This window comes from Acinetobacter sp. 1542444 (assembly GCF_000581835.1).
Classification (GTDB): Bacteria; Pseudomonadota; Gammaproteobacteria; order Pseudomonadales; family Moraxellaceae; genus Acinetobacter; species Acinetobacter pittii.
Genome location: NZ_JEYA01000005.1, coordinates 173,015 through 230,685, shown reverse-complemented (window position 1 = coordinate 230,685; position 57,671 = coordinate 173,015). Strand labels below are relative to the sequence as shown.

Sequence of the window (57,671 nt, the reverse complement as noted above, 5' to 3'; positions counted from 1 at the left end):
TGTGGTTGGTTGAACCACCTGTAGCGAGTAACGCCACAATACCGTTTATAATTGCTTTTTCATCGACAACATGACCAATCGGCGTGTAGTTTCCACGCTCAACTGTTAAATCAAGTACACGAATCGCCGCTTCTGCGGTGAGTGCATCACGTAATGGTGTATGAGGATGAACAAATGCGGCACTTGGCAAATGCAAGCCCATGACTTCCATCAGCATCTGATTACTGTTGGCTGTACCATAAAAAGTACAGGTCCCTTGTCCGTGATAAGCAGCTGACTCAGCTTCTAGCAAAGCATCTCGGCCAACCTGACCCGTTGCAAATTGCTGACGAATTTTAGCTTTCTCATCGTTAGATAGACCACTGGTCATTGGGCCAGCTGGCACAAAAATAGTAGGTAAATAGCCAAACTGCAAAGCACCAATGAGCAAGCCCGGCACGATCTTGTCACAAACACCAAGACATAAAGCTGCGTCAAACATGTTATGAGACAATGCAATCGCTGTACTCATCGCAATGGTTTCACGAGAAAACAATGACAGTTCCATGCCAGCATTACCTTGGGTAATACCGTCACACATCGCAGGAACACCACCTGCAAACTGCGCTACTCCCCCATTTTCGCGAGCGGCATTTTTAATTAAATCTGGAAATGTTTTATATGGTGCGTGAGCCGACAGCATTTCGTTATATGAAGATACGATGCCAATATTTGGTTCACGGCCTACTTTAATAATTAATTTTTCATTATCGTCCATACTTGCAAAACCATGAGCCAGATTGGCACATGAAAGTGCTCCACGAGCAGGAAATTTGCCTTGTGCATGTTCAATACGTTGTAAATATGCAGAACGAGTTTTTTGACTACGTGCGATTACACGCTCGGTCACTTTTGCCAATACTGGATTCGGCAAGTCCATGCTGGACGCTCCTGTACAACCGGATAAGCCGGAACATAAAAATAGACCAAATGATATATTTCATCATCATTTGATAAGGGGAAGGAACAATATTATTAAGGCAAAAAGCGACATGCAAGCCCTAGTAAATTTTACGGTAATACCGGAGCATGGGTATTAAATACAAATTATGTTTAAGTTTTAAACAAGAAGCTGGTTTTATTTTTGACTATATTTACTGGTATATTAGCTTCTAATAACTACGAGAAAATTCTCATAATATCAAAGCAATAAAATATTCTTATAAATGTATTTATACCGGCTTTTTTATACTAAGTTTTATATTAAAAATGTTTATGATTTATATATTTTAACCTATATATAAACGATTAAAATTTAATTTCATTTACGTATATTATTTGTAATACTCCCCTATAGTTTGATTAAAATAACACCACTTCTTTTTTCTTAAAAAATTTATACCAAATATTTGAAAAATACATTAAATAGAAATTTACCTTTCATAAATATATACAAAAAACTCTTTTCTACACGTATAAAAAACAAGGAATACAGTGGTTAAGCTTTATACTGGACAAATGTTAGTTACAAATAATTTGATGGTCGATAGTGCTTAAGTCTAATGGGCTAAAGTCTATCTTGGACAGAAAAACAACACATGTTAAAACATGACAACCCGTTCAATCTGTATCGAAAAATAATACATCTTGAACAGGAAGTTAGGAAAACTATTTTAAATCAGGACTTGGGTATTTCAACGTGGCTACATCAGTATTAGTTATCAATTGCGGCTCTTCATCTATTAAATACGCACTGGTTTCAGAGCGTCGTGAAGATCGTATTTACGGTTTAGCAGAAAACTTGGGGGCAGCTGATGCTCGTATTAAGGGAATTACAGTAGGTGGTGAACCACTTGAACTTTCAATCCCCTATGCTGACCATGCCAAAGCTTTAGAAACTTTACTTGCACGTCTTGCCAACTACAAACCGCAAGCAATCGGACATCGTGTTGTACACGGGGGTAGTTTAACCAAAGCAGAATTACTCACTCCTGAAATTATTGAACGTATTCGTGCTGCGACACCTTTAGCCCCACTTCATAACCCAGCACATTTAATTGGTATTGACGCAACCGTCCGTCTATTTCCTGAATTACCTCAAGTTGCCGTATTCGACACTGCATTCCATCAAACCATGCCACCGCATGCATACCGTTATGCAATTCCTAAGTTTTTATATACTGACCACAACGTTCGTCGTTATGGCTTCCATGGTACAAGCCATGCGTATGTGTCTGATAAAGCGAGTGAGCTGGCAGGTAACCTGAAAAAAGGTGGATGGTTAACAGCCCACTTAGGAAACGGCAGTTCAACTTGCGCAGTGTGGAATGGACAAAGTGTTGATACCTCTATGGGGCTTACGCCACTTGAAGGTGTGGTAATGGGAACGCGTAGTGGTGACGTTGATCCAAGCTTACACAGCTTCCTTGCGAAAAACCTCGGTTGGGATTTAGCAAAAATTGATAAAGTTTTAAATAACGAAAGTGGCTTACTAGGCTTATCTCAACTGTCTAATGACATGCGTACAGTGATTGAAGCTGCTGAAAATGGTAATGAAGATGCTTGCCTTGCAATTGAAGTGTTTAGTTATCGCCTTGCAAAATCGCTTGCTGCATTAAGCTGCGGTTTGCCAACTTTAGACGGCTTAATCTTCACGGGTGGTATTGGTGAAAACTCAGCTTATATTCGTGAAAAAACCTTAGCTTATTTACCTCATTTTAGTTTGCAGCTTGATAAAGATCAAAACAACAACCTAAAACGTGGCACTGAAGGACGAATCGACAACGGAAATGGTCCACAAATTTGGGTCATTCCTACAGATGAAGAAGGCCGCATTGCCAAAGAAACTCGTCAAGTTGTTGAAGCAGCAGAAAATACAGCATCTGTAGCAAGCCTTGCTTAATTAGAGCTTAGCGAAAACTCGATATTCGTTTATTTATAGGTTTATATGAATACAATTTTATTGATTCCTACAGGTGAAGGGGTTGGCTTAACCTCTGCCTGCTTAGGCATGATTTACGCACTTGATTGCAACGGAATTAAAGCAGGCTTTTTAAAACCATTTTCTCAAGAAGACCAAGAGCATCTTGACCGAACCACTTCATTATTTGGTCATTTATTTCAAAGTAAAACTGTTCAATCTATTTCGCATGAAAAATTAACTCAGCTTATTGCCGCTGGGGAAGTAGATGAATTACTTGAAGAAGCGGTTAGCCTTCATCGTAGTGTTGCAGCAGACCATGATGTCATTATTGTGGAAGGCTTATTACCAAACGGACAAGACCATTTTGCCAGTGAGCTCAATGCAAGTCTTGCACAAGCACTTGATGCAGAAGTCGTGTTGGTCAGTACAGCAGATATTCAAAACCCGAAAAAAGCAGCAGAAAAAGTAGATGCTCATTTACGCCAGTTTGGTGGAGCAGCGTCAAATCGTACTGCTGGCGTACTGTTTATGCGTACCCGTGGATTAACTGAAGAAACAGCACAAATTCCTGTTGCGTTTGATCCATCATTACGACCAACTGAAGAAATCGCGAAATTTACGACCGAACTGCAAAAATATAATCGTTATTTTGGTTCTAGCGATTTACCGATTATTGGTTTAGTCCCATTTAGTAACACGTTAAGCGTACCTAGAACACTCGATATTGCAAATGTCATTGATGGACAATGGGTACATCAAGGTGAAGCTAAAGCACGTCGTATTTTGCATTCGAGTTTAATTGCTTCAAGCATTGAATATGAACTGAATAAGTTTATTGCAGGCGAGTTGATTATTAGCGCATCTGAGCGTACCGACGTTTTACTTGCAAGTAGTTTGGCAACCAGCAATGGTATTCCTCTTGCAGGTTTGGTACTTACCGAAAGAGAAGCACCAGCACCAGAGCTTTTAGAGTTTTGCCAAAGTGCAATTAAACAAGGTTTGCCAATTTTACATACCCGTTTAAATACACTTGAAACCGCACAGCGCCTATCTAATTTTGGTAATGAAATTCCAACTGACGATACTGAACGTGCTGAGCAAGTGACTCGATTTGTTTCAAGTCATATTGATGTTGAATGGCTTAAGCAGCACAGCAACAATGCCGCTATCCCTCGCCTTTCGCCATCAGCTTTCCGTCATGAACTGGTGCAAAAATCAATTGCAGCGAAAAAGCGGATTGTGCTACCTGAAGGTGATGAACCGCGCACCATTCAAGCTGCGGCAATTTGTCAGGCACGTGGTATTGCTGACTGTATTTTGTTAGCCAAACCAGATGCTGTGCACGATGTTGCAAAAGCACGTGGTATTGAATTACCGGCCGAATTGGCAATTGTCGACCCTGATAGTATTCGTGATCAATACGTTGTACCAATGGTTGAGCTACGTAAAGGTAAACTCAACGAGCTGCAAGCGAAAGAACAGCTTCAAGATACTGTTGTGCTTGGCACCATGATGTTAGCCTTAGATCAAGTCGATGGCTTAGTTTCAGGTGCGGTACACACCACAGCAAATACGGTCCGCCCAGCATTCCAGCTCATCAAGACAGCCCCTGAATATTCACTAGTTTCATCTATATTCTTTATGCTTTTACCAGATGAAGTTTATGTATATGGTGACTGTGCAATTAACCCAGACCCGACAGCAGAACAACTTGCTGAAATTGCAATTCAGTCGGCTGACTCAGCGAAAGCATTTGGAATTGACCCACGTATTGCCATGATCAGCTACTCAACTGGTACTTCCGGAACAGGTGCTGATGTTGAAAAAGTACAGCAAGCAACTCAAATTGCTCAGCAACGTCGCCCTGATTTACTCATTGATGGTCCACTTCAATACGATGCAGCTTCAGTTGAAAGTGTGGGACGTCAAAAGGCACCAGACTCACGCGTTGCTGGTCGTGCAAATGTATTTATTTTCCCAGATTTAAATACGGGCAATACCACTTACAAAGCAGTACAGCGTGCTGCAAATGTTGTGAGTGTTGGACCAATGCTGCAAGGCCTCAACAAACCAGTCAATGACTTGTCTCGTGGAGCATTGGTAGATGACATCGTCTTTACCATTGCGTTAACGGCAATTCAGGCAGAGCAGCAAGCCGCTGCCAAATAATTAATAAATTCACCTTTACTACCTCTCGCCATTTGATATCCGCTCAAATGGCTTTTTTTATTTTAGTCATTAAAAATAAATAATTTTCCGATTTGTCTCTTTTAAATCACATCAATATGTTCTTATGCGACTTTCGGTCAAAAGATCAACCAATCTCCCACAACACTGTCTTTTTGTCATATAATTTAGCCCGCTAGCTAACAGCCCGCTCAAGAGATTTTCTGGTATGACAACGATTATCAAACAAGATGACTTGATTACATCGATCAAGGACGCCCTACAGTTTATTTCGTACTATCACCCGCAAGACTTTATCCAAGCGATGAGCCGTGCTTATGATCGCGAAGAAAACAAAGCCGCAAAGGATGCAATTGCACAGATTCTAATTAACTCTCGCATGTGTGCGGAAGGTCATCGTCCAATTTGCCAAGATACTGGTATTGTTAACGTTTTCCTTGAAGTGGGCTTAGATGTTAAATTTGATTTAACGATGAGCTTAGACGATGCAGTAAATGAAGGTGTACGCCAAGGTTACCTTGAAAACAGCAACGTTCTTCGTGCTTCTGTACTTGCTGACCCTGCATTTGGCCGTAAAAATACAAAAGATAATACCCCTGCTGTAATTCACTACAAACTCGTTCCGGGTAACAAAGTAGATATTACTGTTGCTGCTAAAGGTGGCGGTTCAGAAAACAAATCTAAACTTGCGATGCTTAACCCATCTGACTCAATTGTTGACTGGGTACTTAAAACTGTTCCAACTATGGGTGCAGGCTGGTGTCCTCCTGGTATGCTCGGTATTGGTATTGGTGGTACTGCTGAAAAAGCCATGATGCTTGCTAAAGAAGCACTCATGGAAGAAATCAACATGGACGAATTACTTCGTCGTGGACCAGAAAACAAAATCGAAGAGCTTCGTATCGAAATCTTTGAAAAAGTAAACGCACTTGGTATTGGTGCTCAAGGTCTTGGTGGTTTAACGACTGTTCTTGATATTAAGATTAAAGATTACCCATGTCATGCTGCTGGTAAACCAGTAGGTATGATTCCTAACTGTGCTGCTACTCGTCATGCTCACTTCCAGCTTGATGGTACAGGTGTCGCTCATATTCAAGCACCAAAACTTGAAGACTACCCTTCTGTAACTTGGGACTCTTCACAGTCTAAACGCGTAAACCTTGATACTATTACTCAAGAAGAAATGGACTCTTGGAAACCAGGTGACACATTACTTCTTAGCGGAACAATGTACACAGGTCGTGATGCTGCGCACAAACGTATGGTTGAAATGATCGACGATGGTGAAGAATTACCAGTTGATCTTAAAGGTAAGTTTATTTACTACGTTGGCCCTGTTGATCCAGTGGGTGATGAAGTCGTTGGTCCTGCTGGCCCTACAACTGCAACACGTATGGATAAATTCACACGTAAAGTATTAGAACATACTGGCCTATTCGGTATGATCGGTAAAGCTGACCGTGGTCCTACAGCAATTGAAGCAATCAAAGACAACAAAGCAACTTACTTAATGGCAGTTGGTGGTGCGGCTTACCTCGTATCTAAAGCTGTTCGTGAAGCTGAAGTTGTTGCGTTTGCAGACTTAGGTATGGAAGCAATCTACAAATTCGTAGTTGAAGATATGCCAGTTTCTGTTGCAGTTGATGTAAACGGTACTTCAATTCACGCAGTAGCTCCAAAAATCTGGCAAGCGAAAATTGGAAAAATTCCAGTAGTCGATGCAGCAGCTGGCTAATCAAGAAAAGCACCGAATTCGGTGCTTTTTTTATACATTTTTTTTATTTTAAAAACTGAAAAGAATTGTAACAATTACTTAGTCAATCTGTGCTATTAATGAAAGCACCCTCTCGCCAAATATTGAATATAGGTCATTTCATGACTATTCGCCCTATTCTTAAAAATCTCTCAATCAGCCTCTGCCTAAGCTGTATTACCACAAGCTTATTTGCCTCTCCTGCCAAATTAAGTTCAGTTAAAGAACTCATGCAAATGAGCCAAATTGATTACCTGCTTAAAGAGTCAATTAATGAATTAACGCCTTACTATGATCAACAGGCAGAACAGATCGTTAGTAATATCACGGGTATCAAAACTTTAGGTCCAAAAGAAAAAGAGGCCGCGAAGAAGTTAGGTTCTCTCTTAAAAGATTCGAGCAATCAGCTCATTAGCAACCCCAAAACAGCTCAAGCCTTACAGGATATTTACCTAAAGACTTATACTGAAGAGGAAATTCAGGCTAATCTGAAATTTTTAAAAACCCCAGAAGGCCAATCAATTACGCGCAAGAACGTACAGATTATGGGGCAAATTTCAGAATATATGATGGAGTTGGGACAGCAAACATTTAATGACCCTAAAGCACGAGATCATATGCAAGAAGAGATGCTTAAAATTCTTGCACCGTTGATGAAAGATAAAGAAAAGTCTTAAACTTTTCTTTATCTTTTGCAGCTCATTACCAAGTTAAAGGATTCCATAATTTAAATGGCTTAATCAGACGTACATCTGATTTTTCATCATATTTGGCTGGCTTTAATTCTTGTGGTTTATGACGGATCTTTCCTGAAGCATCTTCAGCCACAAAATTATAGCTAGAGGATTTCAACTCGGTAAATGCTATCTCTCTACGTCCAATATTGTCTTGCATTAACATAAATGGACCAGTATGTTCACTTCGGTCCATTTTATTTTCTTCATCATATTTCAAATAATAAGACGTTCCCGCCTCAACAGTGATATCAATATATTTTGGTTCTTGAAAATGGATACCAAGTAAAGGGCGGCTCGCAGAAAGACGATACGTTCCTGCTGGTAGCTCAATCCAGTAATAATGATTATGTAATAGACTCGGAATGCGCTTACCATTCACAAAGAGATTAATCGCTGCAATTTCCTGACGATTCCATTTTGTGTCTGGTCGATATAGATAAACTACAGCTGCCTGTTCATTTTGTGCTTTGATTGGCGCAAAAGTCTGACCCAATTTTTGGTTGACCCACCCTCCCACAGTAAAACCGCCTAAATGATATTGATCTAATAAACCAGGTTCTTTTTCAACATCAACTTTAGGTAGAGTCGCGGTCAATTCACTCGGATTTTTTTCTAAATGAGAGGAACTTTGACAGCCCACAAATAGTCCGGCACAGCACAAAGATACGATTAAATAACGCATGGCATCCCTCAAAGCGTTTTGTTTTTGATTTATTTTTTACACCGCAAAACTATGCGTATTTTGTATTTTTAAGATTAACACTACCCATATAAATTGAAAACAAAAAAAGCATGAATCACTAACGCGATTCATGCTTTTTAGATGAATGAAATCTATGCAGACTTCGAATCAATAACCTTTAAATCTGCCTTAGCAACACTTTCATGCGTTGCAGCTTCTTTAGGTTGGCGTTCAGCCTGATAAACAGGTTCTGCTTCACCATTAATGACTGCTTCATTAATAATGACTGTTCCAACATCTGTACGACTTGGTAAATCATACATAGTTTCAAGCAGTACGTTTTCCATAATAGAACGTAGACCACGCGCTCCTGTATTACGTTCAAGCGCTTTTTTAGCAACAGCACGCAATGCAGAGTCTTCAAAGATCAGATCAACATTTTCCATATTGAAAAGATATTGATACTGGCGTGTTAATGCATTTTTTGGCTCAGTCAAAATTTGCATTAAAGCTTCTTCGTCTAGCTCTTCAAGTGTAGCAATCACTGGTAAACGACCAATGAATTCTGGAATTAAACCAAATTTCACTAAGTCAGTTGGCTCAACCTGACGGAACAATTCAGCAAGCTTTTTGGTTTCATCTTTGTTTTTAACGTCAGCTGTAAAACCAATACCGCCTTTCTCTTGACGCTGTTGTACAATTTTTTCCAAACCAGAAAATGCACCACCACAAATAAATAAGATATTTGAGGTGTCAATTTGGATAAACTCTTGCTGTGGATGCTTACGACCACCTTGAGGCGGAATCGAAGCAACTGTACCTTCAATCATTTTTAATAATGCTTGTTGTACACCTTCACCAGACACATCACGCGTAATTGATGGATTTTCAGATTTACGAGTAATCTTATCAATCTCATCGATATAGATAATGCCCTTCTGAGCCTTTTCTACATCGTAGTCTGCTTTTTGCAAAAGCTTTTGCACAATATTTTCAACATCTTCGCCGACATAACCAGCTTCGGTTAATGTTGTTGCATCTGCCATCGCAAATGGAACATCTAAAAGGCGAGCTAATGTTTGCGCAAGTAAAGTTTTACCTGAGCCAGTAGGTCCAATCAGTAAGATATTACTTTTAGCAATTTCTACTTCTTTAGACACATGGCCATTATGACCAACTTTTAAGCGCTTATAATGGTTATAAACCGCAACAGATAATGTCTTTTTGGCAAGATCTTGACCAATAACATATTGATCAAGCGCAGCACGTATTTCATGTGGTTTTGGCAATGCCTTACTCGCCCAGTCACCTGCTTCAACCTGTTGGCTGGTTTGTACAAGGTCTAAGCAGACATCCACACATTCATTACAAATATATGCGTCCTCACCTGCAATCAGTTTCCCGACTTCAGACTGCGTTTTACCGCAAAATGAACAATGTTTTTGTCCTTGAGGATGTTCGGACATATTCACTCCACAAATAGAATCTTAAATATTAGGGCAAGATGCACTGCATAAATAACTAAATGGAGATCTTTTTCAACATCTCAAGTTATTTATATAATAAGGTCCTTATGGACGCTTACTTAACACCTGATCAACCAGACCATATTCTTTAGCAGCTTGGGCTGTCATAAAGTTATCACGGTCAGTATCACGAGCAACGGTTTCATAGTCTTGACCACTGTGCTCTGCCATTAAGCGGTTCAAGCGCTCTTTAATAAAGAGAATTTCACGCGCATGGATTTCAATATCCGATGCTTGACCACGGAAACCACCTAATGGTTGATGAATCATGACACGGGCATTTTCTAAACAATAGCGTTTGCCTTTAGCGCCCGCATTTAATAAAAATGCACCCATTGAAGCAGCTTGACCCATACAATATGTCACGACATCAGGCTTAATAAACTGCATCGTGTCATAAATGGCCATGCCCGCTGTCACAGATCCACCTGGAGAGTTGATATAAAGGTGGATATCTTTATCAGGATTTTCAGCTTCTAAAAACAACATTTGGGCAACAATCAGATTTGCCATGTTATCTTCAACTTCACCTGTCAAAAAAATGACGCGCTCACGTAAAAGTCGTGAATAAATATCAAAAGAACGTTCGCCGCGAGAAGATTGTTCAACCACAACAGGAACTAAAGCATTTTCAATTGTTGGAACATACATACGTTATTTATTCCTAAATTTTTTGTGACTTAACCTATGGCAACAATATGCGGGATAATTTCTCAAATTGCAAAAGGTTCGCACTGAAATATTATATTATTTATACCTAAGTACTTAAGGCCGCACTCTAATTGACCACATAAAGAAAAACAAAAAAGGCGCCTCAGGCGCCTTTTTCTGACTTCTTAAAAGATTAGCCCATACGGCGAGCTTGTTGTTCTTTCAATAAGTCATCATAAGATACAGCTTTGTCAGTCACTTTAGCACCAGCTAAGATGTGATCAACAACTTGATCTTCTAATACAACTGCTTCGATTTGAGCACGTTGTTGAGCATCATTTTTGAAGTATTCAATTACTTCAGTTGGATCTTCGTAAGAAGAAGCCATGTCGTCAATGTAAGCATCAACGCGAGCTTGGTCAACTTCAAGTTTAGCATCAGCTAAAACTTTGCTTACCAATACGCCAAGCTTAACAGAACGCTCTGCTTGTTCTTTGAACAATTCGTCAGGAAGCATGCTCTTGTCAAAAGATTGCGCGCCTGCACCACCAAATTGTTGAGTGAACTGTTGAACCATTTGTTGACGTTGACGGTCAATTTCTTGAGCAACCATTGCAGTTGGAACTTCAACTTCGTTCGCAGCAACAAGAGCATCAAAAGCAGCTTGTTTAACTTGGTTACGTAAACCATTGCGAACTTCACGTTCCATATTCTTACGAACGTCAGCTTTTAACTTTTCAACGCCTTCTTCTTCAGTTACACCGAAGATTTTTAAGAATTCAGCATCAATTTCTGGAAGTTTAGATTTTTCAACTTGCTTCACAGTGATTTTGAACTGAGCTGCTTTACCAGCCAAGTTTTCAGCTTGGTAATCTTCAGGGAAAGTAACATCAATTACTTTCTCTTCACCAGCTTTCATGCCAATGATGCCATCTTCGAAGCCAGGGATCATACGACCTGAACCTAACACAAGTTTAAAGTCTTCAGCAGAACCGCCTTCAAACTTCTCACCATCGATAGTGCCTTCAAAGTCAAAAGTCACTTGCATGTCTTTTTTCGCCATACCCTTGGTTACAGCCCAAGTTTGACGTTGTTTTTGCAAGTTTTCGATCATAGCGTCAACGTCAGCGTCTTTGATTTCAGCTGATTTACGTTCAACTTCTAAGCCGTCAAATGCTTTTACTTCAACTTCTGGATAAACTTCTACAGTTGCTTCAAAAACTAAAGCATCTTCTTTATGTTCAACTTTCTCAATATTCGGCATACCTACCGCATTGATTTTTTCTTGTTGAATTGCTTCAAAAACGCTATCACGAATGATGTCATTTACAACTTCTTGATAAATGCTTGCACCGTATTCGCGACGAACAACGTTTTCAGGTACTTTACCTGGACGGAAGCCGTTGATCTTCACAGTTTTGGCAGTGCGCTTCAAACGAGCTTCAAATTGCTCGTTAATACGGCTCGTCGGTACAGACACATTTAAACGACGGGCAACGCCCGAAACCGCTTCAGTCGTTACTTGCATGGCTTCCTCGATAAAAATTAGTTAGTAGGAACAGTTTTTAAAAAAGTGCTGTATTATATGACAACTTTCAAGATATACAAAATTAACCGATCACTTCATGTAAGTGAAGGACATTATTCTAGTAAATTTCACAGTAATTTTATGATTCTTTAAATATTTTTCATAAGTACTTAAGTAAAACTAATTTTTTAGTTATTCTTTATAAATCTAAAATTACAATTAAACTTTGAATTTAATCGATTTAACAAACAATTACCAATAATCAGTAGATTAGCTACATAAAAGTATAATTTACCATTCAGTTATTCATTTTTTCTTCATAATTCAATTGGCAAATCCAATTAACACAAACTGTACATATAAATAAGAATTATTATTATTCGCATAACCTTTTAGTTTTAGAGTCCTGAAGTTATGTCTTTGATTAGAACACGTAAAAAAATTGTTTCTTCTGCAATAGCTTCATCGCTATCAATGATTGCAACAACTGCCATGGCGCAAGAAGCAGTTTCACAATTACCAACAATTCATACTAAAGCGACTCAAGAAGAATCTTTAAAAGTAGATCAGTCTGCAAACTCTAAATTCGTAGCTCCCCTTCTAGATACACCAAAATCTGTTTCCGTTATTTCCAAACAACTTATTGAAGATACAAAAGTAACAACTTTAGCAGATGCATTACGTACAGTTCCTGGCATTACTTTAGGTGCAGGTGAAGGTGGCAATCCAAATGGTGACCGTCCTTTCATCCGTGGTTATAGCTCAGAAAGCTCTATGTATATTGATGGTATTCGCAACTCAACCTCACAAAACCGTGAAATGTTTGCGGTCGAACAAGTAGAGGTAACCAAAGGTTCTGCATCAGCAATGGGTGGTGCAGGTTCAGTTGGTGGCAGTATCAACATGATTTCTAAAGTAGCTAAAAAGGGTGATTTCTTAGAAGGCTCAGTAGCCGCTGGTACCGATAACTACCAACGTATCACTTTAGATGGCAATAAAGATTTTGGAAATGGCATTGCAGCACGTGTAGCTGTTTTGGGACATCAAAATGAAAAGGCTGGCCAAAGTAATGGAGCTGAATATAAGCGTGTTGGTATCGCACCAAGTATTACTTTTGGCTTAGATACACCGACACGTGCAACTTTGAGCTACTATTATTTACAAACTGATGATAAACCTGATTCAGGTATTCCTTATTGGGATTCATCTCTTGGAAAAGCTCAAGGTAAACCGGCTGAAGTCAAGCAAGGTTCATATTACGGCTGGAAAGATCGAGATTTTCAAAAGCAAGAAAATCACATCGGTACAATTAAATTAGAACACGACCTTACCGACAATATAACTATTACTAATACGGCTATGTATGCCAAATCAAAAAATGATTATGTCTGGACAAACCCAGATGACTCAAAAGGAAATGTCGGCAAAGGTCTTGTTTGGCATCGTTTGAACTCAGCTATTACAGATAGTGAGACATTTACAGATCAATTAGCACTTAAAGGTAAATTTGATACTGGCTTCTTAAAGCATAGATTTAATGTAGGAGCAGAGTATAGCAAACAAAAAACTGATAAAGGCGGCTATAACATTATTGATGCCAAAGGCAATGTTTCTAGTACTGGCTTCTATAGCGACTGTTCAGACTTATCAACAAATTGGTGTACCTCGCTTAATGGTCCAACTCAAAAGCCATTTGTTGACCGTTTACAAGCACGCCCAGACTTTGACGCAACTGTAGAAAGTACCTCTGTCTACTTACTCGACAATATTGAGATCACGCCAAAATGGTTATTAGATCTTGGCCTGCGTTGGGATAAGTATGAAGCTGAACAAAACTTCTTAGCGACTTCTAGTGCAGCGGCATATACAGCAAAAAATGATTCAGATTTCGTGACCTATCAAGCAGGTATTACTTTTAAACCAACAGAAAATGGCTCAATTTATACAAGCTATGCAACCTCTGCTAGTCCAGTCGGCTTAAATGCAGGTTGGGGTGATAATAGCGAAACAATTAATGCCAATAACCAAATGATTGATCCGGAAGAGGCTCAAACATTTGAAATCGGTACAAAATGGGATTTCCTTGATAACCACCTGAATTTAACAGCTGCTATTTTCCGTACTGAAAAGCAAAATACTCGGGTACAAATCGACCCAACTACTTATGCAAATGTAGGTGAAAGTAAAGTTGATGGTTTTGAGCTAGGCTTAAATGGTGAAATTACTGATAAGTGGAATATTTCAGCTGGCTACACTTATTTAGACAGTGAACTAACCAAAAATGGTAAATCTTGCCGTAGCGGAAAATGTACTGATCAATCCATTTATAATGGCAACCAAATGCCAAACGTCCCTAAGAAAGCCGCTACATTATGGACTACCTATAAAGTACTTCCACAATTGACGGTAGGTGCTGGCGCTGTTTACTCTGACAAAGTATATGGTGATGTAGCAAATATTAAATGGGTTCCATCTTACGTACGTTATGATGCGATGGCTCGTTACAACGTAAATAAAAATGTTGATCTTCAATTGAATATCAACAACCTATCTGATAAGCGTTATTTCACTAAAGCTTATGCTTCTCACTATGCAACAGAAGCAGAAGGCCGTAGTGCAGTTCTCGCAGTTAACTTTAAATACTAAGTTAGCTTAGAATCCCATAATATTTTTATGGATTCTGATATAAAATAGCCTCTATTGTTAGAGGCTATTTATTTTCTACTATTATTATTCGTAGGTATCACCGTGATCCATCATATTCCCAATGTTTTGAGTAAAGAACAGGTCCAATATTTTCGTAATGAAATGGATAAAATTGAATGGGTCAATGGTAAAGTAACCGCGGGTACACTCTCTGCAACGGTAAAACGCAATCAGCAATTACCTGAAGACCACCCTCTTACTCACCATCTCAGCAATATTATTCTTGAGGCGTTAGGCAAACACCCATTGTTTTTATCTGCTGCAATTCCACTTGATATCATCCCTCCTCTTTTTAATCGTTATGAAAATGAGGAGTCTTTTGGTTTTCATGTAGATAACTCTATCCGGCGCATACGTGGTACGAACGAGCGGCTTAGAACAGATTTGTCATGTACTTTATTTTTAAGCGAACCCGAAGAATATGAAGGTGGTGATCTGGTCGTAGAAGACACTTACGGTTTTCACGAAGTCAAACTCCCTGCAGGAGATATGATTTTATATCCATCTACCAGTTTACATGAAGTGACTGCGATTACTTCTGGCTGTCGTATTGCTTCTTTTTTCTGGGTGCAAAGCATGGTACGCGATGATGCCGAAAGACATATGCTTTTTAATTTAGATCAAACTGTACAAAACCTGAGAATGCAGCTAGGTGATAATCATAGTGAAGTAATGAGACTGACCAACCTTTACCACAATTTAATGCGTAAGTGGGCAGAACTGTAACTATATTTATTTTTGCCTTTTTAAGCCAAGATAATCTTTTTTACCTTAATAAGGCAAAAATATGAAAATTATTTCCCACAAAAAACAAAACAGCGCAAAATTAGAAAATTATTTTCTAAACAACTTAACTAAAATTATGATAAGAATTTTGCACAAGGTGTAATCATTGTTTAGATGTGATATATCTAAATAACAAGATTACCTGCAAACCACCAAACTTATTATTTCACGGTCTAGAGATGAAAACGAATTACTTGTTTGCCCAGCCTACTCAAGCAAGACATCATCTGCAACTCCTGATGCTGCGCCAAGCGCGCGTATAAAAATTTTGTCTGCTTTTTAAAGCAGCACTTTGAAATTCCCTTTAATTTTTCTGAATTAGATACCATATATTAAGTAGAGACGTTGCCTTTTAAATATATCCAGAGCAACCGCGCTACGAGACAAGGAGTTTTCTCATGATGTTGGCTGACCCTAGCAAAAAATACCGCCGTATGTACCAGCGTGTGGATTTACCAGATCGCCAATGGCCAAATAACGAAATTACAAAAGCGCCAATCTGGATGAGTACGGATTTACGTGACGGTAACCAAGCAATTTTTGAACCAATGAACATGGAACAAAAATTCAAAATGTTCAAAATGCTTGTAAAAATCGGTTTTAAACATATTGAAATCGGTTTCCCTTCTGCGTCTCAGATTGACTTCGATTTTACTCGCATGTTGATTGAAGAAAATCATATTCCTGATGACGTATACATTGAGGTTTTGGTTCAAGCACGTGACCATTTAATTGAACGTACTTTTGAATCTTTGGCAGGTGCTAAACGCGCAATTGTGCATATTTATAACTCTAACTCTCCCACCTTCCGTCAAAAGGTGTTGAATGTAGATGTTAATGGTGCAAAACAATTAGCAATTAATGCTGCTCAAAAAGTTAAAGAGTATGCTGCACAGTATCCTCAAACTGACTGGATTTTTCAGTACAGCCCAGAATGCTTCTCTGCAACTGAATTAGAAGTGGCTAAAGATGTCTGTGATGCCGTCACAGAAATCTGGGATGCACGTCCTGACCATAAAGTGATTTTAAACTTACCTGCGACTGTAGAAGTTTCTACACCAAATGTTTATGCAGACCAAATTGAATGGATGCATCGTAATTTGGCACGTCGTGATGGTGTGATCATTTCTGTTCACTGTCACAATGACCGTGGCTGTGGTATTGCTGCATCAGAACTTGCCATTATGGCAGGGGCTGACCGTGTTGAAGGCTGTGTGTTCGGTAATGGTGAACGTACAGGTAACGTTGACGTTGCAGCTATTGCATTGAACATGTATACCCAAGGTGTAGCACCAGAGTTAGATTTTTCTAATATTAATGAAGTGATTGCAACGGTTGAAGAATGTACTGGTTTACCTGTACACCCTCGTCATCCATATGCAGGTGATTTGGTATTTACTGCATTCTCTGGTTCACATCAAGATGCGATTAAAAAAGGCTTCGAGTACCAGAAAAACGAAGAAATCTGGGATATGCCTTACTTACCAATCGACCCGAAAGATTTGGGCCGTGACTACGATGCTGTAATTCGTGTAAATAGTCAGTCTGGTAAAGGTGGTATCGCTTATTTATTAGAATCGAACTACAACGTTGTATTACCACGTCGTTTGCAAATCGAATTCAGTCAGGTTGTTCAACAATATGCTGATGAGAACGGTACAGAAATTAACGCTAAAGAAATCTGGACCTTATTTAAAGACGCGTATGTTGATGTGAAGAACCACCATTACACAGTCAAACACTACAAGTTATCTGACATTAATGGTACTCAAATTATCGAACTTGATATTGATGTCGAAGGTGAAACACAACAACTTCGTGGTGAAGGTAATGGACCGATTTCTGCATTCTTAAATGCTCTTCAATTACCAATTGACGTATTGAACTATGAAGAACGTAGTATTAGTTCAGGTGCAAATGCGAAAGCCTTAACTTTAATTGAACTTCAAGTAAAAGGTACAGGTAAAGGTTCGTTTGGTGCTGGTGTTCATGACAATACAGTCACCTCATCCATTGAAGCAATTATTGCGTGTACCAACCGTTTGATTGATCAAGGTGTTTTAAGTACAGATCAGGTTGTTGCCGCCGCTGTTTAATTAAAAAAAGACTTTGGAAAGGATACCTAGCTTGGTATCCTTTCTTTTTATTCCTGAAAGATTTAAAAGGCGAAATGTTCCCGTGTCTTTTCCAGCTGATTCAGTGGGGTTAGTCACTCCGCAAAAGTTCCAATTTGAAGAACCATTACACCTTGAATGTGATCGTGTTTTGCCACGTTTTGAACTAATGGTCGAAACTTACGGCACTTTAAATGCTGATAAATCAAATGCAATTTTAATCTGTCATGCTCTTTCCGGACATCATCATGCAGCGGGTTATCACCACGAAGATGATAAAAAAGCTGGATGGTGGGATAGTTGTATTGGCCCGGGTAAGGCAATCGATACAAATAAGTTTTTTGTAGTTTCGCTAAATAATATTGGTGGTTGTAATGGCTCAACTGGCCCGACCTCACCAAATCCTGAAAATGATAACCGTCCTTATGGACCTGATTTTCCATTAGTAACGGTACGTGACTGGGTTAAAACTCAGGCCATGCTTTCTGACCGTTTGGGTGTAGATGTCTGGTATGCAGTGGTTGGTGGATCATTAGGAGGCATGCAAGCACTACAATGGTCCGTAGACTACCCTGACCGCCTACAAAAATGTGTGATTATTGCCAGTGCACCAAAGCTTTCAGCACAGAATATTGCATTTAATGAGGTTGCTCGTCAGTCAATCTTGTCTGATCCAGACTTCCATCATGGCCGTTATTTAGAAAATGATAGTTACCCGAAACGCGGACTAATTCTGGCTCGCATGGTCGGTCATATCACCTATCTTTCAGAAGAAGCCATGAAACAAAAATTTGGCCGTGATTTAAAATCTGGCAAATTTATGTACGGTTTTGATGTCGAGTTTCAGGTCGAAAGCTATCTACGTTATCAAGGTGAACAGTTCAGCCGTAACTTTGATGCCAATACCTATCTCATCATGACTAAAGCTTTAGATTATTTTGACCCATCTCGTGAGTACGGTCATTCTTTAACTGAAGCGATGGGTAAAACTAAATGCCAGTTCTTGATTGTCTCGTTCACAACTGACTGGCGTTTTGCACCAAGCCGCTCACAAGAAATTGTAGATGCACTTATTACCAATCATAAGCCAGTAAGTTATCTCGACATTGATGCTGAACAAGGCCATGACTCGTTCTTATTCCCGATTCCACTGTATGTCAAAACCATGCGCGCTTTCTTAGGCGGTGAAGGACACTTAAAATCGACATCACTGGAGGCAAGCTAATGCGTATTGATCAACAACTGGCAGAAAAGTGGATTAAACCCGGCTCAAGCGTACTCGACTTAGGGTGTGGTGACGGTGAATTACTCGCTCATATGAGCCAAAAGCATCAAATTCGTGCTTATGGCTTAGAAATTGATCAAGAAAAGATTGCAATTGCCGTCAGTCGCGGGTTAAATATTATTCAACAAGATTTGAATCTCGGCTTAAGCCGCTTTGCAGACCAGTCCTTCGACTATGTGGTTATGGCACAAGCTTTGCAAGCCGTAGATGCACCCGATGTTTTATTAAGAGACATGGTGCGTGTGGGTAAGCAGGCAATTATTACTTTTCCAAACTTTGCACATTGGAAGACTCGCTCTTTTCTTGCATTAAAAGGAATGATGCCTGTATCGGATGCTCTACCATATATGTGGTATAACACCCCCAACATTCATTTATGTACATTTAAAGATTTCGAAGCACTATGTGCTGAAAATCAGATACAAATTATTAATCGACTCGCCGTCAATGGAAATCAGCAGGGAAGCCTGTTAAGCAAACATGTTCCTAATTTGTTTGGTGAAGTCGCTATTTATCGAGTGAGTGCACTATGAAAAAGACATTATTTAGCACACTATTTGCAGGACTGCTAAGTATGCAGGCTCATGCAGATTATATCGCCCAGCCACAATCGGTTGCGAGTCAGGCTGCACGTTTCTCAACAATGGGGATTAACGATCTTCAGAAAGCAGCAAAAGCTGGTCAAGCAGGCGCACAGTTTTATCTTGGTACACACTATCAATATGGTAAAGATGTAGCAAAAGATGACAAACAGGCTTTCGCATGGTTTAAAGCAGCAGCGGATCAAGGTTTATCGCCAGCACAATTAAACGTAGGCCGCATGTATGCCGATGGTATTGGTGTTAAAAAAGATGAGTCTATGGCTCGTAAATACTTTGAAAAAGCAGCAAGCAATGGTGATAACCGTGCAAGCTATAACCTTGCTATGATGGAAGAGCAAAAGAAAAACTACGTTGGTGCTTACCAGTGGTATGAGCTTTCAACTCGTGATGGCATGCTCGACAATAAAGTGATTAGCCTATCTGAAGGTAAGAAAACTGCTCTAGCAGCGAACTTAACTCAAGAACAAATCCGTACAGCACGTGACCGTGCGGACAAATGGATTCAAGCACAATAATAACGGTTCATCCGTAAAAAACCTTACTCGACTAAAGCCACCTTGTATGCTCTACAAGGTGGCTTTAGTTTAGGTTGTCCCATTTTATATTCTATTTATTTCCCCCTATATCCCCTCTTAAAAAACACGTAACATAACTCACGTTCGATATTAGCTATAAAGTTTGGTTTTATTATGTCTACCCCACATTGGTTTGATCAGGGCAGTTTAGTTCTTGCCAGCAATAACAAAGGTAAAGTCGCAGAGTTTGAAAAACTTTTTGAACAGCTTAAGTTACCAGTAGAAATTATTCCTCAAGGTCGCCTTAATATTCCTGATGCAATTGAAGATGGCTTAAGCTTTATTGAAAATGCCATTATTAAAGCTCGTCATGCCTCTAAAATTTCAGGTAAACCTGCTATGGCTGACGACTCTGGTATTTGTGTTCCTGTCTTAGGCGGTGCGCCTGGCATTTATTCAGCACGCTATGCTGGAGAACATGGTGACGATGCAGCGAACAATGCCAAATTATTAAATGACCTTTTACCATTTCGTAAAAATGGTGAAGTGATTGAAGGTATGTTTGTGTGCGTACTTGCTTTAGTCACTCACGCTGAAGATCCGTTACCACAAATTTTCCAAGGCATCTGGCACGGCGAAATTTTAGAAGCTGCACGTGGTGAAAATGGCTTTGGTTATGACCCGCTGTTCTGGTTGCCTGAGCTACAAGTTTCTAGCGCTGAACTTTCTAAAGAAGACAAGAATAAGATTAGTCATCGTGGGCAAGCGATGCAGTTATTTAAAGAGAGCTTACAGAAGTAAGCTGATCACATGTCCACAATATGCAGCGTTAGAATATATTAAACTTTGTATAGGCAGACCTTACTTTTCAAAGATGAAAAGTAAGCAAAAATCTTCTGTTAGACTGATGGTACGTTCATGTACCACAGTCTAACTGGCGGCATCCATGCCGCCTTCGCACAAGCAGATGTAGGGGAAAAATTTTTAAATTAATTATAGTGGGAAATGCAAAAATACCGCATAAATCGCAATAAAAATACAACTCACAATCGTCCCTGAGGCAATGTAAGCCGCCGATCTTCCGGTCCCTTGATAATGTGTTTCTAGCGCTACAATATTGGCTGCTGGCGGCAGACAGAACATTAAAAACATCACTCCAATTTGCTGACTGATATTTGGAATGGGTAAAAATCTATAAGTTAAGCCACAAAGAATAAACCCGCACACTACTTTAAATGCTTGAGCTTTTGTACTGTAAATTAAGTCTTTTAAATGCACTCGGGTACGGCGTAGCCACATTCCCAGCACACACATACCAGCAAAAGTCATGACAAACTTGGCAACTTCATATACCCAATGTATAGCAGGATGCTCGATATGTTGAACACCTAACGACCTAAGTAAAAGTGCACAGAATATTGAAATACACGGTGGAGAAGTTAAAACCTTTTTTAATATGTTGAGCTTACTTTGTGGTGCAGTGGTGACTGCAGTAACAGCCCATGCATTTCCAAAAAGAGACATACCAATATATAAAGCCACAATAGGAGCCGTAGCATCAGGGCCAAATAAAGCCATGGCAAAGGGAAAGCCAAGCCACCCCATGTTGGTATAACTCACGCAAAGCGCTAATAATCTGTCTTTAAATAGAGCTAAATAGGCAAAGAAAATAAGAAATGCTGAACCGAAGCTAAACAGCATCAAACTCAAACTACCTGGCTGATAAAATACCATGTTGTAAATAATCACAATCGGAATTAGTAAGCGGGCAAGCCAAGCTGAAAGAACAGGTTTTAACGTTTCTGAAAGAGAAGTCTGAGCAAGTAAAAGTCCAGTGATAAATGCCAATATTGGCAATAATAACGCCACATTCTCTCCATTTGCTCATCAAAACCAGCTTGCTATGCTACACCTTTTCAAAATGAAATGTACTCTCCATTTCAAGTAATTTAAGTGACTCTTTTCAAACTATGTATAAATAAAAAAACAAGATATTCAGTTTATAAAATGAACTTTTTAGGTTTTGACAGTCATTCATTGTCTTAAAAATGACATATAAATGTCACATTCCTGTCATGGCAACCTGTTGATATAAAGCAAACTGAAAAGAGGTATAAGATCATGGCCGGTTTATCTATTTGGCATGTCGTTATTTTTGCAATTGTCGTTATTTTATTATTCGGTACGTCTAAATTAAAAAATATCGGTAAAGACGTAGGCGGTGCAGTAAAAGACTTTAAAAAATCAGTTCGTGAAGAAGATGAGACCACTGCTCTTAATACTCCACGAACAATTGATGCCCAAGTCAAAACACCTGACAGCACATCAGTAAAAAGCTAAAGGTTTTCGACCATGCTTGATGTAGGAATGACAGAGCTACTCTGTTTTGCAATTATTGCAATTTTAGTTTTAGGTCCAGATAAACTACCAGAAGCTGCACGCTTTGCTGGTCGTTGGTATGTTCGCCTAAAACGTTATATTACCAATTTGCAAAATGAGATTGATCAAGAGTTGCGTCTTTCTGAGTTTCGAAAAGAAATGCAAGAAGAACTCAACCGCATTGAAGCACTAGAACGTAAAGTACAACAACAGCTTGAAGAAATTCAAAAGCAGAATATTTCTGAAAATATAGATAAGGCTGAGGCAACCAAATCAGTGCCCCAACCTATTCGGATATGTCTTCCTATATCAGGCCATTATAAAGTGCCATACATTAGAAAATTTATGCCTTTAGCATCATCAACTGATATTTCAGAGACATCACCTGTTAAATTGAAGATTGCCGTATGAACCAACTGCCTTCAACCACTGTAAATAATCAGGAAAATTTAGACCAAATGCCAATCATGAGCCATTTGGTCGTTTTACGACGTCATTTATTTAGGATTGTCGGAGTAACCTTATTTTTATTTTTTTGCTTATTACCATTTAGAAATAATACTTACCAATTACTATCCGAACCTTTGAGGCTGCAACTTCCAACCTCCTCGTCAATGATTGCAACCGATGTCACTGCAACATTCATGGCGCCTTTTAAACTCAATTTATTTGTCGCACTTGTGCTGGCAATGCCATTTATTCTGTATGAAATCTGGTCATTTGTTCGTCCAGCGCTGTATCAAAAAGAACGTCATTTAGCACTACCATTACTCATCGGTAGTATTGTCTTGTTTTATGCGGGTGTTGCTTTTGCATATTACATTACTCTTCCGGCAATTTTACATTTCTTTATTAGTGTATCGCCTGAAACTGTTGCACCGATGACGGATATTAATAGCTACCTAAGCTTCTGCTTAAAGTTATTTTTAGTATTTGGACTGACTTTTGAAATTCCAATCGCTACGCTTCTCCTTATTTTAATCGGTGTGGTAAATACAAAAAGCCTTGCTGAAAAAAGACGTTTTATTATTGTTGGATGTTTTTTTGTAGCGATGTTTATTACACCGCCAGATGCAATTTCAATGGTGATGTTAGCAATTCCAATGTGGTTGCTTTTTGAGCTCGGCCTGCTCTTTGGTAAAATTCTTGAGAAAAGAAAAAACCATTCTGCTGAATAAAATGATTTCTAAGAAAAAGCCTGAGCCTACAAGTTCAGGCTTTTTTATGTAGAGCACTTTTTAATCTACAAAGCAATAAACTGTCTTCAAAGTGACTTAAAAATGTAAGAAAAGTGTCATTTTCAGTCCATAGAATCAACTCAACAAATATACCCACAAAATTTACGGATTTCTTATGACAACTGCTTCTACTCAACCAACGCGTCGCGAAATTTTAAAATGGTTTTCGGGGATTCCTTTTCTACCATTAGGAGCGATGGCTACGGCAGCAACATTAGCAGGTTGTAATGATAGTGATGACAGCTCAGTAGTCACTCCAACGCCACAACCAAGCAAATTTAAAAATGCAAAATTCACAGCAATGCCAGCGCCAACAACTGCAGCTGATCGTGCAACAACTGTAGTGAATTCTAAATTAAAAATTGATTGGGAAAATTCAACCAGTACTGAATACCAACTCGCTTATAAACCTTTCTTTAAAACTGGTGATAGCGTACCAAAACTTGGTGGTGGGACAATTATCGCGGGTGGTTATTTTGATGTTAACGGCAATCCAATTATGGATAAGTCAGTTGCTGGTAAAGAACGTCAATTCTTTTCAGACTGTCCAGATGGTTCATCTCTAATTCAATTAGAAGGTGCGAAAGTTGATGGTGTAGCAAATCCTGTGTTCCATGTTGTTCAATTTGAATACAACTCTAAAGACCAAGCAGGTGGTGATACTTACGGTCAATTACCTTCACCAATCGCAATTTTGACTTTAGATCAAGACCAGAAAACAGGTCACCTAGAACTTAAAAAATACTTCAACGTTGATACTGCACCAGTACACGGTTTATGGATTACTTGCGGTGCTAGCCTATCACCTTGGAACACTCACTTATCAAGTGAAGAATACGAGCCAGATGCATTCAATCAAGGTATTGGCGGTACAGATCCAAAATATCTTGGTAAATACTTCTTTGGTGATGAAACTAAAGCAAACCCATATAACTACGGTCATTTGCCAGAAGTAACAGTTAACCTTGATGGTACAGGTAGCATTAAAAAACACTATTGTTTAGGTCGTATTTCTCACGAACTTATCCATGTTATGCCAGACAACCGTACAGCACTTATGGGAGATGACTACACCAACGGTGGCTTCTTCATGTTCGTTGCAGATAAAGAAAAAGATTTATCGGCAGGGACACTATATGTTGCTAAATACATCAATACTCTAACTGAAACCTCAACTGCTAGCATTCAATGGATCAAACTTGGCCATGCGACTAGTAAAGAAATTGAGGATTTAGTTGCTGGTGGGATTAAGTCAACTGACATCATGGAAAGTTTAACAACCAATCCAAATGATGCGAGCTATACTGAAATCACTTTGGCAAAGAAACAGCTTTGGGTCAAACTTAAACCAGGCATGGAAAAAGCAGCAGCTTTCTTGGAAACACATCGTTATGCAGCACTAAAAGGTGCAAGTATGGCGTTCACCAAGATGGAAGGCACTAACGTAAATATTAAAGATAAAGTTGCTTACTCTGCTTTAGCTAATATTCAAGATTCAATGGTCATTGGCGGTAAAGGTTATGTCGCTGGACATAATGTCGCGTTCTCTAAAAAGATTACTGCTGGTGGCGTGCTTGCACACAAGTTAGGTAATAGCTTTACAGACAATGAAGGCAGCGCAATTAATAGTGAGTGGGTTCCTCTTTACTCATATATGCTGCTCATGGGTGAAGATCTTGCTGCGAAAGATAGTCTAGGTAATACAGCGAACCCAGACAAAATTGCTAGCCCAGACAATCTGAAGTTCTCTGAAACTTTACGCACATTATTCATTGGTGAAGACTCAGGTAACCACGTGAACAACTTCTTGTGGGCATACAATGTAGATACCAAAGAATTAACACGTTTACTTTCTACACCGGCAGGTGCAGAGTCAACAGGTTTACATGCGGTAGATTCAATCAACGGTTGGACTTACATCATGAGCAACTTCCAACATCCAGGCGACAGTAGTAGTGTACCTGAGGATGTTAAGGCCTTAATTAACCAAAATTACAACAATGGTTATAGTGCTAACGTCGGCTATATTACAGCAGACCCAATTGCCCCTTCAGTCACAACTAAATAATTTTTCATAACTTCTCTAAATATTAAAGCTGGCTAAGGTCAGCTTTAATATTTTTACATTCAACTTTTACTTTTTATGAAAATTAAATGAAAAATTACAGAACTTTTCATTAACTTATCATCAAAACGTCAACGCCTCGTCACATTCACAAACTAAGCTCATGAAGAATTTTAGAACAATCTCTTTATTTACTTAGGAATTTCCCATGACAGAGCTGACGCCATATCATGAAGACCAAGAATTGGACAACAATACTTCTGACAATATCCACTTTCGTGACATTTTAGAACAACACATCAGTCGCCGTAGTTTAATTACTAAAGCAGCAAGTGGTGCTGTAGCGTTAACTTTAGCCTCTACATTAACAGGCTGTAATGATAGCGATGATGATTCAGGTTCTAACAACGGTGGAACCACACCTGTAGACCCAAATAAAAAACCAGAAAAATTAACTTTTACCGCAGTTGCGAAAAACCATAATGATATTGTGACTGTACCTGAAGGTTATGAAGCGAATGTCATTTATGCATTGGGTGATTCAATCAACCCTAATTTTGGCGAATGGGACGATAATAATATTCCATCAGGCCCAAGCTTTCAGTTCCGTTCAGGCGACTGTCATGATGGTATGCATTATTTTGGTTTAAATACTTCAACAAACCGCTTTGACGAGAGTGCTTCAGCGCAAGGTTTGTTGGTCATGAATCATGAATATATTAATCAGACTTTCCTTCACCCAAAAGGCCCAACAAAAGTTGATGGACGCCGCCCTGAAGATGAGGTCATTCGTGAAACCAATGCGCATGGCGTTTCTATTGTTTACATCAAAAAAGATGCTGCAACTCAAAAAGTAACAATTGATAAAAATTCTATTTTTAACCGCCGTATTACAGCATCAACAGAAATGGATTTTGCAGGTGCTGCAGCTGGTTCTGGCTTGCTTGCAACTCGCTTCTCCCCGACTGCTCGGAAAACACGTGGTACCCATAATAACTGCGGTAACGGTTATACGCCTTGGGGCACATACTTAACCACTGAAGAAAACTTTATTGGTTACTTTGCTCGTAGTACGACTGATGACGCATTACGTACTCCAGAAGAAATTATTGCACTGAAACGCTATGGCTTAAAAGCAGGATCTGGCTCACGTTATGGCTGGGAAACAGCAATTGGTCAAGTAGAGTCACAAGACTTATATGACCGCTGGAATGCCGATGTAAAAGCTGCACAAGCTACCCAAGATTATCGTAACGGTCCAAATACATTCGGCTGGATGGTCGAGATTGATCCGTTTGATGTTCGCCTAAATCCGGTTAAACGTACCTCATTGGGACGTTTTGCACATGAAGATAGTGCTTGTCGTGCCGTAGCAGGTCAACCATTAGCATTTTATATGGGCGATGATTCTCGCGGTGAGTACATCTATAAATTCGTCTCTACCGCAGTGTGGGATGTCAAAGATGTAAATCGTGGTTATGCGGCTGGCGACAAATACATGAACGCAGGCAAATTGTATGTTGCTAAGTTTAATAACGATGGTTCAGGTCAATGGATTGAACTTGCTTATGGCAAAAATGGCTTAAATGAGAGCAACACGACCTACCCATTTAAATCTCAAGCTGACGTTGTCACATTTGCACGTTTAGCTGCCGATGCAGTCGGTGCTACAAAAATGGACCGCCCAGAATGGTGTACGGTCAACCCAGTAAACGGTGAAGTCTATGTGACCCTAACCAACAACTCAAATCGTGGTAAAGATTACTCGACCGATGCTGCAAACCCACGTAACTACACAGACCTCTACAACGGCACTAAAGAGCAAAAGGGTAACGTGAACGGTCATATCATCCGTTTTAAAGAAACTGATGACAAAACCACTGCTGAAACCTTCAAATGGGATATTTACCTATTTGGTGCAGAAGCATCTATGGCTTCAAACATCAACTTATCAGGTTTAACAGACAACAATGATTTGTCATCTCCAGATGGTATGTGGTTTGACCCACGTGGCGTACTTTGGATTCAAACAGATGATGGCGCATACACTGATGTCACTAACTGTATGATGCTTGCTGCGCTGCCAGGCCAGATTGGAGATGGTGCTCCTGCAACTACGTCAAATGGTCAGCAAACTTTAGTCGGTGCTAAAGTTACAGACTCAACTTTGCGCCGTTTCTTGGTGGGACCTAAGCAATGTGAGATTACAGGTATTGCGATGACACCTGACTACAAAGCAATTTTCATTAATGTTCAACATCCTGGTGAAGATTCTGCAAGTTACTCAACACCAGAAAGTAACTGGCCAGCAACCCAAAAAGATCCAAGCAACAAAACTGCGCGTCCACGCTCAGCAACTGTTGTGATTACCCGTAAAGATGGCGGTGTGATCGTGGGTTAATTCTTAGATGATTAAAAATGCCGGTCAATTGATCGGCATTTTTATTATCATCGATTTAAGAGAACCTGCTGCTGAACAATTTGGCCACTATGCTCACCTTGCTGAGTCTTTTCCAGCCAAAGCCATTCATTATTAGTCATCCTTAAAAAATTTGAACAACGTGTGCCATACACAGGACTTTGAATAAAAGTCGATGATAATAACTCTTCCATTTCTGGCTGAATGCCCGTATTGGGTAATAATGCCGTTGTGACCTTACGCTCATCTTCAAGAATATCCCATGCAGCATGTTGCAAAGTTAACTCTTCCGTCTGGTGCTGAAGCATAGGCAAAAACTCTTGCGTAAAACGTGTTCTTAAATGTCTGGTTTTTTCCCAATGTTCAGACATTAAACCATTTGAAACCACATAAACACCATTTGCTAATACTTGCGGGGCTTCACCACGGTTACTCATATAAACCGCTTGATCAGCATTTCCCATAAATAGGTTAAAGCCAGCAAAGTTCTGTTGCTGCTGTTCTAATTGTTGAGCAAATCGAATCGGCAATAAATCTGACTCTAAAAAAGCCTGAACTAAATGCCCCCGAGAAGTTTCATATGATTTTTGATCTCGTCCATCACGAAAATTGGTCAAGACAGCCCATCGGCCTTCAGGTGTAACGCCCATCCAAGTCCCACCCGACTGTAAATCTTGCCCAGCAATAATCGGTGTATGTTGCCACTGATGTAACAATGCTGTTGGTCGATGATAGAACTCATCCCGATTTGACATAAGACATAAGGGCATATCATCCAGAACATGCCATGCTAAAGCCACAATACACATCTTTTCTTATTCCCTATCTTTACACATTGAATGTACAACATTTTTCACATCATTCCGCTACAATCTGTCAAAACGTAAGATCAAGGAGCAGCAATGCTGACCTATCCTAATATCGATCCGGTCGCAATACATCTAGGACCTCTTCAAGTCCATTGGTATGGACTCATGTATTTATTGGCATTTTTATGTGCTTGGGGGCTTGCTTCCTACCGTGCCAAACAGCGTGATGGCTGGACATCAGAAATGGTTTCCGATCTGGTGTTTTACGGTGCTTTAGGTGTCGTTCTGGGCGGTCGTGTCGGCTATGTCCTTTTCTATGAGTTTGATAAATTCCTTGAAAATCCGATTTGGTTATTCCAAGTCTGGACAGGTGGTATGAGTTTCCACGGCGGCTTTTTAGGCGTCATGATTGCGATGTTATTTTGGTGTAAAAAATATCAAAAAACATGGTTCCAAACCCTCGACTTTATCGCCCCATGTGTACCGACTGGCTTAATGTTTGGTCGCTTTGGTAACTTCATTGGTGGAGAGTTATATGGTCGTGCAGTAACTGACCCAAATTATCCATTCGGTATGATCTTCCCAACTGATCCATTACAACTGGTACGCCATCCATCACAAATTTATCAAGCAATTTGTGAAGGCTTAATCCTATTTATTGTCTTGTGGTGGTTTAGTTCAAAACCACGTCCACGCATGGCGGTTTCTGCCCTATTTTTAATGGGCTATGGTGTTGCACGCTTCGTAATGGAATTCTTCCGTCAACCAGATGCCGACCAAGGTTTTATTTTGTTTGGCTGGATGACTAAAGGTCAGATCCTCACCGTTCCGATGCTACTGATAGGCCTTTGGATGATGTGGTATGCCTACCAAAAGAAAATTTATGACTGGGGCCCACAAAAGAACAGTTAATATGATAAATCAGAGGAGTTTCGGCTCCTCTTTTCTTTTTTATGCTACAGTTTTTACTCTCCTAAAAATGAAGATACGACATGCTGGAATTCTGGTTTAACACTCAAGTCCCGACATTTAAAAAATTAGTAATTTTAATTATTACACTGTTGATTTGTATTGGATTATATCAATACCAACCACTGCCTTTAGATACCATTCTAATGTTTACAGGAACTGGGGTTATTTTTTTAATCTGTCGCTATTTTAAATTGCATTTTGCTCAAAAAAATCCAACTGGCCTACTTTATCGCCTGCTGACTTGGATCCCTATCGCACTGTTATTTGCACTTATTTTTGTTAAAACAATGCCGAACTTGCTGATCTGGGGTGTGCAAGGAATCGCTTTTATGGCGCTTGCTGCTTTTATTTTTTCACCTCAATCACTTTTTAATAAATAGGCTCAATATATGTTGGCTTATTGGTACAGCGCACCACGTCACATCAAACTTATCTTCATTATTGTTGTTTGTGTTGCAGTTTATGCTGCTAATCAAGTTCAGGCCCTATCTCCTATTTATACAATACTCAGCCTTATTTTCGGGTTTGGTTTACATATTGGGCATTACTTGAATACCAAACTTTCAAACAACACATCAGGCAAATCGAGCTTGGGACTTTTAATCAAAATCTACCCTATTTTGATCATTATTATTTTGATGTATTTGCTCCCTGTTCAGCATAAATGGAGTCATCTCATACAAGCTTTAGGCTTTGTACTGATTGGCTTTTTTCTTGTCTCGATTTATCAAAATCGCGCTAAACGATTTTAATTACAAACTATTGCTCGCTTTCCTACCTGTCATTAAACCATGTTATTATCTTCCACGGTTTATTGATCCAGAAACCATCTCCCCTTCTATTTTATGGAATTAATCCGAACTCGAGAGTGTTATGCGTGCATATTTAGACCTACTACAACATATCCTTGATAATGGCGGTGACAAAGGCGACCGTACAGGCACAGGAACCCGTTCTGTATTTGGTCATCAAATGCGTTTTGATCTCTCTAAAGGTTTTCCTTTACTCACCACAAAAAAAGTTCATTTCCGCTCGATTGTGATTGAGTTACTTTGGTTTTTAAAAGGCGACACCAACGTCCAATACCTAAAAGACAATAAAGTTTCAATTTGGGATGAATGGGCAACCGCAGAACAAACAGCTCGTTTTGGCCGTCCAGAACATGAACTTGGACCAGTCTATGGTCATCAATGGCGTAATTTCGGCGCAACAAAAAATGCAGACGGTACTTATAATCAAGATGGTTTTGACCAGATTAAATGGTTAATTAACGAAATTAAGACCAATCCAAACTCGCGCCGTTTAATTATTTCTGGCTGGAACCCAAATGAAGCTGGACAAGTTGCCTTACCGCCTTGCCATACGCTCTTCCAATTTTTCGTACAAGACAACAAGTTGTCATGCCAGCTTTATCAACGTAGTGCTGACGTGTTCTTAGGCGTGCCTTTTAACATCGCGAGTTATGCTCTACTCACCCATATGATTGCTCAAGTGTGCGGTTTAGGTGTAGGTGATTTTGTCTGGACTGGTGGTGATACACATCTTTATGCCAACCATTTTGAACAAGCTAAACTTCAATTGACACGTGAGCCTTTACCGCTATGCCAATTGAAACTAAATCCAGAAATAACTGACTTATTTGATTTCAAATTTGAAGATATCGAGATTGTAGGTTACGAGTCACATCCGGCAATTAAAGCACCAGTTGCAGTATAACGACGGCTTAAATTTCATTAGATTACGGTTTAGAGAATAAGATTATGGCATGGCAAAATGTAGAAGTTGTCCACGTTGTGGCAATGGACAAAAACCACTGTATTGGTAAAGGCAATGCGTTGCCATGGCATATTTCTGCCGACTTAAAACACTTTAAGGAAATTACCCAAGGCGGTGTGGTCCTGATGGGCCGTAAAACACTTGAGTCTATGGGCCGTGCTCTACCAAACCGTGTGAACTGGGTAATTACCCGTGACATTAACTGGCAATTTGATGGCGTTAAAGTTGCGTATTCAATTGAAGATGCTTTAAACGCAGCTTTAGAAGATGTAAAAAATACCGAAAAACAAGCATTGTTCATCATTGGTGGCGGTGAGATATTTAAGCAAACCTTATCGATTGCAGACCGCCTTGAACTCACTCATGTTGACTTAGATGTGCAAGGTGATGCACATTATCCAACAATACCGAGTGAATTTCATAAAACTGCGAGTGAACAACAAGTTGATGAAAAATCAGGAACTTCATTCGAGTTTGCCACTTATAAAAAATAATTTTATGGATGCCTATGCACAATATCGGAACACGTGAATTTATTATTGCTCTACTTTTTGGGCTATTACATAGTTTATTCACGCTGTTTATTGTGTTCTCTAGTATTTGGGTATGCGTAGCACTCTGGGTTCAACAGCCTTTTGGCTGGTTAGGCAGCCGCATACTCATTGGCATCTGGATTGCTTTTGCACTCAGCATGGCTGGCTTATATGTTGAAGGCCATATTGTTAGCAGACGCACCGACATTCTGATCTATCTTCTTGCATTTGCTTGTTCACTAGTCTGGTATTTTTCGATTACTGCACGTCAAGATCGAGACTGGAACCCTGAAGTTGCCAATATACTGAGTTACGAAAAGCACGGCGATGTGATCACTTTGCACAATGTTCGTAACTTCAACTGGCATCCTGACGGAACCTATGATGTACGATGGGAAACCCGAACATTTGATCTTAAGCAGTTGAATGGCATAAACATCATTGCCTCTTACTGGATGGGACCACAAATTGCTCATACACTGGTAAGCTTCGAATTTAAGAATCAGCAACCTTTGGTCTTCTCAATCGAGATTCGCAAAGAAAAAACCGAAGAGTTTTCAGCAATTGGTGGCTTTTTTAGAAAATATGAACTGAGCTTAATTGCTTCTGATGAAAAAGATATCGTCTACACACGCAGCAACATCCGTAAAGAGCAGGTTTATAATTTTCCAGTCAATATGCCGCGTAGCGAACAAAAAGCGCTATTTTTAGAATATCTTAAGAAATCGGATGAGCTACGTGCAGAACCGAAGTGGTACAACACGCTTACGAGTAACTGTACAACTTTAATTTTCGATATGGTTCAAGCAATTAACCCATATCAGCTTCCTAAAGATTATCGTCTAATCGCTTCAGGTTACTTACCTAATTATTTATATGACCTTAAAGCGCTTAATCAAAATATCAGTTTAAAACAATGGTATCAAATTGCGCATATCAACCCAAGAACTGAAAATTTTGAACAGCTTTCAGATCAGAGTAGTCAACACTTCTCTCAAATCGTTCGACAAGGTTTACCTAAAGCTAAATGAAATAAGTAATGCACTTTTCTTTACTTTTTTATACATGCTTTACTTTGTATTTTAAATACATAAACCCTATTGTAATAGGCAGGAAATAGAGGGAAAAACAATGCAACAGGCATTATTTGGCGGCGGCTGTTTTTGGTGCGTCGAAGCTGTATTTTTACAAATACGCGGTGTAGAAAAAGTAACGAGTGGTTATGCAGGTGGACACACCACTAACCCTACCTACGAGCAAGTATGTCAAGGAGACACCCAGCACGCTGAGGTGATTTTAGTCGACTTTGATGAAGAGCAAGTAACTTACTCCCAGTTACTCGACGTGTTCTTTGCGACTCATGATCCAACGACTTTAAATCGCCAAGGTAATGATATTGGCACGCAATACCGCTCTGTTATTTACTATTATAATGAAGAGCAAAAGCAGGCAGCGGAACACACGATTCAGACTCTAAAAAATGACGATCTTGATATTGTGACTGAGCTGTCTCCTGTTCCGACATTCTATCCGGCAGAAGAATATCATCAGAATTACTATGCAAAGAATCCTTCACAAGGTTATTGCAACTTTGCGATTCCACCAAAGCTGCTCAAGCTATATAGTAAATTCCAGCATCTGATGAAAGGTCAATAAATCAGAGCAGTAAAAAAGCAACCAAATTGGTTGCTTTTTTACTGAGTAAACTAAATTTTAGTTTTCACTTACAAAGGCAATATCGCTCAGTCCGGCTTCACTGGCGCGAGACATTACCTGAGCAACAGTATCGTACTTCGACTCTTTATCAGCACGAAGTTGAACTGTTGGTTTAACATCGCCTTGACCTGCTTCTTGAAAACGTTTTTGAAGCTCATCTAGGCTAATTACTTGAGTATCCCAAGCCACTTCACCATTTGCATTGATACTAATCGTAATTGCTTTTGGTGGTGGATCAATAATTTCAGCAGTTGTTTTAGGAAGCGTTAATGGAATCGATGGGTTGGCAACTGTTGCTGTGACCAAAAAGATGATCATTAACACCAACATAATGTCGATTAGCGGAATGAGATTCATCTCATTCATGCCACTATCGTGGTCTTCACCCAATTGAAAAGCCATTAAGCTTGACCTCCAACGTAACTTTGCTGTGCAGTTTTAACATCAGACTTTACAGTTGAGTCTTGCTGCAACATCGTGTCAATTAACAAGCTGTGCGCTTGGTCTTGTAAGTCGTGAGCAAGACCACGGTTTGCACGTACACAAATGTTATAAGCCAATACCGCTGGAATCGCAACTGCAAGACCAAGACCTGTCATAATAAGTGCTTCACCTACTGGTGTAGCCACTTGAGCCAAACCTGCTTGTCCGCTTTTACCTACGGCAACAAGCGCATGGAAAATACCCCAAACAGTACCAAACAAACCTACGAATGGTGCAATTGAAGCAATCGTTCCTAAAACAGAAATACCTTTATCAGCATTGGCCTTTTCAGCAGAAATCTGACGAAGTAATGCCTGCTCTGCAACCGCTTTACGCTGTTCAAAACTCAAAGGTTGTAACTTTGCTTTTAACGAAGTGATAGCCTGAGAAAGTTGAGCATAAGCTTGTTGTTTTAGCTGGCGAGTCCCCATCAAACGTAAGATGAAAACTGTCCAGGTAGCAATCGACATTGCCAATAAGATGAAATACAGGGTCTTACTCACTGTATCTGCATGTTGCCAATAGATTGAAAAGTTCATATTGAACTCCTGATTAAGGTTAGCCGTTGGGACTCAAATTCATTTAAGGGGTTAAATCAAAGGGTTGCTCTGCTTTAATTGGATAAGCAACACCATTTTCCATATAAGGTTTAAATTTCGCACCGCGAACAGCACGTACAACTTTGTCATCTAGACTTGAAATACCACTACTTCTAGTCACTCGTACATTAATAATTTTGCCTTTTTCATCGGCTTCAATAAGTACCATGACAGAGCGTGCTTCGCCTTGTAAATCTTTTGAAGAAACTGTTAAACGTGGTGAACGGCTCCACTGTACACCCGAACCACCAATTGAAACGCGTTTCGGTGATGGATCTGGGGCAGGTTGAGCTTTAGGCGCTTCTTGTACCACTGGTTTTGGTTTTTCAATAACTTTTTCAGTAACTGTTGTCGTTACCACTTTGGTTTCAACTTTAGGTTCTGTCTTTACTGTTTCTTTTGGTGTTTCAGCTTTTTTCACCTGTTGAATTTTTTCCACTTTTTTAGGTGGTGTCACAGGTTTTTCAACAACTTTAACTTCTTTTACCTCTTTTTTAGGTTCCGGCTTTTTAGGCGGTTCCTTTGGCTTAGGAGGTAGTGGTTTTGGTTGCTCTTGAATTTTTACGAAACGTACCTGTAAAGGCTTCTTCTCGATTGGCTTTAATTCAGCAGGCTTAATATGGCTGACCGCCCATAAGACCCCGATATGACCAATTGCAACCGCAATTAGTGCCGTGATGACTTTCTTTTTCATCGGATTGGGAGAGTTTAAGGCTGCGGAAGATTGACTCATAAGAATCTAATTACCTAATGGATGATGATTTCAGATTTCTATTTGTAGAAACGATTTCAAACATCGGATAGAACAATAAAGTGCCACAATAATAAATGAGAAGTGTTTTCATTTGCAACTATTTTTTGAGAAAAACATTTGCTCAATATCACTAATTTGTATCAGTTGAGTGTCTTTGCTTTTGTTTTCTCATAGTTACATGAACGCGTATCTCTTGTTCACAAAGTGTTTAATCTAACTTATATAGTTAGGCTAATTTCACTATGAAGAGATTAAATCTTACCATAAACTCATTCAATATTGTTACGTTATATCATTTCAATAGTTTTTTTGATATAAAAAAACACGCATGAAGCGTGCTTTTTTTAAATAAGCGTTATTTAAAAAACAACTGTCTTGTTACCATCAACAATAATACGGTCTTCAAAATGCCTTTTTCCTGCGGGAGCCAATACATTACGCTCAACATCTTCACCTAGCTCACGTAATTGCTCAACATTATAGTCATGGCTTACACGCTCAACGTCTTGCTCAATAATTGGACCTTGGTCTAAATCAGCAGTCACATAGTGAGCTGTCGCACCAATCAACTTCACACCTTTTTCATAAGCTTGTTTATATGGGTTGGCACCCACGAAAGCTGGCAAGAAAGAATGGTGGATATTGATGATTTTCATTTCCCATTTCGCAACAAAATCTTCGCTTAAAATCTGCATGTAGCGTGCAAGAACTAATAAGTCATTGCCCTGCATCATTTCATCAATTTGTGCATAAGCTTCGGCTTTATTGTCTTTCGTTACTTTAATTACAGTAAATGGAATACCGAAGTTCTCAACAGATTCACGTAAATCTTCGTGGTTAGAAATCACATGTGTAATTTCACAAGGTAACGACCCACGTGCATGACGCCACAATAACTCAAGTAAAGCATGGTCGACTTTAGAAACTAAAATACCAACCTTCTTAATTTCGTTTACGAAAGCAAGACGCCATTGCATGCCATAACGCTCAGCAACGTTAGCAGCAAATGTTTGAATTAGTGCATCTTTACGTGACTGTAAATGATCAAGTTCAAACTCAACACGCATGAAATAACGTCCACCCTGAGCTTCCGTCGCATATTGGTCAAGCGCGGTAATGTTTGCACCTTGGTGGTACAAAAAGCTCGATACAGCCTGTACGATCCCAGGCTTGTCTTCACAAGTAATCAGTAAACGGGCTGTATTGGCAGTGGTCATATTCATTTGGTTAATATCACTTAATTGAGTCAAATTTTTAATAAGCCGAGTATTCTAGCGCTCTAAATAGGCAAGCACAACTATTCATCTTTTAACGACGACAAGCTGGCGAATAGATCAGAAGGCCCCAGTGAATCAAGCAACTGCTCGTAAGTTGCTCGGCTTTCCCCCATAAGATAAGGACCTTCAAGGAAAACCATTTGACGTAATGCCTGCCAAACCCATTTCTCTTCTAAGTGGTTATTGTCACTAATGTGACCAGACATATATAAAAAGTTTGTCCAGTTTGTTAATACAATCCATAAGTTAATAATGAGCGCTTCAATTTCAGATGGCGTCATTTTCATAAGGCCGGCATCGACAAAGGCTTGATAAATCTTTTGCCCCTGTTGCATGACCTGTCCAGCAAACCGTGGATAAATCTTTTTAAAGTCTTCGTTACTTTCAACTAAATGATAGACATCACGATGGATAAAACGGTAACTCCAGAGTTGACCACTTAATACTTGAAAATAGTTGATTTTGTCATTGGTCGTTAGTGGTCTGTCTTCAGGTAAAGAAAGCATTTCCAAAGTCTCAACCTGATATTGGTACATTAATTCTTTAATAATTTCATGCTTATTCCGGAAATGGTAATACAAGTTTCCAGGACTAATACCTAACTCCGCCGCAATATGATTGGTTGTAACCGACCGTTCACCTCGCTCGTTAAAAAGCTGCAAACTGATTTGTAAAATCCGGTCTTTTGTCTTCAGAGCTTTAGGTAGAGACATTTTAATAACCTTTAATAATTCACATGGTTAAGACTTAAACACATAAACCGACTTGACTATTTAGAGTATTTACTCTAAAAAATAAGTATATCAGTATATTTGGTAAGTACCGATGAACAGTCAAACAAAAACAAATCCAGAGACTCAGCTTCCTTATGATGTTAAGCATTTACATGATTTGCTTGAACAACAAAAGCTCGCTTATTTACGTCATCCGGTACCCACTGCTAAAGAGCGTATTGATCGTTTAGCTCGTCTTAAAAGAGTCTTGGTAAAATATCAAGATCAGATTGCCGAAGCAATTAACCTTGATTATGGCAATCGTGCAGTTATGGAAACAAAAATTGGTGAACTACTCACGAGTTTGGAACAAATCAAATATTACAGTAAACATCTGACTGCATGGATGAAACCATCAAAACGCCACATCAGTGTATTACATCAGCCAGCAAAAGGTTGGGTACAATATCAACCTATGGGTGTTATTGGTATTATTACACCATGGAATTACCCATTATTACTTTCAGTTGGACCTCTGATCTGTGCACTAGCTGCAGGCAACCATGCCATGATCAAAATTTCTAGCGCCTCACCAAACTTTGGCCGAGTCCTTGAAAGTGCATTAGCAGAAGCATTCCCACAAGAACTAGTTGCTGTGGTAAATGGTGGTGGCGTTATTTCAGATGCGTTTAGCCATTTGCCTTTCGACAAAATGATTTTCACAGGCTCAACTTCTGTTGGTAAAACAGTGATGGCAGCCGCAGCTCAAAACCTAGTTCCAGTAATTCTCGAGTTAGGCGGAAAATCTCCTGCCCTAGTACATGCATCAATGGACATGAAAGATGTTGCCCAGCGTATTGCTGTAGGTAAATTGTGGAATGCAGGACAAACTTGTGTTGCGCCAGATCATATTTTCTTACCACGCGGCAAAACTGCCGAGTTCATCGAAAACTTTAAATTGATTGTGGCTGGAATGTACCCTCATTTCCGAAACAACCAAGACTACACTTCTATTATTAATGATAAACAGTACAACCGCATTCAGGGTTATCTTGAAAATGCCCGTGATCAAGGTGCACGTATTGTTGAAATTAATCCGCAAAATGAAATCTTAGATGATGTCCGCAAAATTGCACCGACTTTAGTCACTGGCGTGACAACCGCAATGGATATTATGCAAAATGAAATCTTCGGGCCTATTCTACCGATTTTAGAATATGACCAAATAGAAGAAGTCATCGAATTCATTAATAGTCGTCCACGTCCTTTAGCGATGTATTATTTTGACTATGATCAGGCGCGTGCGGACTATATTGCACAGCACACCCATTCAGGGCATTTTGGAATTAACATGGTGATTACCCATGTTGCACAAGATGATTTACCGTTTGGCGGAATTGGCGCATCAGGTATGGGTAAATATCACGGACCAGAGGGCTTTTTTAGCCTTTCTCATGAGCGTTCGGTGATGTCAAATCCAAAACTTTATAGCCTTAAATACATTCTTCCACCGTTCAATAAGCCGATTCATCGTTTCATTTCGAAAACCTTGTTGCGCTAACTGATCAAGGCATGATCTGTTATACTAAATCATGCCTCGTTTTTACCAATTTCGCTTGTCTTTTAATCGTATTTTTGGTATAAAACGCCCCTTGAATGAATTCATCCGTTTACATTTAGTATGACTGGCCACAGATTTGCTGTTGGCTGAATCAATGGAGTTACACCATGTCTAAGGTTTGCCAAGTTACCGGCAAGCGTCCAGTCGTTGGTAACAACGTCTCACACGCCAACAACAAAACCAAGCGCCGGTTCGAGCCGAACCTGCACCACCACCGTTTCTGGTTAGAAAGCGAAAAACGTTTTGTACGTCTTCGTTTAACCACTAAAGGTATGCGTATTATTGACAAATTGGGTATCGAAAAGGTTGTTGCAGACCTTCGTGCTCAAGGTCAAAAGATCTAAGGAGTCTGAGCAATGCGTGATAAGATTCGCCTCGTTTCTTCAGCTGGTACAGGTTACTTCTATACCACGACTAAAAACAAACGTACTATGCCGGAAAAAATGGAAATCAAAAAATTTGATCCAAAAATCCGTCAACACGTGATTTTCAAAGAAGCTAAAATCAAATAATTTTAGCCTCGAAAAAAACGACTTCTTTATGAAGTCGTTTTTTTTTGCATTTTTTTTATACTCACCTTTTTGTTAAACTTTCTCTACATTCCGCCTTGGCATTTTTTATGCTTGTTTTTAGCCTAACTCACGTAAAAGGAGTTTTTAGTGCCGCATGACGTAGATTTAATTATTTTACTTGCTGTTGGTTTCGGCGTTGCCCTCATTTTTGGCTATATTGCAGCCCGATTACGACTCCCCCCTCTTATCGGCTATTTAATTGCCGGAATTATTATTAGCCCAAATACACCGGGTATAGAAGCAGATATCCACCTTGCCAACCAGCTTGCAGAACTCGGGGTCATGTTCCTGATGTTTGGTGTAGGGATGCACTTTTCATTAAAAGACTTATTACTAGTTCGTCGTATTGCCTTGCCTGGCGCAATTTTACAGATCGCTGTTGCAACCTTACTTGGTATTGGCGTTTCAATGCTATGGGGATGGAGTTTCGGGTCTGCACTCGTTTTTGGCTTAAGTCTATCGTGTGCGAGCACGGTTGTATTATTAAAAGCATTAGGAGACCGAGGTCTTTTAGACTCAGTTAACGGCAAAATTGCTGTGGGTTGGCTGTTAGTCGAAGATTTAGTGATGGTACTGGTTTTAGTACTTCTTCCGGCTACAGCTGTTTTACTCGGTGGAAAAGCACCGGCAGGTGCAGACGGTAATATCTGGTTAACCCTTGGGATAACCTTATTAAAGGTGATTGGCTTTATTGCCTTTATGCTCATTGTAGGTAAACGTGTTGTACCTATTATTATGCAATTCGTTGCTCGTTTAGGGTCACGAGAGCTATTTACACTGACCGTCGTCGCTGCTGCTGTTTCGATTGCTTACGGCTCTTATGCCATCTTTGGGGTTTCAATGGCTTTAGGGGCATTCTTTGCGGGTATGGTCGTTAAAGAATCAGACTTTAGCCATCGTGCAGAAGAAGAGACTCTCCCACTACGTGAAATTTTCTCGATTTTATTTTTCGTTTCTGTGGGTATGCTGTTTGATCCACATATTCTTGTGGAGAGTCCGCTACATATTTTAGCTGTTATCGCGATTATTATGGTGGGTAAGACTCTTGCTGCAATGGCACTGGTTTTATTCTTCCGCTATCCAATCAATACAGCTTTAACAGTCGGGGCAAGCCTTGCACAGATTGGTGAGTTTTCATTTATTTTGGCGACACTCGGTGTTTCTTTAGGCCTATTAAGCTTAGAAGCTCAGAATCTGATTTTAGCGGGCGCTTTATTTTCAATTACGCTTAACTCTTTCATCTTCTCAGCGATTGAACCTGTACAACGTTGGATTCGTGAACGTTCTCACTTAGCCCGACTGCTTGAACGTAGCGGTGACCCATTAGCAATGTTACCCGATGAAGTTGATCAAGCTTACTTGCGTGATCAGGTCGTAATTGTGGGGTATGGCGGTGTGGGAAGACGTATTACTGAAAATTTAATTAATGAGAATATTAAAGTCGTTATTGCAGAAGAGAATCGTGAAATCGTAGAAAAACTACGTAACGCAAATATTGCTGCTGTGAGTGGTGTTGCTACTGAACCAAGTGTTTTAATTCAAGCACATATCATGCATGCACGACTCTTGGTAATCTCACCTATGGATATTTTAGATATTCACCGTATCGTGGCGATTGCCAAGCAATTAAATCCTCAGATTCAGGTATTAATTTGCGCAGAAAGCAAAGAAGAAGCAGCGGTTATCCGTGATGAAAATATTGGCGAAGTGTTCTATGCAAAAGAAGAAATGGCAAAGAATATGAGTCACCACATCTTAAATCAGATCGAGCTTGCTCATCAGTCAACAATTCATTAACCCATATAAAAAGCGTACTCAAGAGTACGCTTTTTTTAACTCAAGAATTTAGGCTGTTCGTCTAATCCCTCAGCCTGCCACTCGTTTACCTGCTTTTCCAGCAGTCCAAATAATGCAGCCTGAATCATATGCTGAGCAACAACTGGAGTCTGCTCACCCAAGATTGCTTTGACTTCATCGCTAAATTGAATTTTAACCAAGGGTTCATTCTCAGAACCTGCATTACGCAAGGCGAGTTCACCACCTTCGAGTTGAACTAATTCCAACACTGCTTCTTGATTTCCAAATAACTCTTTCAATTGCTGTATAGACATATACTTCCTCCATGTTTCAACATGGTGGCAAAGCACCCTTGCACTTTGCATCTCTTGTCTTATTTATATAGGCACACCTAGTCGAAATTTCAAGCATCTAGGCAGTTTAATTTTAGAACTCGACCATTTCGTTACGAAAACCATCAATTAAATGACTTAATTCTCGGTGCCATTCACGCAAGATTTTAACATCTGGCAACCAAGACTGAGGCCCTTGTGTCACTTTAATAATAAGGTTAGAAGAAGTTTCTTCTTCAGGAGTCGGTTCTTTTGGTTCTGGGGCGTATTGGCACATACGATAAGCTCGTTTTAACTCTGCAACAAAACCATCTTTTGCCAATTGCTGCAAAACGGACACTTCAGGGGAAACCTGTCCTTTTGCCGCCATATGTTCCTCAATAGATTTTAAGGTGGGTTGCAAATCATTTAAACGGTAATAACGTACCAATTCTTGTAAGAACGCTAACATTGCGCCATGTAAATGAAATACAGCTGCTTCACGGTAAGCTTGTACCTGCTGCACATGATCGGTCTGCTCTGCCTGTTGACACGCTAGACGTGCAAAATAGAGCTTCTGATTGGTACGATCGGCATGATAACGAGCAACACGTGACATAACTAAACTTTCCTGTTCTAAAATCGCCATTGCAATAGCTATTCTTAGCTTAACGACTCCATTGATAAAATCAACGTTATTTATGGTAAATCCAGCTCAACTTGATAAATTTTACGTTTAGCTAAAATTTTCACTGGCTGTTTTATAGGACGAACATTACTTAAGACCCAAGCAAAATAGCCTTCACTCCAAGCAGAGGCACAGGCTAAATTGACCTCGTCATTTCGCCAAGCATGAATAGAGTCGACATCAACTAAAGCGACAGCAACTCATTCCTCTTCATCAGTATCTTTAACCAGAAAGTTCTGGTTTTCGACAATTAATAGATCTTTCACTGGTAACTGCGTAGGTATCCATGAACGCACTTCAAGTGTTTTTATACCTTCAGCAATACGAGTACCATTCGGCGTTACAATCGAGAGAGCTAAAAATTGCCTTTTCACCAGGAAAACTTATTCTTCGGCTGCTTTAACTCGAATTCCATAGCCTTTAACTTTAAGCGTATTTAAGCCTTTAATTGCCTTAATCGCTTCACGGGGATTAGGCATTTCAACAAAACCAAAGCCCTTCGATTTACCTGTGTCTTTATCAGTCACCAGAACACATGTATCAACTTTACCATATGCCTTGAATAACTCTAAAACTTCCACTTCACTTACAGCACGATCTAAATTACGAACTAATATCTTCATTTTCTAACCTTAATTGGCAATAAAAGGGAGGGCCAATATACATTTAAGTAATCACAGCGTCTTATACAGTAGTTTAGTCCAGATCGATACCAAAACCTAAATTTACTGCAGGAGATCTGTTCCATTGTTTTTTAGTAAATTGCTGAGGTACTTGCCTATGAATTTTTGCTTGAACCAAGTGTGCAGGCAGATCATTTAAGAAATAACTCTCAACTTTACGACCTTGCTCATCATAAGTGTCTTGCGACCACGTATTAAGATTTTGCTTCGTCAAAATTAATTCATTTTCAGCACGCGTTAAGGCAACATATAGCACACGGCGTTCTTCCTCAACATCATCAAAATCACCCTGAGCCCTTGCATACGGATATTGATTTGGCGATACGTGAGGTACATAACAAACTTTCTGTTCCGCACCCTTAGCTGAATGAATCGTAATTAAAGTTACTAAATCTTGATCAGCAGCTTTTTCAATTTCAGAAACTGAAATCGGCTCAAGTACATATTCCTCAAGGAATTCACCTAACGACGCATGCTTTCGTGCAAGTTGCTTAACCAAATCAAAGTCTTTTAAACGGCGCGACCAATCTTTAGTTTTATAATTTTCCTCTAGCTGTTCACCTAAAGCATCGAGAGCCAAGCCAATACTTGCCTCGACATGCTGCTGTAATACATCTAGCTGTTTTAAAATTAAAATCGCTTGTAGAGGTACCTTGCCATGACGTTCAAGTCGCTGACAGCGCTCCTCGACATCAACAATTCCCATCAGCTCTTGGGCTAACTTACTAGCACCAACATCACCGATCCCATCCCACAAGGTTAGAAAGCGCATCCAAGCCAAATCATCGTGAGGGTTACTCACAATACGTAGCAGGCTCAGTACATCTTTTACATGGGCCGACTCAAGAAGCTTTACCCCACCAATAAAACGATAAGGTATTTCAGCAGCAATAAAAGCCCCTTCTAGATATCGGGCACTATAACCAGAACGAACTAACACCATATGGTCATGCCAGTTTGCACCTTGTTGATGGCGCGTTATTAAATCTTGTGCAATCCAGTTTGCTTCTTCAAACTCATTACCAAACAAATGTAGCTGTGGCTTTTGCCCTTGGCCACGATGTGCTTGTAGCTGTTTTTGATAATCAATTGGGCTATGTGCCAACAGCCAGTTCGATAAATCTAAGATTTCTTGAGTCGAGCGATAATTTAAAGCCAGTGTAAGTACTTCTGCATCAGGTATTCGTTCTTTAAAAGAATGGATATTTTCAAAGTCTGCGCCACGAAAGCCATAAATGGACTGCGCATCATCACCCACACAAAATAACTTCACTTTACCAATTAAGGGCTGCAATAAAGCCCATTGCAAAGGGTTTGTATCTTGCATTTCATCAACTAGCAATGCCTGACAAAAACCTGCAACCCAATTGGTTAACGCTTCTGAGTTTTGTAAATGAACAGCCACAATCGACAAGATATCGTCGTAATCTAAAAAATTACGCTCTCTTTTGCGTTGCTCATAAGTTTTCATCAACTCAGCAATTTGAGTTTTATGCTCATATGCATCTGGAAGCTGTTTGATTAATGCTTCAGAAAGCTTTGTTTGAGTATTTCTTGCATAGGAATATAGATCACACAGCTCTGCCGCTTTAGGTAAAACATTATCTTTGTCTTTACCTCTTAATAAACGGAACATCAGCAACTGATCATCACGATCAATAATACTAAATTGATTTAAGCCAAAAGCTTGTGGATTACGGCGCAGTAAATACATACAAAAAGTATGAAAAGTTGAAGCTCTTAGGCCTTTTGCCTGTGCTCCTACATGCTGCTCTACTCTTGCAACAATTTCACTCGCAGCACGTCGAGTAAACGTTAAAATCTGGATTTGGTTTGCTGGTAAGCCTTGATCAATTAAATAGGCAGCACGGGCAACAATCGTCTTAGTCTTGCCACAGCCAGCACCTGCCAAAACTAAACAGTTCTGCGCAGACGTCGTGGCTGCTTTTTTTTGCTGAGCATTTAGTTCATTAATTAATTTTGCAAGACTCATAACACATATCGCTAAAACACCAAGACATAGTTTAACAGACCCAACCCCAGATGCGTCTGCCCGTCCTAAAAACAAAAAGAGCACCTAAAGTGCTCTTTGATTCAACAATATTATTTAAGATACTGTTTTTGAACTAGATGGCAGATGCTTAATCGCAGAAGCCAAACCTAGAAAATTAATTCCTTGGAATAAGATATCTATGGCAAGGAACATGCCTAACACCCAAAAAGGTGAATCTTTAGAAACCAAGATCAAAATACCTGTAGCGAGTGTTAATAATCCTGAAAATAAGGTCCACCCCCACCCAGTAATTGGTTTAAGTAAAATCGCGTTTACTGTACGTATAGCTCCAGCAATAATCAGTGCTATTGATAATAAGCTCGTCAAAACTACCGCTGTTGTTACGGGAGTAGAAAAAGCATAGTAGCCTGCCATTAGATAAAGCACGCCAAAGAGTGCCCATAACCAGCGGCTTGCACCTTTAAATACACTAATGGCCGCGACAAGATGTAAAACACCTCCGACCATCATGAGTATTCCAAATAAAAAAACCACAGAAAAGGTCGCAAATGGTAATGAACTAAACAAAATCAGACCGAAGCCAATAAGCACAAAGCCTAATATCAAATACCACTTACGATCAGCATGTAACTGATTACGCACCAAATCATTACCGACAGTTTTCATCATGGCCACTCTTATTATCAGGTATTAGAATTTCATCTACCTAATAATAGTGATCCACTTCACATTTTTTGTCTGTATAAGATCTGCATCGTTTCTTATCAATTAATGTGGATAAAGCAGTATTTATCCACAATTTTATTTCACCCAACCAATTTCTTGGGCTGTAGGTAAACCTATTGTGGTTTCATGTAAACCATTCGGCATTTTACTGCTCTGCTCAGATAATGGTGTTCGACCACCCATGATTTCAGCGTCAGTTTGCGGATATAAAGGCACTTTTTCAGGGTGCGCGTAACCTAGAGGATAAAGCGGTTGACCAGTTTTTAAATCATATTTGTCTTGTGCCCCAAAGCCATGTAATAGCTCATGAACAATCACAACCTGATTTTGGGAAGCTTGTGTTTTAGTCGCAAATAAATTCACACTACCAATACGACCTTTTTCCAAAGCAGTCGAATGGATCAAAACTTTTTGATAATTGGGATCGTAATAATTTAAATAAAGTTTAAGTGATGCCCCATTGTCTTCAGGTTGTTGATGGCGCCATGCATAAAAACGGAACTTTAAACTCCACCACATCACATGAAAGATATTGGCATTTTGAGGAACCTCAGGAGGTCGTTGCTGTAATGGCTGACCTAAACGAATTACAAAGTTTCCTGATTGACCACGATAGTGTTGCGACCATTCTCCCAAATAATTTCTTATTCTCTCAAAATCAGTGTATTGCAACTGATGAATATAGCTCTGCGTTGTCTGCAAACCATCTGCATTAATAGGATGTAAAACGACAACAATAGGTTGATTCCAGTCTTGGTTTTGATCTCGCCATGCCTGAACAGCAACAATCAATAAAATAATTAACAAACATAAAACTCGAATGTTTTTCCACATTCTTTTTCCCCATACATTTAAAATTTTCTTTTATTGTTTTAGATATAAAAAATGCTAGCTGAGCTAGCATTTTTTATTGTGGACTTAATTAGCCCTCAACCCATTTACCATTTTGATAAATTAGGCTCCATTTGGTTTGTTTACCTTCTGGAGTTTCCGAACCTACATATTGTGATTGATTCTTACGACTGAATTTCACAACTGTCGGATTACCTTCAGGGTCTACGTCTGGCGCTTGTAAAATAAATTGATATTTAGGATCAAGCTGAGCAGCAACACTACGCAATTCCGCAACTTTTGGCGCACGTGTTTCACGAATTTTCGGGAATTTACTTGCGGCCAAGAACAGCCCAGCCGCACCGTCGCGCAAAACAAAATAGTCATCATGCTTTGTTGAGCGCAAATGTTCCATTTTGATCGGTTCTACACGTGGAGGTGCAGGCTGACCGCTTTTCAAGACCTTACGAGTATTGTCACAGCTTGTACAAGCGAAATACGGACCAAAACGGCCAGTTTTAAGCTGCATTTCACCATCACATTTATCACACGGAATGGTTGGGCCATCGTAGCCTTTAATCTTGAACTCACCTTCTTCAAGCTCAAAACCGTCACAGTCAGGGTTGTTACCACATACATGCAGTTTACGACCACCATCAATCACATAGCTGTCCATGGCTGTGCCACATTTCGCACAACGATGTTTTGACATCAAATCTGCGGTTTCAGCACCATCATCATCAGAAAGAGCAGCTAAGGACTCAACTGGTGTTAAGTTCAAAGTACCTTTACACCGCTCTTTAGGCGGTAAGTTATACCCAGAACAACCTAAGAACACGCCTGTTGTACCTGTACGAATCTGCATTGGACGTGAACATTCAGGACAATGTACCGCTGGCACTTCAACCGGCTGGTTGCGGCGCATGCCGTGCTCGCCTTGAGCATTGGTAAGACGTTTCTTGAAGTCACCATAGAAAGTATCAAGTAACTCTTTCCAGTTACGCTCGCCTGTTGCAACTTTATCGAGCTGCCCTTCAAGGTCTGCTGTAAAGGCATAGTTCATCAAGTTATTGAAACTTTCATCAAGTCGATCTGTCACGATTTCACCCATTTTTTCGGCGAAAAGACGACGGTTTTCCAACTTAACGTAGCCACGTTCTTGAATTGTAGAAATAATCGCTGCATAAGTCGAAGGACGACCAATACTACGTTTTTCGAGTTCTTTAACCAAAGAAGCTTCAGTAAAACGTGCAGGTGGTTTAGTAAAGTGCTGACTTGGGTCTAACTTCTCTAATTTTAAAATTTCACCTACTTTAATTGCAGGCAAAATAATATCGTCATCAGACTTGTTAGCACCACGCACTCGTGTAAAACCATCAAATACAAGCGTACGGCCTTTTGCCTTCAATTCAACATTTGCAGCTTCAACCGTTAAAGTTGAAGATAAATATTCTGCTGGAGTCATTTGACATGCAACAAACTGACGCCAGATCAAATCATATAAACGCTGAGCATCACGTTCTACACCCGCAAGTTGATCACCTGTAAGTGCAACATTTGAAGGACGAATCGCTTCATGGGCTTCTTGAGCACCCGCTTTGTTACCATAGCGGTTTGGCTTCGCTGGTAAATATTTCTCACCAAATTGGCTTTCAATATGAGCACGTACCATGCTTACTGCATCATCACTCAAGAACGTTGAGTCAGTACGCATATAGGTAATAAAACCTGCTTCATATAGACGCTGTGCCAGCATCATGGTTTTCTTTACAGAAAAACCTAAACGTGTACTTGCAGCTTGTTGCAGCGTTGAAGTGATATACGGTGCACTTGGATTTACCTTAGTCGGTTTATCTTCACGCTGTGCAACTTTATATTCAGCACCTTTTAAAACATCCAATAAAGCATCAGTTTCAGCTTTATTTTTCAGTTTAAGGGTTTTACCAGCTTGCTTAACTGCTTCAAGACGAATGTCATCTTTCTTGGCTTGCGTGTCTGCAAAAACTTGCCAGTATTCTTCCGGAATAAAAGCACGAATTTCTCTTTCACGCTCTACAACCAATTTCACCGCTACAGACTGTACACGCCCTGCCGATAAACCACGGGCAATCTTTTCCCAAAGTAATGGTGAAACCATAAAGCCAACAACACGGTCTAAGAAACGGCGTGCTTGCTGTGCATTAACTCGGTTTAAATCTAGACGCGTAGGTTGTTTAAATGCTTCTTGAATGGCATTTTTAGTAATTTCGTTAAATACCACGCGATGATAACGACTGTCATCACCACCAATAACTTCTCTTAGGTGCCAAGCAATGGCTTCCCCTTCTCTATCCAAGTCCGTTGCGAGATAGATTGCATCGGCATCTTTGGCGAGTTTTTTTAGTTCAGCAACAACATTTTCCTTACCTGGCAGAACTTCGTAATGAGCTTCCCAACCATGTTCAGGATCAACCCCCATACGATTAACTAAAGCCTGACTGGCTTTTTGTTCTTTTTCTGCTTCAGTGAGTTTCGTCCGGGCAGCCGGCTTTTTCTCAGTTGATTTGCTGCCACCTGTTGGCAAATCACGTACGTGACCTACAGAAGACTTTACAATGTATTGCGAACCCAGATATTTATTGATGGTTTTCGCTTTGGCAGGCGACTCCACAATCACTAAGGCACGTTTATGTGCAGCAGGTGCAGTAGATGCTGTGCTTTGAGATGCAGAGCGCGAGGTATTCGCCATATAAAATGTTATTCCTATACCAATAAATTTAAAAATCAGGCTTTAGCCAAGTTCAACAGATAAGCCTTCATCTCATCTAATTGTGTTGCTCTCAGGTCTGATTCCTCATCCCAATAAAGCCCTACACAGTTTGCCTGCATATCAATAGCATAAATCCCTTTTAATGCAATGGGAGAATCATTAAATTTCTCATCACCCTGAACCACTTTTAATTTGCCGTCTACAACGCGAGCGCGCATTAAAGATAAACGGGCATCGGGAATCAATACACTATAATAAGCAACCATGCTGGCACGCTTTTCAGTCGCCATTGGGACATGTGTCCATTCAGGTGCAACGATTACACGTGGGTGTAAACCCATTTTACGAGCTTTATCACGCATAATACCAAGTGCCTTTTCACGTGGGCTCACTCTTAAACCAAAAATGGAGCCAAGTACGAAAAGAACAATGATAACGGTAACCCAAATTCCCATATTGTCCATAGCAAAACCTATTAATCTCTTTTATTAGAGTTGCATAAGCTGACCAGAAAACGCAAGTTTCATCATAAAAATAATGCCCGATACAGGGGCAAGCTTCAAAATAGTCAGATTTCACAGTGCAAATTGCGATGAGCTGACACAAATATCATTAAGGATTCGAATGGCCATCAACAAGTGTCAGCTTTCCAAACTGGTCAATATGAGCATCCCCCCACTGTTTTAAAGCAAACAGAATTTTTTCAAGACTTTGCCCCAAATCAGTCAGGCAGTATTCTACTTTAGGTGGTACCTGAGGATAGACTTCCCGATGAATAATTCCATCTTGTTCCAATTCACGTAGCTGATTTGTCAGCATTCTTTGGGTAATACTCGGAACACGCTTTCGAATTTCGTTAAACCTCAAGGTGCCTTCATTAAATAAATGCCAAAGAATGACGCATTTCCATTTCCCATCAATCAAGCTAATCGCAGCCTCCACTGAACAACCCGGAGAGCAATCAAAGCTTGAGTGTCTTGCTTTTGCCATTTTACAGTATCCTTTTTGACACTATGAGCGTTATTTGTCTGTAGTCACTTATTTTAAGCTTACGTTATGATCAAACTCTCAACAAGAGGAATGATAATTATGAAAGCTGTGGCATATCAAAAAGCTGGTCCCATTACATCGCCAGAAGCACTCGTTGATATTGAACTCGATGCACCTATTGCTGAAGGACACGATTTACTTGTTCGTGTACAAGCTGTCTCAGTAAATCCGGTAGATACTAAAATTCGAAAGAATGTAAACCCTGAGAATAATCAGTGGAAAACGCTTGGCTGGGACGCAGTAGGTATCGTTGAAGCGATTGGAGATAAAGTTACTCAATTTAAGATTGGCGATATCGTTTGGTATGCAGGTGCTCTTAATCGTCAAGGTAGTAATAGCGAATTACAACTCGTTGATGAACGTATTGTTGGCCATAAACCAAAAACTTTAGAAGTAACCGAGGCTGCAGCTCTCCCTTTAACTGCAATCACGGCTTGGGAGATGTTATTCGATCGCCTGCAAGTTCCAAAGAATGCGCCAGAAAACACAACAATATTAGTGATTGGTGGAGCTGGCGGTGTTGGCTCAATCACCATTCAACTTCTTAAACAGCTGACTAACCTAACAATTATTACAACAGCTTCACGAGCAGAAACTCAAGACTGGGTTAAGCAACTTGGAGCAGATTATGTGTTAGATCATCGTCAACCTTTAGCAGCCCAAATCAAGCAATTAGGTTTAACTGCACCTTTATATGTGTTCTCGACTACTCAAACAGATCAGCATTTAGCAGATATTGTAGAGTTGATTGCACCGCAAGGCCGTTTTGGGCTCATTGATGATCCTGAACAGTTAGATATCAAACCGTTTAAAACCAAGTCTGTATCTGTGCATTGGGAATTTATGTTTACACGTTCAATGTTCCAGACCGAAGATATGGCAAAACAAAGTGAACTATTAAATGAAGTCAGCAAGCTGGTTGATGAAGGAAAAATCAAAACAACTGTGACTGAAGTTATAAGTCCAATTAATGCTGAAAATTTAAAACGAGTTCATCAGCAAATTGAAAGTGGTACAACAAAAGGTAAGATCGTCTTACAAGGTTTTTAAGCAAAATTGAAAATATTCCCAAATAAAAAGGCAAGTATCGAACTTGCCTTTTTATTAATAGTGGGGAGGTTTATTCGTTAATGGATCAAAAGGTGCAATGCCTTCTGATAAATCCGAAGATTCCACACGTTGATAAAGAAATTGCATTTGTTTTTTCAAATCAGCTATTTCTTGAGTTTGAATAGCGAGTTGTTGATTTAATTGTTCAACTAAATCATCCAAAAATGTAATTCGCACTTGCAAATCTTCAATGGGTGCGGAAAATGACGCTTGATCATCATGATATGGTGGTTTAGTCATTTAAATCCTCATTTGAGATTCTGGAAAACATTATGGCCTATATTACCCTAAGGGATGTCCAACTTGCTTTTGGCGGACCTGCCCTGCTCGATGGCGCGAACTTTAATCTAGAACGTGGCGAACGAGTCTGTTTAATTGGTCGTAATGGTGAAGGTAAGTCTACTTTACTTAAACTGATCGAGGGAAGCCTATTACCGGATTCTGGTGAAGTTTCTATTCAAAATGGTTTAACTGTTTCAATGTTAGCCCAAGACGTTCCAATGGATTCTGGTAAGGTTGCTGACATTGTGGCTGATGGCGCAGGCGAAGCTGCCGAAGTACTCAGAGCTTATCATGAAGCAACTGATGCTTGTATGCTGGGAGATATGGAAGCTTGTGATCGTATGGGTAACCTACAGCATAAGCTCGACCAACTAGACGGCTGGGCACTCGAAAACAAGGTCAATGCTCTGTTAAGTAAAATGGGACTCGATCCAAATGCAGATTTGGCAGACCTTTCAGGTGGACGTAAACGCCGTGTTTTACTCGCTCGTGCTCTTTTAACGCAGCCAGACGTACTACTTCTAGACGAACCGACCAACCATCTAGACGTTGAAAGTATTGAGTGGCTAGAAAAATTCCTACTCGATCAAAATAATTTAACGCTACTATTTATTTCGCATGACCGTTCTTTTGTAGACAGTATTGCAACTCGAATTGTTGAACTTGACCGTGGCATATTACGTGGCTACGAAGGTAACTATTCACGCTATTTAGAGCTTAAAGCCCAGCAAATGGAAGCAGAAGAGAAACAAAATGCTTTATTTGATAAAAAGTTAGCTGAAGAAGAAGCTTGGATTCGCCAAGGGATTAAAGCTCGTCGTACGCGTAACGAAGGCCGTGTGCGCGCCTTAAAAGCTTTACGTGAAGAATCGAAAGCCCGCCGTTCACAACAAGGCAAAGTGAGTATGGCGACTCAAGAAGCAAATCGCTCTGGTAAATTAGTATTTGATATTGAACACCTAAGCGTATCTTATGACGACAAACCACTGATTAAAGACTTCTCTACGCTTGTCATGCGTGGCGACCGTATTGGTCTAGTCGGCGATAACGGTGTTGGTAAAACAACGTTAATTAAAGCCATTTTAGGTGAAATTGAGCACGGTGGTTCTGTTAAGACTGGTACACAGTTAGAAGTAGCCTATTTTGATCAATTACGTAATGCCTTAGACCTTGAAAAGACAGTGATGGCTAACGTTTCAGAAGGTTCTGACTTTGTTGATGTAAATGGTAACCGTCGTCATATCTATAGCTATTTACAAGATTTCTTGTTCTCACCTGAACGTGCACGTACACCAGTAAAGGCCCTTTCTGGCGGTGAGCGTAACCGTATTTTGCTTGCTAAATTATTGCTTAAACCATCGAACCTGATTGTGATGGACGAACCAACCAATGACTTGGATATGGTGACTCTTGAGCTACTTGAAGAGATGCTTTCTGAATATAAAGGTACCCTATTACTCATTTCGCATGACCGTGCATTTATGGACAACGTTGTAACATCGACTTGGGTCTTTGATGGTAAAGGCAATATTGCAGAGTACATTGGTGGCTACCAAGACTATTTGCTGCAGCGTCCAGATGATAAAGTTGTAGACCAAAAGTCTGACGTTAAAAAAGCTCAGGCAAAAGCCGAAGCTGAAAAAGCCGCAGCTCAAAGTAACGTTAAAAAAGTCAAACTGAGTTATAAAGACCAACGTGAACTTGAGCAACTTCCTGCCGAAATCGAGAAATTGGAAGTTGAACAAGCAGAGCTTTCCGACAAGCTGGCAGATGGTTCATGGTTTGTAAGTAATGCCGATGAAGCAACTAAAGCAAGTCAGCGTCTCGCAGAAATTGAAGAGGTATTACTTGAAAAATTAGAACGCTGGGATGAACTTGAACAAATGAGCAAAGGAAATTAATTTGTGTTCGTTCCTACAATTTAAATAACAAAAAAGCCTCCTTAAATTAAGGGGGCTTTTTTAGAATATATAAATTTTAAAAGCACAAAAATCTATAAAAAACACTTGATGAGTGATTAAGTTTAGTCAGCATTAATAGTTCAAAATATCGCCCTGTTTGAATATAAGACTTATAAAAATAATTATGTTATATCTACCAATATAATAATATTCGAGTATTTTTCATGCTAGATCTTTCTCAAATTTTAGCATTCGGATTAATCTGCTTGGCCATGGTGCTTACCCCTGGCCCAAACATGATTTACCTTATTTCTCGTTCAATTTGCCAAGGAAAAACGGCGGGATTTATTTCACTCGCTGGTGTTGGCATTGGCTTCATATTTTATATGCTTTGCGCTTCTTTCGGGATTACAGCGCTTATTGTTGCAGTTCCTTATGCTTACGACACCATTCGTATTGCAGGAGCAATTTATTTACTCTGGCTAGCATGGAAAGCACTACGTCCCAATGCATCCCCAATTTTTGATGTAAAACAATTATCGGTAGACTCCCCAGCTAAACTATTTTTAATGGGTTTTGCTACAAATCTACTTAATCCTAAAATTGCGATTATGTATTTATCATTATTGCCACAGTTTATTCACCCACAACAAGGCAGTATTTTATGGCAATCCATTCAGCTCGGTACTATTCAAATTTTTGTTAGCGTCTCGGTAAATGCTCTGATTGTGCTTTCTGCGGGTAGCATTGCCCTTTTTCTTCAACAAAAACCCCTTTGGGCAAATATACAACGTTGGCTTATGGGAACGGTACTAGCTGGGCTTGCTGTTCGTATTCTTTTAGCAAATCGCCGATAATCGCGTTTTACCTCCTTATCTTAACCACTCAATTCAACAGTGTATTACGACGATAAATTCAGTTCGTGATACACTTTTGCCAGTTTTAATTTTGAATTCTTTATATCGTTATGAGCCAAAAGCAGACTTATACGCCCGGTGAATTTCAATGGTCCTTTTTATTGCCTAAATATTGGGGTATTTGGATTGCCATTGTTTTTTTAATGCTTTTGGCTATTTTGCCGTGGGCAATTCAGTGGCGTCTGGCTCATGGCTTAGCAAATCTGGCTTGGAAATATTTAAAATCTCGCCGAAAAACGACTATTCGTAATTTAGAAGTCTGCTTTCCCGAATGGTCAGCCGAAAAAGTACAGCAACAAGCTAAGCAAGTTTTTGTAGATATGATGCTGGGTATTTTTGAGACATTAAACGCATGGTATAAGCCTTACTGGTTTAAAAACCGTGTCACCATTGAAGGCTTAGAACACATTACCAATGCCCAAGCTCAAGGCAAAGGGGTTTTATTATTGGGTACTCATAGTACGCTTCTTGATGCGGGTGGCTATGTTTGTGCTCAATATTTCGAACCAGATGTTGTGTACCGCCCTCAAAATAATCCATTGCTCGATATGCTGATTTATCGTTGCCGTGGCACCATTTATAAAGCACAAATCGACCATGATGATATGCGTGGTTTAATTCGCCACCTTAAAGATGGTGATGCAATTTGGTATAGCCCTGATCAAGACTTCGGACTCAAGCAAGGCGTTATGGCACCATTCTTTGGTGTGCCAGCGGCCACAGTAACTGCTCACCGTCGTTTATTAAAAATCTCTAAGGCAGTTGCAGTCCCTTTATATTTTTATCGTCACGGTGATATTCAGAACCCGAAATATCATGTTCTGATTGAACCTGCGGTAGATAATATGCCAAGTGAAGATGAAGTCGATGATGCAACTCGAGTTAATAAAATTATTGAAAATCAGCTTCGCATCGCACCAACTCAATATATGTGGTTCCATCGTCGTTTTAAGACACGTCCTGAGGGATATGAAGAGATTTATTAAGATAAAGCTGTAATGATTTTAAATTGATGACAGACACAGCCTTAATTTAAAGTAAAATTCAAATACTATCGAATAGGCAGACCTTACTTTTCAAGGATAAAAAGTAAGCAAAAATCCTTTGTTCCGCTGATGTTACTTCCTTGTAACACAGCGAAACAGCGACATCCATGTCGCTAGCACGATAGTAAATTCTGGATAATGATTTAGTTTGAAATGATGTATCTATAGATGGTCCATCTTTTATGAATGTATAAGGCAACAAACAATGAAAGTGATGCAACTTCTCCCAGAACTCAATAGCGGTGGCGTAGAACGCGGCACGCTAGAAATTGCACGCGCACTTGTTGCACATGGCCATCAATCTTTGGTTGTTTCAAATGGCGGCCGACTAGTGTCCCAGCTTGAAGCTGAAGGTTCTACTCATTTAACGCTGCCTATTCATAAAAAATCACTTTCAAGCTTGTGGCAAATTCGTCCTTTACGCCGGCTGATTGAACAGCATCAACCCGATATTGTTCATGTGCGCTCTCGTGTACCAGCTTGGCTTACTCACTTTGCCTTAAGAAAAATACCTGCAAACAAACGCCCTCACCTCATTAGCACTGTACATGGTTTCTATTCGGTTAATCGTTATAGTGCGATTATGACTCAAGCTGAAAAATTGATTGCTGTTTCTGACAGCGTGGTTAAATACATCACTGACCATTATAAAAACTGTCCACCGCAAGATATTGTGCGAATTTATCGGGGCATTGACCCTGCCGCTTTTCCACATAATTACCAGCCCTCAGCACAGTGGTTTAACCAAGTTTTTAATGACTTTCCTGAGCTTGAAAATAAGTTTTTACTTTGCTTACCTGGTCGTATTACACGCTTAAAGGGGCATGAAAGTTTAATTGAACTGATGCATCAACTTCAGACGCAATATCCTCAGCTACATGTGGTTGTTGTCGGCGGTGCTGATGCCAAAAAGCAAGCCTACTTAAGTGAATTACAAAGTACCATTCAAAGCAAAGGACTCACAGATAAAATTACCTTCGTAGGACATCGCTCAGATATTCGGGAATGGCTCGCTTTTAGCGATATTGTGCTCTCTCTATCCAATCAAGCAGAAACATTCGGTAGAACAGCCTTAGAAGCGCTTTCAGTGGGTACACCAGTCATTGGCTGGAACCGTGGCGGTGTTGCCGAGATTTTATCGAATGTATACCCACAAGGTCTTGTTGAAGCAGAAAATGAAAAAGCCTTAATCGAGACTGTAAAAAATCATATTGAACAACCTCAAATCGTTGCTCCTGTCACTATGTTTAGCTTAAAAGATATGTGTGATCAAACACTAGAACTATACCAACGCGTTTTGAAATAACCCAATAAAAAACCCGCAATATTCGCGGGTTTTTTACAACTAAAAGAAAGCCATCTTATTTAAATGTTGCTTCATAAGCAGCAGCTTTTTCAGAGTCGTATTGTTTTTCCCATTTACTGATTACAAGTACAGCAAGTGCGTTACCAACAACGTTCAAAGCAGTACGAGCCATATCCATAATACGGTCAACACCAGCAATAAATGCTAAGCCTTCAAGCGGGATACCAACAGTATGTAAAGTTGCTAATAGGACAACAAATGATACGCCAGGAACACCAGCAATACCTTTAGAAGTAATCATCAAAGTAATAACCAAGATTACCTGTTGACCGATTGACATATCTATACCATAAAGCTGTG

55 protein-coding genes and 2 pseudogenes (2 of these 57 running past the window's edge) are annotated in these 57,671 nt (G+C 39.8%); 33 read left to right on the top strand and 24 right to left on the bottom strand.

The window, feature by feature from the left end; genetic code table 11:
- Nucleotides 1-919 carry the 5' portion of a phosphogluconate dehydratase gene (edd, locus tag J580_RS18390; protein WP_032005178.1) on the bottom strand. It extends 935 nt beyond the left edge of the window, so 919 of the gene's 1,854 nt are visible here — the first part of the coding sequence; it begins with the start codon at nt 917-919; its stop codon lies beyond the left edge, outside the window.
- Nucleotides 920-1,577: 658 nt separating this feature from the next.
- Here edd and J580_RS23300 point away from each other — a divergent pair.
- The 5 genes from J580_RS23300 (at nt 1,578) to J580_RS18370 (ending at nt 7,519) form a co-directional block, all read left to right on the top strand.
- Nucleotides 1,578-1,697 carry a hypothetical protein gene (locus J580_RS23300; protein ID WP_014208326.1) on the top strand — a complete coding sequence of 40 codons (120 nt, stop codon included), beginning with the start codon at nt 1,578-1,580 and terminating at the stop codon, nt 1,695-1,697.
- Nucleotides 1,679-2,881 carry an acetate/propionate family kinase gene (locus J580_RS18385; protein WP_032005177.1) on the top strand — a complete coding sequence of 401 codons (1,203 nt, stop codon included), beginning with the start codon at nt 1,679-1,681 and terminating at the stop codon, nt 2,879-2,881. The genes J580_RS23300 and J580_RS18385 overlap by 19 nt, the downstream gene beginning before the upstream one ends.
- Before the next feature lie 45 nt (nt 2,882-2,926).
- Nucleotides 2,927-5,071: a phosphate acetyltransferase gene (gene pta / locus J580_RS18380; RefSeq protein ID WP_032005176.1), complete on the top strand. Its 2,145-nt coding sequence runs from the start codon at nt 2,927-2,929 to the stop codon at nt 5,069-5,071.
- Nucleotides 5,072-5,297: 226 nt separating this feature from the next.
- The gene (locus tag J580_RS18375) at nt 5,298-6,824 is read left to right on the top strand and encodes a fumarate hydratase (RefSeq protein WP_032005175.1); all 1,527 of its coding nucleotides are present in this window, start codon (nt 5,298-5,300) and stop codon (nt 6,822-6,824) included.
- A 140-nt stretch (nt 6,825-6,964) separates the two neighbouring features.
- Nucleotides 6,965-7,519, top strand: coding sequence for a DUF2059 domain-containing protein (locus J580_RS18370; protein WP_002114716.1), 555 nt, complete (start codon nt 6,965-6,967; stop codon nt 7,517-7,519).
- Between the two features lie 25 nt (nt 7,520-7,544).
- On the opposite strand, the gene J580_RS18365 is transcribed toward J580_RS18370, so the two are convergent.
- The 4 genes from J580_RS18365 to tig all read right to left on the bottom strand — a co-directional run bounded on the left by J580_RS18365 (nt 7,545) and on the right by tig (nt 11,966).
- Nucleotides 7,545-8,261 (bottom strand): DUF2846 domain-containing protein, encoded by a 717-nt coding sequence (locus tag J580_RS18365; RefSeq protein WP_032005174.1) that lies wholly within the window; start codon nt 8,259-8,261, stop codon nt 7,545-7,547.
- 152 nt (nt 8,262-8,413) lie between these two features.
- Nucleotides 8,414-9,727 (bottom strand): ATP-dependent Clp protease ATP-binding subunit ClpX, encoded by a 1,314-nt coding sequence (gene clpX, locus J580_RS18360; protein ID WP_032005173.1) that lies wholly within the window; start codon nt 9,725-9,727, stop codon nt 8,414-8,416.
- A 105-nt stretch (nt 9,728-9,832) separates the two neighbouring features.
- The gene (clpP, locus tag J580_RS18355; RefSeq protein WP_002114870.1) at nt 9,833-10,438 is read right to left on the bottom strand and encodes an ATP-dependent Clp endopeptidase proteolytic subunit ClpP; all 606 of its coding nucleotides are present in this window, start codon (nt 10,436-10,438) and stop codon (nt 9,833-9,835) included.
- A 193-nt stretch (nt 10,439-10,631) separates the two neighbouring features.
- On the bottom strand, nt 10,632-11,966 hold the full coding sequence (gene tig, locus J580_RS18350; protein ID WP_002114878.1) for a trigger factor: 1,335 nt from the start codon (nt 11,964-11,966) through the stop codon (nt 10,632-10,634).
- A 414-nt stretch (nt 11,967-12,380) separates the two neighbouring features.
- Here tig and J580_RS18345 point away from each other — a divergent pair, with 414 nt between their 5' ends.
- The 7 genes from J580_RS18345 to rdgB all read left to right on the top strand — a co-directional run bounded on the left by J580_RS18345 (nt 12,381) and on the right by rdgB (nt 20,775).
- The gene (locus J580_RS18345; protein WP_032005172.1) at nt 12,381-14,612 is read left to right on the top strand and encodes a TonB-dependent receptor; all 2,232 of its coding nucleotides are present in this window, start codon (nt 12,381-12,383) and stop codon (nt 14,610-14,612) included.
- A 102-nt stretch (nt 14,613-14,714) separates the two neighbouring features.
- A complete protein-coding gene (locus J580_RS18340) occupies nt 14,715-15,398 on the top strand; it encodes a Fe2+-dependent dioxygenase (protein WP_032005171.1) in 684 nt (227 codons plus the stop codon).
- Between the two features lie 458 nt (nt 15,399-15,856).
- Nucleotides 15,857-17,554: a 2-isopropylmalate synthase gene (leuA, locus tag J580_RS18335; RefSeq protein WP_032005170.1), complete on the top strand. Its 1,698-nt coding sequence runs from the start codon at nt 15,857-15,859 to the stop codon at nt 17,552-17,554.
- Nucleotides 17,555-17,636: 82 nt separating this feature from the next.
- Complete coding sequence (gene metX / locus J580_RS18330; protein WP_032005169.1) at nt 17,637-18,797, top strand: homoserine O-succinyltransferase MetX; 1,161 nt, start codon at nt 17,637-17,639, stop codon at nt 18,795-18,797.
- Entirely contained in the window at nt 18,797-19,390 is a 594-nt protein-coding gene (gene metW, locus J580_RS18325) for a methionine biosynthesis protein MetW (protein WP_001217230.1), read from the top strand. The genes metX and metW overlap by 1 nt, the downstream gene beginning before the upstream one ends.
- Nucleotides 19,387-19,974, top strand: a complete 588-nt coding sequence (locus J580_RS18320) for a tetratricopeptide repeat protein (RefSeq protein WP_005804213.1) — start codon at nt 19,387-19,389, stop codon at nt 19,972-19,974. The genes metW and J580_RS18320 overlap by 4 nt, the downstream gene beginning before the upstream one ends.
- Nucleotides 19,975-20,148: 174 nt before the next feature.
- Complete coding sequence (gene rdgB, locus J580_RS18315; protein WP_032005168.1) at nt 20,149-20,775, top strand: RdgB/HAM1 family non-canonical purine NTP pyrophosphatase; 627 nt, start codon at nt 20,149-20,151, stop codon at nt 20,773-20,775.
- 192 nt (nt 20,776-20,967) lie between these two features.
- Here rdgB and J580_RS18310 read toward each other — a convergent pair whose 3' ends face one another.
- Nucleotides 20,968-21,843, bottom strand: a complete 876-nt coding sequence (locus J580_RS18310) for an AEC family transporter (protein WP_032005167.1) — start codon at nt 21,841-21,843, stop codon at nt 20,968-20,970.
- 252 nt (nt 21,844-22,095) lie between these two features.
- Here J580_RS18310 and J580_RS18305 point away from each other — a divergent pair, with 252 nt between their 5' ends.
- The 5 genes from J580_RS18305 (at nt 22,096) to J580_RS18290 (ending at nt 28,057) form a co-directional block, all read left to right on the top strand.
- Nucleotides 22,096-22,314 carry a Sec-independent protein translocase subunit TatA gene (locus J580_RS18305; RefSeq protein WP_002114991.1) on the top strand — a complete coding sequence of 73 codons (219 nt, stop codon included), beginning with the start codon at nt 22,096-22,098 and terminating at the stop codon, nt 22,312-22,314.
- Nucleotides 22,315-22,326: 12 nt separating this feature from the next.
- Entirely contained in the window at nt 22,327-22,764 is a 438-nt protein-coding gene (tatB, locus tag J580_RS18300; protein WP_002114889.1) for a Sec-independent protein translocase protein TatB, read from the top strand.
- Nucleotides 22,761-23,531: a twin-arginine translocase subunit TatC gene (tatC, locus tag J580_RS0104415; protein ID WP_002114673.1), complete on the top strand. Its 771-nt coding sequence runs from the start codon at nt 22,761-22,763 to the stop codon at nt 23,529-23,531. Before tatB ends, tatC begins: the two co-directional genes overlap by 4 nt.
- Before the next feature lie 175 nt (nt 23,532-23,706).
- The gene (locus tag J580_RS18295) at nt 23,707-25,659 is read left to right on the top strand and encodes a PhoX family protein (RefSeq protein WP_032005166.1); all 1,953 of its coding nucleotides are present in this window, start codon (nt 23,707-23,709) and stop codon (nt 25,657-25,659) included.
- Nucleotides 25,660-25,864: 205 nt separating this feature from the next.
- Complete coding sequence (locus tag J580_RS18290; RefSeq protein WP_032005165.1) at nt 25,865-28,057, top strand: PhoX family protein; 2,193 nt, start codon at nt 25,865-25,867, stop codon at nt 28,055-28,057.
- 47 nt (nt 28,058-28,104) lie between these two features.
- Here the strand turns inward: J580_RS18290 and J580_RS18285 are convergent, their stop codons facing one another.
- Nucleotides 28,105-28,884, bottom strand: a complete 780-nt coding sequence (locus J580_RS18285; protein ID WP_032005164.1) for an NRDE family protein — start codon at nt 28,882-28,884, stop codon at nt 28,105-28,107.
- A gap of 93 nt (nt 28,885-28,977) precedes the next feature.
- Here J580_RS18285 and lgt point away from each other — a divergent pair, with 93 nt between their 5' ends.
- The 7 genes and pseudogenes from lgt (at nt 28,978) to msrA (ending at nt 33,821) form a co-directional block, all read left to right on the top strand.
- Nucleotides 28,978-29,796 carry a prolipoprotein diacylglyceryl transferase gene (gene lgt, locus J580_RS18280; RefSeq protein ID WP_005066098.1) on the top strand — a complete coding sequence of 273 codons (819 nt, stop codon included), beginning with the start codon at nt 28,978-28,980 and terminating at the stop codon, nt 29,794-29,796.
- Between the two features lie 80 nt (nt 29,797-29,876).
- On the top strand, nt 29,877-30,236 hold the full coding sequence (locus tag J580_RS18275) for a hypothetical protein (RefSeq protein WP_002115133.1): 360 nt from the start codon (nt 29,877-29,879) through the stop codon (nt 30,234-30,236).
- Nucleotides 30,237-30,245: 9 nt separating this feature from the next.
- Nucleotides 30,246-30,711: pseudogene (locus J580_RS18270) on the top strand (hypothetical protein).
- A gap of 18 nt (nt 30,712-30,729) precedes the next feature.
- Nucleotides 30,730-31,572 carry a thymidylate synthase gene (gene thyA / locus J580_RS18265; RefSeq protein WP_032005162.1) on the top strand — a complete coding sequence of 281 codons (843 nt, stop codon included), beginning with the start codon at nt 30,730-30,732 and terminating at the stop codon, nt 31,570-31,572.
- Between the two features lie 44 nt (nt 31,573-31,616).
- Entirely contained in the window at nt 31,617-32,126 is a 510-nt protein-coding gene (locus tag J580_RS18260) for a dihydrofolate reductase (RefSeq protein ID WP_032005161.1), read from the top strand.
- Between the two features lie 14 nt (nt 32,127-32,140).
- On the top strand, nt 32,141-33,196 hold the full coding sequence (locus J580_RS18255; protein WP_032005160.1) for a DUF4105 domain-containing protein: 1,056 nt from the start codon (nt 32,141-32,143) through the stop codon (nt 33,194-33,196).
- Nucleotides 33,197-33,296: 100 nt separating this feature from the next.
- Complete coding sequence (gene msrA, locus J580_RS18250) at nt 33,297-33,821, top strand: peptide-methionine (S)-S-oxide reductase MsrA (protein WP_032005159.1); 525 nt, start codon at nt 33,297-33,299, stop codon at nt 33,819-33,821.
- 57 nt (nt 33,822-33,878) lie between these two features.
- Here the strand turns inward: msrA and J580_RS18245 are convergent, their stop codons facing one another.
- The 5 genes from J580_RS18245 to J580_RS18225 form a co-directional block, all read right to left on the bottom strand.
- Nucleotides 33,879-34,283 carry an ExbD/TolR family protein gene (locus J580_RS18245; RefSeq protein ID WP_000885432.1) on the bottom strand — a complete coding sequence of 135 codons (405 nt, stop codon included), beginning with the start codon at nt 34,281-34,283 and terminating at the stop codon, nt 33,879-33,881.
- Entirely contained in the window at nt 34,283-34,903 is a 621-nt protein-coding gene (locus J580_RS18240; RefSeq protein WP_032005158.1) for a MotA/TolQ/ExbB proton channel family protein, read from the bottom strand. The genes J580_RS18245 and J580_RS18240 overlap by 1 nt, the downstream gene beginning before the upstream one ends.
- 43 nt (nt 34,904-34,946) lie before the next feature.
- On the bottom strand, nt 34,947-35,696 hold the full coding sequence (locus tag J580_RS18235; RefSeq protein ID WP_002114938.1) for an energy transducer TonB: 750 nt from the start codon (nt 35,694-35,696) through the stop codon (nt 34,947-34,949).
- A 380-nt stretch (nt 35,697-36,076) separates the two neighbouring features.
- A complete protein-coding gene (purU, locus tag J580_RS18230) occupies nt 36,077-36,940 on the bottom strand; it encodes a formyltetrahydrofolate deformylase (protein WP_032005157.1) in 864 nt (287 codons plus the stop codon).
- A 74-nt stretch (nt 36,941-37,014) separates the two neighbouring features.
- On the bottom strand, nt 37,015-37,707 hold the full coding sequence (locus J580_RS18225; protein ID WP_002114968.1) for a TetR/AcrR family transcriptional regulator: 693 nt from the start codon (nt 37,705-37,707) through the stop codon (nt 37,015-37,017).
- 112 nt (nt 37,708-37,819) lie between these two features.
- On the opposite strand from J580_RS18225, the gene J580_RS18220 reads away from it, so the two are divergent.
- From J580_RS18220 to J580_RS18205, 4 genes are all read left to right on the top strand, one after another.
- Nucleotides 37,820-39,268, top strand: coding sequence for a coniferyl aldehyde dehydrogenase (locus J580_RS18220; protein WP_002115149.1), 1,449 nt, complete (start codon nt 37,820-37,822; stop codon nt 39,266-39,268).
- 167 nt (nt 39,269-39,435) lie between these two features.
- Nucleotides 39,436-39,672 carry a 50S ribosomal protein L28 gene (rpmB, locus tag J580_RS18215; RefSeq protein ID WP_000048256.1) on the top strand — a complete coding sequence of 79 codons (237 nt, stop codon included), beginning with the start codon at nt 39,436-39,438 and terminating at the stop codon, nt 39,670-39,672.
- A 12-nt stretch (nt 39,673-39,684) separates the two neighbouring features.
- Nucleotides 39,685-39,840: a 50S ribosomal protein L33 gene (gene rpmG, locus J580_RS18210; RefSeq protein ID WP_001205031.1), complete on the top strand. Its 156-nt coding sequence runs from the start codon at nt 39,685-39,687 to the stop codon at nt 39,838-39,840.
- A gap of 147 nt (nt 39,841-39,987) precedes the next feature.
- A complete protein-coding gene (locus J580_RS18205; RefSeq protein ID WP_032005156.1) occupies nt 39,988-41,697 on the top strand; it encodes a cation:proton antiporter in 1,710 nt (569 codons plus the stop codon).
- A 35-nt stretch (nt 41,698-41,732) separates the two neighbouring features.
- Here J580_RS18205 and J580_RS18200 read toward each other — a convergent pair whose 3' ends face one another.
- The 10 genes and pseudogenes from J580_RS18200 to J580_RS18155 form a co-directional block, all read right to left on the bottom strand.
- A complete protein-coding gene (locus J580_RS18200; RefSeq protein WP_031968650.1) occupies nt 41,733-42,011 on the bottom strand; it encodes a hypothetical protein in 279 nt (92 codons plus the stop codon).
- 112 nt (nt 42,012-42,123) lie between these two features.
- The gene (locus tag J580_RS18195; protein WP_005066079.1) at nt 42,124-42,627 is read right to left on the bottom strand and encodes a DUF6586 family protein; all 504 of its coding nucleotides are present in this window, start codon (nt 42,625-42,627) and stop codon (nt 42,124-42,126) included.
- Nucleotides 42,628-42,707: 80 nt separating this feature from the next.
- Nucleotides 42,708-43,070 (bottom strand): annotated as a pseudogene (locus J580_RS23870) (ASCH domain-containing protein).
- Between the two features lie 9 nt (nt 43,071-43,079).
- A complete protein-coding gene (locus J580_RS18185) occupies nt 43,080-43,319 on the bottom strand; it encodes an RNA recognition motif domain-containing protein (RefSeq protein WP_032005154.1) in 240 nt (79 codons plus the stop codon).
- A 73-nt stretch (nt 43,320-43,392) separates the two neighbouring features.
- On the bottom strand, nt 43,393-45,372 hold the full coding sequence (locus tag J580_RS18180; protein WP_032005153.1) for an ATP-dependent helicase: 1,980 nt from the start codon (nt 45,370-45,372) through the stop codon (nt 43,393-43,395).
- 114 nt (nt 45,373-45,486) lie between these two features.
- A complete protein-coding gene (locus tag J580_RS18175; RefSeq protein ID WP_014208303.1) occupies nt 45,487-46,068 on the bottom strand; it encodes an HdeD family acid-resistance protein in 582 nt (193 codons plus the stop codon).
- Between the two features lie 126 nt (nt 46,069-46,194).
- Nucleotides 46,195-46,953: a hypothetical protein gene (locus J580_RS18170; RefSeq protein ID WP_032005152.1), complete on the bottom strand. Its 759-nt coding sequence runs from the start codon at nt 46,951-46,953 to the stop codon at nt 46,195-46,197.
- A gap of 88 nt (nt 46,954-47,041) precedes the next feature.
- Nucleotides 47,042-49,678 carry a type I DNA topoisomerase gene (topA, locus tag J580_RS18165; RefSeq protein WP_002115027.1) on the bottom strand — a complete coding sequence of 879 codons (2,637 nt, stop codon included), beginning with the start codon at nt 49,676-49,678 and terminating at the stop codon, nt 47,042-47,044.
- Nucleotides 49,679-49,713: 35 nt separating this feature from the next.
- Nucleotides 49,714-50,163 carry a hypothetical protein gene (locus J580_RS18160; RefSeq protein ID WP_002114763.1) on the bottom strand — a complete coding sequence of 150 codons (450 nt, stop codon included), beginning with the start codon at nt 50,161-50,163 and terminating at the stop codon, nt 49,714-49,716.
- 148 nt (nt 50,164-50,311) lie between these two features.
- On the bottom strand, nt 50,312-50,689 hold the full coding sequence (locus tag J580_RS18155) for a winged helix-turn-helix transcriptional regulator (protein WP_017482014.1): 378 nt from the start codon (nt 50,687-50,689) through the stop codon (nt 50,312-50,314).
- Nucleotides 50,690-50,788: 99 nt separating this feature from the next.
- On the opposite strand from J580_RS18155, the gene J580_RS18150 reads away from it, so the two are divergent.
- The gene (locus J580_RS18150) at nt 50,789-51,799 is read left to right on the top strand and encodes a zinc-binding alcohol dehydrogenase family protein (RefSeq protein ID WP_032005151.1); all 1,011 of its coding nucleotides are present in this window, start codon (nt 50,789-50,791) and stop codon (nt 51,797-51,799) included.
- Nucleotides 51,800-51,853: 54 nt separating this feature from the next.
- Here J580_RS18150 and J580_RS18145 read toward each other — a convergent pair whose 3' ends face one another.
- Nucleotides 51,854-52,099: a SlyX family protein gene (locus J580_RS18145; RefSeq protein WP_002115104.1), complete on the bottom strand. Its 246-nt coding sequence runs from the start codon at nt 52,097-52,099 to the stop codon at nt 51,854-51,856.
- Between the two features lie 32 nt (nt 52,100-52,131).
- Between J580_RS18145 and J580_RS18140 the strand changes: the two genes are divergently transcribed.
- From J580_RS18140 to J580_RS18125, 4 genes are all read left to right on the top strand, one after another.
- Nucleotides 52,132-54,042, top strand: a complete 1,911-nt coding sequence (locus J580_RS18140; protein ID WP_005066057.1) for an ATP-binding cassette domain-containing protein — start codon at nt 52,132-52,134, stop codon at nt 54,040-54,042.
- Between the two features lie 224 nt (nt 54,043-54,266).
- A complete protein-coding gene (locus J580_RS18135) occupies nt 54,267-54,899 on the top strand; it encodes a LysE family translocator (protein ID WP_032005150.1) in 633 nt (210 codons plus the stop codon).
- Between the two features lie 110 nt (nt 54,900-55,009).
- The gene (gene lpxL / locus J580_RS18130; RefSeq protein WP_032005149.1) at nt 55,010-55,945 is read left to right on the top strand and encodes an LpxL/LpxP family Kdo(2)-lipid IV(A) lauroyl/palmitoleoyl acyltransferase; all 936 of its coding nucleotides are present in this window, start codon (nt 55,010-55,012) and stop codon (nt 55,943-55,945) included.
- A 265-nt stretch (nt 55,946-56,210) separates the two neighbouring features.
- Nucleotides 56,211-57,311: a glycosyltransferase family 4 protein gene (locus J580_RS18125; protein ID WP_032005148.1), complete on the top strand. Its 1,101-nt coding sequence runs from the start codon at nt 56,211-56,213 to the stop codon at nt 57,309-57,311.
- A gap of 55 nt (nt 57,312-57,366) precedes the next feature.
- Here J580_RS18125 and gltP read toward each other — a convergent pair whose 3' ends face one another.
- Nucleotides 57,367-57,671, bottom strand: partial view of a glutamate/aspartate:proton symporter GltP gene (gene gltP / locus J580_RS18120; RefSeq protein ID WP_014208293.1) — the 3' end only. It continues 982 nt past the right edge of the window; 305 of the gene's 1,287 nt are visible here — the last part of the coding sequence; its start codon lies beyond the right edge, outside the window — the gene reads right to left on this strand; its stop codon occupies nt 57,367-57,369.

Bases quoted from the DNA above. Each gene is read 5' to 3' on its own strand.
- J580_RS23300 (WP_014208326.1), top strand. From the start codon at position 1,578: ATGTTAAAACATGACAACCCGTTCAATCTGTATCGAAAAATAATACAT.
- pta (WP_032005176.1), top strand. From the start codon at position 2,927: ATGAATACAATTTTATTGATTCCTACAGGTGAAGGGGTTGGCTTAACC.
- J580_RS18375 (WP_032005175.1), top strand. From the start codon at position 5,298: ATGACAACGATTATCAAACAAGATGACTTGATTACATCGATCAAGGAC.
- J580_RS18370 (WP_002114716.1), top strand. From the start codon at position 6,965: ATGACTATTCGCCCTATTCTTAAAAATCTCTCAATCAGCCTCTGCCTA.
- J580_RS18365 (WP_032005174.1), bottom strand. From the start codon at position 8,261: ATGCGTTATTTAATCGTATCTTTGTGCTGTGCCGGACTATTTGTGGGC.
- clpX (WP_032005173.1), bottom strand. From the start codon at position 9,727: ATGTCCGAACATCCTCAAGGACAAAAACATTGTTCATTTTGCGGTAAA.
- clpP (WP_002114870.1), bottom strand. From the start codon at position 10,438: ATGTATGTTCCAACAATTGAAAATGCTTTAGTTCCTGTTGTGGTTGAA.
- tig (WP_002114878.1), bottom strand. From the start codon at position 11,966: ATGCAAGTAACGACTGAAGCGGTTTCGGGCGTTGCCCGTCGTTTAAAT.
- J580_RS18345 (WP_032005172.1), top strand. From the start codon at position 12,381: ATGTCTTTGATTAGAACACGTAAAAAAATTGTTTCTTCTGCAATAGCT.
- leuA (WP_032005170.1), top strand. From the start codon at position 15,857: ATGATGTTGGCTGACCCTAGCAAAAAATACCGCCGTATGTACCAGCGT.
- metW (WP_001217230.1), top strand. From the start codon at position 18,797: ATGCGTATTGATCAACAACTGGCAGAAAAGTGGATTAAACCCGGCTCA.
- J580_RS18320 (WP_005804213.1), top strand. From the start codon at position 19,387: ATGAAAAAGACATTATTTAGCACACTATTTGCAGGACTGCTAAGTATG.
- rdgB (WP_032005168.1), top strand. From the start codon at position 20,149: ATGTCTACCCCACATTGGTTTGATCAGGGCAGTTTAGTTCTTGCCAGC.
- J580_RS18305 (WP_002114991.1), top strand. From the start codon at position 22,096: ATGGCCGGTTTATCTATTTGGCATGTCGTTATTTTTGCAATTGTCGTT.
- tatB (WP_002114889.1), top strand. From the start codon at position 22,327: ATGCTTGATGTAGGAATGACAGAGCTACTCTGTTTTGCAATTATTGCA.
- tatC (WP_002114673.1), top strand. From the start codon at position 22,761: ATGAACCAACTGCCTTCAACCACTGTAAATAATCAGGAAAATTTAGAC.
- J580_RS18295 (WP_032005166.1), top strand. From the start codon at position 23,707: ATGACAACTGCTTCTACTCAACCAACGCGTCGCGAAATTTTAAAATGG.
- J580_RS18290 (WP_032005165.1), top strand. From the start codon at position 25,865: ATGACAGAGCTGACGCCATATCATGAAGACCAAGAATTGGACAACAAT.
- J580_RS18285 (WP_032005164.1), bottom strand. From the start codon at position 28,884: ATGTGTATTGTGGCTTTAGCATGGCATGTTCTGGATGATATGCCCTTA.
- lgt (WP_005066098.1), top strand. From the start codon at position 28,978: ATGCTGACCTATCCTAATATCGATCCGGTCGCAATACATCTAGGACCT.
- J580_RS18275 (WP_002115133.1), top strand. From the start codon at position 29,877: ATGCTGGAATTCTGGTTTAACACTCAAGTCCCGACATTTAAAAAATTA.
- thyA (WP_032005162.1), top strand. From the start codon at position 30,730: ATGCGTGCATATTTAGACCTACTACAACATATCCTTGATAATGGCGGT.
- J580_RS18260 (WP_032005161.1), top strand. From the start codon at position 31,617: ATGGCATGGCAAAATGTAGAAGTTGTCCACGTTGTGGCAATGGACAAA.
- J580_RS18255 (WP_032005160.1), top strand. From the start codon at position 32,141: ATGCACAATATCGGAACACGTGAATTTATTATTGCTCTACTTTTTGGG.
- msrA (WP_032005159.1), top strand. From the start codon at position 33,297: ATGCAACAGGCATTATTTGGCGGCGGCTGTTTTTGGTGCGTCGAAGCT.
- J580_RS18245 (WP_000885432.1), bottom strand. From the start codon at position 34,283: ATGGCTTTTCAATTGGGTGAAGACCACGATAGTGGCATGAATGAGATG.
- J580_RS18240 (WP_032005158.1), bottom strand. From the start codon at position 34,903: ATGAACTTTTCAATCTATTGGCAACATGCAGATACAGTGAGTAAGACC.
- J580_RS18235 (WP_002114938.1), bottom strand. From the start codon at position 35,696: ATGAGTCAATCTTCCGCAGCCTTAAACTCTCCCAATCCGATGAAAAAG.
- purU (WP_032005157.1), bottom strand. From the start codon at position 36,940: ATGAATATGACCACTGCCAATACAGCCCGTTTACTGATTACTTGTGAA.
- J580_RS18225 (WP_002114968.1), bottom strand. From the start codon at position 37,707: ATGTCTCTACCTAAAGCTCTGAAGACAAAAGACCGGATTTTACAAATC.
- J580_RS18220 (WP_002115149.1), top strand. From the start codon at position 37,820: ATGAACAGTCAAACAAAAACAAATCCAGAGACTCAGCTTCCTTATGAT.
- rpmB (WP_000048256.1), top strand. From the start codon at position 39,436: ATGTCTAAGGTTTGCCAAGTTACCGGCAAGCGTCCAGTCGTTGGTAAC.
- rpmG (WP_001205031.1), top strand. From the start codon at position 39,685: ATGCGTGATAAGATTCGCCTCGTTTCTTCAGCTGGTACAGGTTACTTC.
- J580_RS18200 (WP_031968650.1), bottom strand. From the start codon at position 42,011: ATGTCTATACAGCAATTGAAAGAGTTATTTGGAAATCAAGAAGCAGTG.
- J580_RS18195 (WP_005066079.1), bottom strand. From the start codon at position 42,627: ATGTCACGTGTTGCTCGTTATCATGCCGATCGTACCAATCAGAAGCTC.
- J580_RS18185 (WP_032005154.1), bottom strand. From the start codon at position 43,319: ATGAAGATATTAGTTCGTAATTTAGATCGTGCTGTAAGTGAAGTGGAA.
- J580_RS18180 (WP_032005153.1), bottom strand. From the start codon at position 45,372: ATGAGTCTTGCAAAATTAATTAATGAACTAAATGCTCAGCAAAAAAAA.
- J580_RS18170 (WP_032005152.1), bottom strand. From the start codon at position 46,953: ATGTGGAAAAACATTCGAGTTTTATGTTTGTTAATTATTTTATTGATT.
- topA (WP_002115027.1), bottom strand. From the start codon at position 49,678: ATGGCGAATACCTCGCGCTCTGCATCTCAAAGCACAGCATCTACTGCA.
- J580_RS18160 (WP_002114763.1), bottom strand. From the start codon at position 50,163: ATGGACAATATGGGAATTTGGGTTACCGTTATCATTGTTCTTTTCGTA.
- J580_RS18155 (WP_017482014.1), bottom strand. From the start codon at position 50,689: ATGGCAAAAGCAAGACACTCAAGCTTTGATTGCTCTCCGGGTTGTTCA.
- J580_RS18150 (WP_032005151.1), top strand. From the start codon at position 50,789: ATGAAAGCTGTGGCATATCAAAAAGCTGGTCCCATTACATCGCCAGAA.
- J580_RS18145 (WP_002115104.1), bottom strand. From the start codon at position 52,099: ATGACTAAACCACCATATCATGATGATCAAGCGTCATTTTCCGCACCC.
- J580_RS18140 (WP_005066057.1), top strand. From the start codon at position 52,132: ATGGCCTATATTACCCTAAGGGATGTCCAACTTGCTTTTGGCGGACCT.
- J580_RS18135 (WP_032005150.1), top strand. From the start codon at position 54,267: ATGCTAGATCTTTCTCAAATTTTAGCATTCGGATTAATCTGCTTGGCC.
- lpxL (WP_032005149.1), top strand. From the start codon at position 55,010: ATGAGCCAAAAGCAGACTTATACGCCCGGTGAATTTCAATGGTCCTTT.
- J580_RS18125 (WP_032005148.1), top strand. From the start codon at position 56,211: ATGAAAGTGATGCAACTTCTCCCAGAACTCAATAGCGGTGGCGTAGAA.